Source organism: Psychrobacter sp. CX21 (assembly GCF_057396255.1).
In genome coordinates this window covers 1-57,671 of the sequence record NZ_JBXYJG010000017.1, presented here as the reverse complement: position 1 = coordinate 57,671, position 57,671 = coordinate 1, and the positions used below count along the sequence as shown (strand labels likewise).

Below are 57,671 nucleotides of genomic sequence, written 5' to 3'. Positions count from 1 at the left end.
TCTTAAAATATACTATAAGGAACTGTAATATCGTTCAAACGTTGTAGTCATATTCTAAATAGACAAGTAAAGATATATATAATGAATAAAATTTATTATCATGAGAAATTATATTTATCTTACTCTTTATAGACATAAGAATATTGAATTATTCATTAACTCTTTCAACTTAATGATACTGACACTATAAGAATCAAACTAAACTTATTGATTCCACAAATGATAAAATCATTATCAGATTATATAAACTAAGTAATTTACCAATTTTATAAAATCATCTTTACCTTAGATGATTAGGCCCAATAATTATGTTAAATATTAACACTAATAAGAGCTTTATCTCTAAAACTTTAATCACAAGCTTATTATGTTCTATTGGATTATTAACTAATATTCATGCGCAAGCTGAAGAGACTGCCAGCAAGGTTGATAATACATTTGAACGAATAGACACCAACGCTGGTCCAAACACTGGGTTGAATAAAAATAATAAAGATAGTAACCATTCAAGGGATTCCGATATCGTTACAGACCTAGCGAAACTTATCGTTAGATTCTGGGATCCTCCCTTATATAGTGAAGGGTCTAAAGTATCTGTAACTATTGACGTTAGTAATAAAGGAGACGTATTAAGTGTTATAGCACATACAAGTGATGAGGCTCTAAAACGTTCAGTTGAAGAAGCTATCTATAAATCAAGCCCTTTAACACCACTTGATGGTACTAATATTAGAAAAATCGAACTCAATTTTGTGGTTCAGTAAACAATAAAATCATTCTTAGAATAACAGTGATTTTCACATACTGTATACTTTACGGTTTTATATTTATTTTCAACCAACGTAAACCCAAAGCTCACTATAAAACACACTTAACCGAGCGGGCTTTTTAGCCTCGATTGTAGCGGTAGCTTAGTGGATTGGGTGGCTAACAGCGCCTTGCACAAGGGGAGTCGCTCGAATGATGGAACACCATTGTGTTTAGGCGCTGTGCCACCCAAACCGCTAACTACAAGCGTAAAGCGAGAAATAGCTGCCTATTGTAAAGCTACTTATTATAAAGCGACATATTATAGATAGTCACTATATGACAGAGCAATAACAGACAAGTTGGATAACACCGCTATTGCTGAATATATCAGATGCCCCCCATCGCAATTTATGCCAATTTACGCTATCCTATCTTATCTAAATTTTATCCTGATTTATTAAGCGTTTATTCGTGACGCTTACAGCATTTTTTAAAGAAACCATTTAATATAGAGCCGACTATGAGTAACACTGTAACACCTGAACAACTTGATTCAGCGTCCAACCCCAACCATTACCATCCGCAGCAAATCGAAGCCGAACAACAAGCCAAATGGGCTGCTGACAAGCGCTTTGAGGTGAGTAATGACGTTAGCGAAGATGCCAATACCCGTTATATGCTATCTATGTTCCCCTACCCTAGCGGCAAACTGCACATGGGACATGTTCGGAACTATACCATCTCAGATGTACTCAGTCGGTATTATCGCTTAAAAGGTGATGAAGTATTACAGCCTATGGGCTGGGATGCGTTTGGCATGCCTGCAGAAAACGCGGCCATCGCCAATCAAGTGGCACCTGCTAAATGGACCTTTAACAATATAGACAACATGCGAGGTCAGCTCAAAACGCTTGGGTTGTCTATCGATTGGTCGCGTGAATTTGCAACCTGTACGCCAGAATATTATCGCTGGGAGCAGTGGTTCTTTTTACAGTTATATAAAAAAGGCTTGGTATACAAAAAGCTTGCCACGGTAAACTGGGACCCAGTTGACAATACCGTACTTGCTAACGAACAAGTTATAGATGGCAAAGGATGGCGAAGTGGCGCACCTGTTGAGAAACGCGATATTCCAATGTATTACTTCAAAATCACAGACTACGCTGATGAGCTTTTAGATGATTTAGATAAGCTTGAAGGTCAGTGGCCAAGTGACGTAATCACCATGCAGCGCAATTGGATTGGGCGTAGCCAAGGTATGGAAGTTCACTTTCCTTACAATAATAGAGATGATGACAGTACGCTTAATGTATTCACTACCCGTCCTGACACCTTGATGGGTGTGACTTATGTTGCGGTCGCAGCTGAGCACCGTTTGGCAAAACTTGCGGCAGAAAAAGATCCAAAAATTGCTGAATTCTGTGAACAATGCAAAAAAGGCTCTGTTGCTGAAGCCGATTTAGCCAAAGCTGAAAAAGTAGGTATGGATACTGGTCTAACCGTGACGCACCCCTTAACAGGGAAAGAGATTCCTGTTTGGGTTGCCAACTATGTGCTGATGAGTTATGGCTCTGGAGCTGTGATGGCAGTACCTGCTCATGATGAGCGTGATTATGAGTTCGCAACCAAATACAATTTACCTATCAAAACTGTTATTCAAACCCCATCTGACCATGAGGGCGCGTATATCGAACGTGGTCAATTGGTCAACTCTGGTGAATTTGATGGCTTAGACTTTGATGGCTCATTTGAAGCCATGCTTGCAAAGCTTGAGCCACAAAATCTTGCAAGTCGTAAAATCCAATATCGTTTGCGAGACTGGGGGGTATCACGTCAGCGCTACTGGGGCTGCCCTATTCCAATGATTAACTGTGAGTACTGCGGTAATGTGCCTGTAGAAGAGTCAGATTTGCCCATTGAATTACCGACTGATGTTGTACCTGATGGCCGTGGTAACCCACTCAAAAACATGCCTGAATTTGTGAACACAACGTGTCCTAGATGCGGTGGTCCTGCCGAGCGCGAAACTGATACGTTTGATACCTTTATGGAATCGAGCTGGTACTACGCCCGTTTTGCCAGCCCGAATGACGACACGCAAATGGTTGATAAGTCTGCCGCTGATAAATGGCTGCCTGTCGACCAATATGTGGGCGGGGTTGAGCATGCGGTGATGCACCTGCTGTATGCCCGTTTTTATCATAAGCTGATGCGTGATGAGGGCTTGGTATCAGGTGATGAGCCATTCAAAAATCTATTAACTCAAGGTATGGTACTGGCAGGTACGCTATATCGAGACAATGATGATGGCAGTAAGACTTACTACTTTGCAGATGATGTCGACATCAGTGTAGATGAGCGTGGACAGCCTGTTAACGCTACCTTAAAATCAGATGGTAAGCCTGTTACCATTGGCAAAATCGAGAAGATGTCAAAATCAAAAAATAATGGTGTTGATCCTCAAACTACCATTGATGAATATGGTGCGGATACCGTGCGATTATATACCTTATTTGCAGCTCCAGCTGATCAAACCCTCGAATGGTCAGATGACTCATTAAAAGGCCCTTACAACTTTTTGAAAAAAGTATGGCGTTCGGCTCAAGATCACATGAATGCGTTATCTGATAATGAGCTGACGGTTGCTGAATTGCCAAAAGTGAGTGAAATAGATAAAGCACAGTTAAATAGTAATGCCAAAAACTTACGCCGTAAGACACATGAAGTCATTGCCAAAATTGATAATGATCTTGGTGACCGTTTGTCCTTGAATACGCCTGTTTCAAGCTTGATGGAGCTTGCTAATGAGCTCAGTTCATTTATCTCAAAGAATAAGCAAGTTAATGCCGAAGCAATGGCGGTACAACATGAAGCATTGATAGCGCTACTCATCATCTTATCGGTCTATGCACCTCATATTTCAGAACATATTCTTGAAAAGCTGGGCGTTGATACTCAAGCTCTGACTTACCCTAGTTTAGATGAATCTGCCTTGGTACAAGATACCATCACCATGGTGATTCAAGTTAACGGTAAGGTACGCGGGAAGATGGAGGTGGCTCCAGACAGTGATGCTGAATATCTTAAGGCACAAGCCAAAGCGGTTGAAAGCGTTGCTAAATACTTAACTGGCGATATAAAAAAAGAGATTGTCGTACCGAACAAACTCGTTAATATTGTTGTGGTGAGTTAAAAATGTCTAACTTATCCTCACACATTCAAAATAGAGCTGCTAAGCTTAAAAGCTTAGCGGCGTATGGCTTGATAGGGGCGCTACTCGTCTCTCCATTATTATATAGCGGCTGCGGCTTTCATCTACGAGGTTATGACTCTCAGATGAGCTATGCAGTTGGTAATACTGTCTTAAAAATTGGGAATGATGCCAATAGTTTGGGCTTAAAGCTTCCTTTACAAGCGCGATTACACTCTGTAGGTATTGATGTTATTGATGACATTAACCTTGAGATTAATAACAGCGATAACCTTTACACGGGGTCTATTGAAGTAAACAACTTGAGTTTTAAACGCTACGAGCTGGTTGGGGTTTTAACCGAAATCAGATTAGTACTATCGGCTGATGTGGTTTATAGAACTTTAATGAACACGGAAGGCGACCAAAGCAAAACTGGCAAACCAGTTATCATTAAAAATAACATACAGGTAGAGCGCAGTTATCAATTTGACGAAGCCTCCGTTAGTATAGATGACAAACAAGGTGAGCAAATTCAGTATTGGCTGTACGAGAGCATGGCACAGCGTATCGTTGATCAGTATGTGGCGTTGAGCTTACCGAGGGTTGCGCCAAAAGCTGTACCAAACACTGACTCGTCGAGCGTTTTAAGTCAAGACCCCGACTCTTCGTCTGGTAATATAAATGACAAAGGGTTTATAGAATCCACTCCACCTAGCCCATAATAGGCCATACTTGTCCACCTATACGTACACAATAATCTATGAAAGGTTCATTTTTAGACGTCTATACCAAATTAAAACAAGGCAAGCCTGCTGATGTTAATGTCTCAGGTCTTTGGCTAGCACATGGCGATGAGCCGCTTTTACATCAGTGGTTAGCTGATGCGATGCGCCCCATTTGGCGCAGTCAAAACTTATCTATTCAGCGTATTGAGCTGGTATCGGCTAAGACGTGGCAAGATGTATTGACTGAATTGAATAGTTTGTCGCTGTTTGATGATGCTACCGCCGTTATTGTCACAGGCAATCACAAACCTGACAAACACATTCAAAGTGAGCTTGAATCTTTTGCCATTGAAGCAAATTCAGGTACCAATCAAAACTGTGTATTATGGTTAACCGCTAAAGTCGACAATCGTTCTCAAAGTAGCAAATGGTTTGCGCCGTTTGCTAAGTATGGCAATATCATTGATTGTAATCTTTACAATGAAAATCAGCGTCAACTAATCTTGTCAGTACATGCGCATCTTTTAGGGTTAAACTTAACGCCAGACGCTTGGCAATTTTTAATGGTACAAACAGAACACCATCTGCTCAGTGCTTATCAAGCTTTGTGGCGTCTGTCCTATTTGTTTGCGCCTCAAATAGCGGCGCAAATAGAGCAGTCTGGAGCAATGACAGACGCTACCCCATCTGACCAATCTATCAACTCAAATTCAAATGGCGCAAATACTTCACAGCCCGATATTCAAGCTATCAAACCTGTCACCGTTGATGTTGATGCACTACAGAATGCGCTTGTCAGTGGTGGTCAGTACACTGTCTTTGATTTGTCAGATGCTATGTTATCCGGTAATGCCTCGCAGGTTGTACGCATTATAGAACAGCTTAAAAGTACAGAAGAACCTACCCCATTGGTATTATGGGCGGTCAGTAAAGACATGCGTCTTATTATGCAGCTGTTAAGTGGTGAAAATCCAAGAGAGCTAGGTATATGGAGTAGCAAACAGTCTGTATATCAAGCCGCCTGCCGTCGTCAAAACCCTCAAAGTATTTCCGATTGGCCAGACTTATTATATCAATGTGATAAAGCAGTAAAAGGCGTCATTCGCCAGCCTGCCTGGGAGCTACTATTGCAAGCTGCTTTAAGAGTTAGTGGATATAAGTTGTTTCACTAAAGCGTTAATAACATACAATACCAAATAATTATTCCGAGTAACTCTTTTCTTAATTCAATTAGTACCTTTTCCTATAGCACCTTTCCTACAGTTTAACTTTCAAACATTATTAATTAAATTTTTGTCCTATCCTATTGCTTTTAATAAATTAATTTTGGTAACTTTTCTTAAACTTTATGTCCTAATCTTTGTGCCACAATAAGGTATTATAGTTTAAGAAGTCTAAAATGGTGACAAGGCAACCGAGTGCAACTACTGTTCACGTAGGCTTAACGATGTTAACCCCGTAACCTTTTAGTTGTTTGCTTACTATATTAATTCAAAAATAGGTTTTGGACGGTAGTATGGTACTAAATTCAAATCGTATAAACCGCAATGCTCTCATAAAATGGGGCCTTATAGGGCTGGTTATCCTTGCTCTGGCGCTATTTTTATATAACAAGTTTAAGCCCAAAGAAGAAACTCCAAACTATATCACTGCCACTGCAAATATTGGCGATATTGAAAGTAACGTGATGGCGTCGGGTAAAATTAAAGCCTTAAACACGGTTGATGTTGGCGCACAGGTTTCAGGAGAAATAACTAAGTTATATGTTGATGTGGGTGATGAGGTTACAAAAGGGGATTTAATTGCCCAGATTGACCAAGTGGCTCAAAAAAATAATCTTTCAAATCAGCAAGCTACTTTAGAGCAAGGCCAAGCTGCGCTACAAAGTGCCAAAGCCAGCTATATAAGTCGTCAAGCCGATTTACAAAGTGCTCAAGCGGATCTTGCCAGTCGTCAAGCCAATCTTAAACAAGCCATATCCGACTATGATAGGTTGCGCCCGTTATTAGCGATCAATGCTATTAGCGAGCAACAAGTTGATACCGCAAGAACGACTGTTGAAACTGCGCAAGCAAGTGTAGATAGTGCCAAAGCCGCTATCAAAACCGCGCAAGCAGCTTTAATAACCGCCCAATCTGATATTGTAAGCAGTGAAGCTGACATTCGTAAAGCACAAACCAATTTAGACACTGCTACGACCGATTTGGGATATACCACTATTCGTGCACCTATGGATGGCACCGTGGTCGCTGTTGAAGCAGAACAAGGCGCAACGGTCAACGCCAACCAAACTGCCCCCACTATTGTCACTTTAGCTGACTTATCTACCGTACGTATCAATGCGCAAATCTCTGAAGCTGATGTTATTAATGTTAAAGCTGGTATGCCAGTTTACTTTAACACCATAGGTGATGCCGATAAAAAATATGATGCGGTATTAACTGCTATCGAACCGGCCCCGGAAGAAATCAGTAGCACCAGCTCTACCGATTCTGCAATTTATTATATTGGTTATATCGAAGTACCCAATCCTGATCGTAGTTTTCGTATTGATATGACCGCGCAAGTGTACATTGTGATAGATAAAGCCAGTGACGCCTTATTAGTGCCTTCTGCTGCTATTAAAACAGGATTACCGCCTCGAACTCCGAGAGAAACTGCTAACGCTGATGGAGATAAGCCCACAGCTAATCCAGCCGATGCGCCTACTGATAAAAGCGCTGATAAAAGTGCTGACAAAAGTGATGATAACCTTGACGCAGAACAAATTGGTGCCAAACCTAATGCTAATAGTCATTACGTCCGTGTATTACATGATGATGGCAGTGTTGAAAACAGAGTGGTTGAAGTGGGTATCGATAACCGAGTCAATGCGCAAATATTAAGCGGTGTTGAACAAGCAGAGACCGTAATTATCGGTGAAGGTAGTGGTCAAAAAGGATCTACGAGTAAAACACCGCGTGGGCCACCGCGTATATAAACAACCACATAAATAACGCTTGCTATAACCGATTTTATTGAAGATTTGATATGATTAATATTGACCAACCTCTAGCGAGTACAGCGGAACCGGCTAATTCCCCTGTTGAAGTGTCTAATCATAGCACCCCAGGCAGTGGCAATAGTGAGAGCACCGCTAAAGGCAATCCTATCATGCAGCTTACCAATATCACTCGGGACTTTCCTGCCGGTGAGCAGACCATTCGAGTATTACACGGCATTGACCTTACTATTAATCAAGGTGAGATGGTCGCTATTATTGGACAATCAGGCTCTGGTAAATCGACCTTGATGAACATTTTAGGTTGCTTAGATAAAGCGTCTAGTGGTGACTATCTTATTTTTGGTAAATCGGTTAACCAACTTGATGCTGATGAGTTAGCCAAACTGCGCCGTGAGCATTTTGGCTTTATCTTCCAGCGCTATCACTTATTGGGTGATATTGACGCACAAGACAATGTGGCTGTGCCCGCCGTTTATGCAGGCATGGATACCAAACTTAGATCAGAGCGTGCTGAACAATTATTAACCGATCTAGGTTTGAGCGATAAAACCCAAAATCGACCCAACCAATTGTCAGGTGGTCAGCAGCAGCGTGTGTCTGTTGCTCGGGCGCTTATGAATGGCGGTGATGTTATCCTTGCCGATGAGCCAACGGGTGCCTTAGATAGTAAATCGGGGCAAGATGTCTTACAGATTTTAAAAAATTTAAACGCGCAAGGTCATACCATCATTATGGTGACCCACGATCCCAGTATTGCCGAAAAAGCAGAACGCGTTATTGAATTAAAAGATGGCCGTGTCATCGCCGATTATCGCAATGAGCAATTAAGTCGTTTAGCGCAAAACACGAATGTCGACAGCCCTTCTAGCATCTTACATAAAAAGCAAAAAAGTCGTATTGGCTCATTTATAGATAGGTTGTCAGAAGCATTTAGAATGTCTGTACTAGCAATGCGTGCCCATAAAATGCGCACTATATTAACGATGCTAGGTATCATTATCGGTATCGCCTCTGTCGTCTCTGTCGTAGGTTTAGGTCAAGGCTCTCAGCAAAAAATCCTATCCAACATTAGCTCTTTAGGTACCAATACCATTACCGTGTTGGGTGGCTACCCCTATGGTGACCCCAGACGTCAATATTACGATGACAATCTCACTCCTGAAGATGCACAAGCGGTCGCCAATCAACCTTATGTCGCTAGTGTAAGTCCTCAATTAGATACCAGCTCAAGCGTACGCTATAGAAATATAGAATCTTCAGCAAGTATCAGCGGTGTTGGTGAGGATTATTTAGAAGTTACAGGCGAAACTTTGGCGATAGGTCAATCTTTTGAGAGTGATAGCATTTCATCACGAACTCAAGATTTGATTATAGATAATAATGCAAAAAGCACGTTTTTTGCAGACGTTGAAAATCCTATTGGCGAAGTATTACTTATCGGCAATGTACCTGGAAGAGTCATCGGTGTATTAGAAGAAAATGACTCAAGCTTTAGGCGCTCTACTGATACGCCAACTATTTATATGCCCTATACCACGATGATGTCTCGTATGATTGGCGGCAATACGATTGAGCAGTTTGTAGTGTTGATAAATAGTGATGTGTCGACCAGTGTGGCTGAAACCGCCATTTCAGAACTCATCGAAAGCCGGCATGGCACTGATGACTTTAGAACCCGAAATTCTGATTCAATTCGCCAAACGATTGAGTCAACCACAACTACCATGACGCTATTGATATCGTCTATCGCTATTATCTCACTAGTAGTGGGTGGTATCGGGGTTATGAATATTATGTTGGTATCCGTAACTGAACGTACCAATGAGATTGGCGTACGCATGGCGGTAGGTGCGCGTCAAAGCGATATTATGCAGCAGTTTTTAATTGAAGCGATATTGGTGTGTATACTTGGGGGTGGATTAGGCGTTTTATTGGCATTTGCCATTGGTGAAGGTATCAATAGTATTGGCTCTGATAGCTTTAGCGTTATTTACTCCCCTACCTCAATTATTGCTGCCTTTGTATGCTCGACATTGATTGGGGTTATTTTTGGGTTTATCCCTGCTCGTAATGCAGCAAAACTGAATCCTGTTGAAGCGCTCTCAAGAGATTAAGTCTAATGTCGATTCCATTTATTGACTAAAATATGTCACTTTTTGATGATCGCTAACAGCGCTGATTGCTAATAAAAAAAATAAATTTAGACTTGCATTCTTAGTTATGATGCGTATAATGTGCTCTCACGTTAAAGAGGTACAGCAACTTCTTTAGCGTATTTTTAAACTGTTTGATAGTTAAGTTTAAGGTTAGAAACTAACAAAAAATTGTTTAGTTTTACCTTGCAGTAATATGCAAACCTAGCTTGGATATCGAGTTTTTTGAAAATTCTATTTAAAGAATTTTCATTGCACTCGGGATGAAACAAGTTTTGTAGTAACCTCTTTAGAAAATCCCCTTTAAGGAATTTTCTCTTGCGAGACTAAAATCGTATACGATTTTTTAACGTCTCTCAGGGCCGATAGCTCAGTTGGTAGAGCAGTTGACTTTTAATCAATTGGTCCCGCGTTCGAGTCGCGGTCGGCCCACCATTTTTGTTAAATTTTTAGGAAAGTTTTTATTTAAAATTTTCTCTTGCAGTAACCTGCAAACCTAGTTTGGATATCGAGTTTTTTGGAAATTCTATTTAAAGAATCTTCCTTGCGCTCGGGATGAAACAAGTTTTGTAGTAACCTCTTTAGAAAATCCCCTTTAAGGAATTTTCTCTTGCGAGACTAAAATCGTATACGATTTTTTAACGTCTCTCAGGGCCGATAGCTCAGTTGGTAGAGCAGTTGACTTTTAATCAATTGGTCCCGCGTTCGAGTCGCGGTCGGCCCACCATATTCAGTAATTTAGTAAAACCCCGATCAAACGTAGTGTTTATCGGGGTTTTTCTTTGTGTGCTAACTATTAGTTTGTACTCATTAATCTTATATGCCGCTACTTAAAATCATACCGCGTACTCGTACTTAATATAATAAAAGTTCTAAATTCTTACTCACATCGTTCAAATATTCATCTGTTTATAATATTTTAAACTCCGATAAACTACCTCTAATCTGACCTCTAAAGGGTTATCTTTAAATTCAAACCCTATAAATCCCCATATTGTATGATTTACTATACTCACTCTTATCTAAAGCCAGCTTTAGTGTTAAAGTATAACTAACGGTATGAATGTATTTATTTAAGTATATTGCGTTTTTATATAGATGTAACTACCTATGAGTCTTTTAAACAGACAACAGTTGGTATTAAAAGTTGAAAAATAAAGTTCGTTAAAATAAAGTCCGTTAGTGTTTTAAATCATATGTATGGGTATGTATATAATGACTTTGAGCATAAACATGTCCGTATCACCCTTTCATTTATTTTAATCATATAAGGTACTAGTTATGCTAAAAAATAACACGTCAATAATGATATTAACGTGCTCTTTGTTGATGACGGGATTAACAGCATGTGATGCAGATGAGCCTTTACCACCTGAATCTCCAGAAGCTCAAGGAATTACAGGGCAAGGCATTGTCACATCACCAGATGCGTCAACAATTGCTGAAAATACCGATGAGTCTAGTAGAGATGCAGATTATCAGAACATTGTAAGACATGGTATGGAAACCCAAACTAAGCTAGCTTGTGGTGATATCAATGAAGCTGAATATAAAGAAAGAGAACAAAGAGGCTTAAATGATAGTGAATTTACTTCACTAGAAGAATACGATTATCTACAGGCCTTTTCAGAAGGTGTCAGTGTGATTAATACACGTTATGAACAAGACCCTCAGATGAAACAACAGGATTGTGCTCATATAGCTAATGCTACGGCTTCATCTAATGCGGTATCTGGCGAACCTAATGATAATAATCAGGTCATTGAAAGTAGTGAAACGAATAACGATCTGACTCATGATGCAGAAGCCAATCATGACATGACAAACTAAAACCAAGGTTAATCGTTAATATATCTTTAAGCAAACATAACACCGTTATTTCAAACTATTATCTATTAGAAGATTAGTGGCTGTACAAAATTGATTAATTAGGACTGCTGATAGCTACCAATTAATCAAAGCTGTGTTCCAAACTAGGCACACACCGAAGTTAATGTCCGAAGCGTATTGAACCTTAGCTAGGTTTGTAACAACGTCTAGGGCGATTTTAGCGACAGCATAACTCGAGCACAGCTCTCGCCTTGCGAACGTGAGCGAGGATATAGCAAAGCATTGCTTTGCCCGAGCGCAAGACGAGAGCTATGCTCGAAGTTAAGCAGTGCTTTGCTTAATCCGTTCTCAGGGCGGCTATTTTATCCAATATATTGTGACTTTTAATAATTAACGGCTCTTACTTAGAATGACTAAGGGTCAAAAATTTCACTGCATATTAGACAAATCAGCAATAAATCCATCAATATTATTATTGCTAGTTGTCGATTTTATCTCTGCGATAACCTCATCAAGTTTAATGCGATCACGTCCATGCAAATATAGTTGATGACCCGCTTGCGCTAGTTTAATTGCAGTTAGTTTGCCAATGCCATCAGTAGACCCAGTAATCAATATAACTTTCATCTTATTATCCTTACATAATCTTACGCTTTAAAATTAATCTCATAACGCTCATCTACATATTAGTATGACGTTTTTCTTATAATAGAGCATATCAACTGTTACTGATAAAGCCATTATTTGTCATAACTAATATTGCAAATAATCTATATTACAAACCACTTATATTTTTAAAAGCTTATATTGTTAAAAGCTTATATTAGTAATAGCTTAAATAAGTAATAGAAATAGATAAAAGCTGAAAATATTTAAAGATATTCTACTAATAGAATGAGTAGAACTTAAATAAGAACATATGAATAAGCGTATAAAAAGGATAACTTATGAATTTCATTAAAAATTATCAAACTCGTACCGTCGGTCAAGCTTATATTCCTGCCTTAGGGTTTGGCACATGGCAGACCACTGATCAGAACTGTATAGACATCGTCTGTCAGGCGCTACAAATGGGCTATGAACATATTGATACGGCTCAGGCATATCATAATGAAGAACAAGTAGGTGCCGGACTCAAGAAATCAGGTGTTTCTCGAGATAAATATTTTTTAACCACTAAAGTCTTCCCTGATGATATGCGCTTTGAACCACAGAATTTGGTAAAGTCGGTACATACCTCACTAGAAAAACTGGGCGTGGACTATGTCGATTTATTACTTCTGCATTGGCCGGACGCTCGTGTTCCGTTATCAGAGACCATGCCAGCTTTAGCAGAGATGCAGCATCAAGGACTAACCCGTCATATCGGTGTCTCAAACTTTAATATCAAATTATTAATTGAAGCCAAAAAATATAGCGATGTGCCTATTGCGGTAAATCAGGTAGAATTTCATCCATTTATTCATCAAGATACCCTGCAAACCTTTATGAATAATCACCATATTCCACTAACCGCCTATTCACCATTAGCGCGTGGTGATGTGTTTGATCACGATACGATTAAGGCAATTGCAGACAAACACAATATCAATCCTGCTCAAGTATCACTGGCTTGGATTTTATCGGATAAAAACCGTATTGCTATTCCTAAAACCAGTACCGCTTCACATTTGCAAGGAAATCTTGATGCACTAAACGTACAACTAGACAATGATGATATCCAAAAGATTAATAAACTATCGCGTCGTGATGGACGTAAAATTGAACATCCAAATTATACGCCTGAATGGGATGATTAAAGGTATGAAGAATTAAACTATGAAGACAAAATGTCTAAAAATCATTCATATCACAGTATGACTGCAATTTTGTACCTATCTGTTACTACTATAAGAAGATTGACATCAAGGTTATATAAATTCAGTTTTTAAAACAAAACCCTGATATGATTCCAATTAATAACAAACAGAGTATTCAATGGATAGCTCATGAATCAAATGGTAGAGCGTTTAAAAACCGCTTTTAGTCCTTTATATAAAGCCAAAACTAATGTATTAATTTTAACCGCTTTATCAAGCAGTCTAATAGGAATTCCGATAAGCTCTAATGCTGGAGGTGGTGAATATTGTGGTTCTAATTTTTCATTGGATAATCGTATCTATAATGAGTGTAAGATTAACTTCCCTACGCTTGATACTGGTAATGACACCCAAGCCAACCTATATTTATTACTTGCGGATAAAGGATTAATTTATTTTGATACCACAGACTTTGAAGACTCTTATAATAGATATGTATATGACTATCCTTTACGTCTTAATACTTTAAAGAGCTCAGCGGTAAATATAGCCAAAAATCCTAAGCAAAGTTTTTTGGCTCAATCAGAAACCAGCCATTATGCCGAATATTGTAATAGCTTCTATACGGGTATTGATGCACTTAAGAATGCGCTAGAGGTTGATCCAAGCTTAACAGTAAAAGAAAAACAGCAGTTATTACAATTTCGTCAAGCCATTAGAAGTGAGTGTGCAGATTCCTTTAATCATGAAGCATTAGTAGTTAATGACGTCAGTTTCCCCATAAAATGGTCTATCCATGCTCAGCCTTATGCAGATTACATAATGGCCAATCAGTTATTCTATTTGGGGAAACCATCAGATTTTTACAGTGCTCAGACAATTTATCGCAGTTTGTCTTTGTTAAAGACTAATAACAATCCTGGTCTGTCTTGGTTGATTGATACTTCCAGCTATATGTTAATTCGTACAGGTATTAATCGCATGTTTAGACAAGGATCCGAGGACTATAATTATAAGCCTGAAAGAGTTGATCCTAAAGTAATAGCGACAACGCAAAATTCAATTGATAACTACCTTGATAGTTTTAGAGATGGGCATCATGTGGCTTCAGCGCGTGGTTTACAACGCCGACTTTATTGGTTAACGGGACAACAGGATCAATTGATAGATGAAATTGAATGGCAAATAAACCATCCAAAGTCAAAACTATTTAATCTAAATAGTCGGTTATTACCTGAAGAGATAGAACGTAGAGTCTTTTTTTTAAATTACGATAAACCCTTAGATATTAATAAACTAGAAGACCCAATTTTAATTACAAGTTTTGCTTTATATAGACTAAGACCTGAAGATAGCTTTTTTTCAATAAAACCATTAAGACTTAATGATATTGAACAATTAAAACCCAAATTTAAAGACCGGATGGATCTTTACCGTTATTTAAGGGCTACCTATTATATGGTGCAACAAAATAACCCAAGACGTGCCTTAAATTATCTTCCTACTGATACACCTAAAGGTAATATGTCATATGCTGAGTTTAGTCAATATGCTTTAAAAGCGCGAGCATTGCAGGAATTGGGTAGCGCAGATAAAGCAAATCAACTCTGGAACCAGTTACACCACCTCCCCAAACTGCCATTTCAGGACAGATTGACAGACCTTGCCATCGTTTTACAAGCGGATCTTACCAATGAATACAGTGAATTATTTGGCAATAAGGCGTCTATAAAATCAAAAACATTAAAAATGCGAATAATAAAATATTCTGCAGATTCTGAACTACTACAACAAATTGCTAATAGCTATCCAGCCACTGATATTATAGGTGCAGAAGCTCGTTATGCTTTACTATCAAAATCATTACTGCATGGACGTTATGCCGATTATTTGAAGTATAAACACTACTTACCTAAAAACTATCAACAATATTTAGGCTATGACAGTGAGGACGAAACTTTATGGTATATGCCTAGATTCAGTGATTTTAATTGGCAAGGTAAAAATATTAGTAGCAATATAAACTGTCAAGATTTAACCACAACCGTTATCAATCTTAAACAAGACCCAGAAGACCGACTCCAAAATATTTGCCTAGCTGAATTTATACGTGACTCAGATATTGTTTATCATTTTAAAGATTATGATAAAGACTATCAAATTTCTTATGCAACTCACTCGAACTACCGTTATCCCTACTTAGGAGATATTCCAAACCGTTTCAAAGGTAGGAAACTGAACCGATTGGATATGTATAAATCCATATTCGCGACTAATAAAAAAGACGAACTGTCAGCTTATGCCCTACATCGTGCCCTAGGTTGTTTTGCCAGCTCCGGTAATAACCATTGTAGCGATGAAGAGGTAGATATTTCAGTCCGTAAAGCTTGGTTTAAGCGTTTAAAATCAGACTTCAAAAATACAAGCTGGGCTCAAAACCAAAAATATTATTGGTAAACCCAAAGGATTATTTTTTTGATAATAGTCGAGCATAAGTCTAAAGTTTTATTGTTACTTAGTGTTTTGCTAATAATTTTTATGGTTGTTGGGTATTTTAGCAATAAGGCTTCTAATGCCCAAGGTATAAGCAATTCATCTAATAACTCAGTTAATAACTCATCTAATACTGAAGATGCTGTTATAAAGAATGCTATTAATACCGATACGGTTAAAGCAAAGCATTATGATCAGTTTTGGATATGGACACCACCTAGAGATGCTGCAAAGATAAGTCAGGCTCGTACGCTATATCTATTACAAGGCGAAATCCGACCAAATGACCTTCCCTATTATCACTTCAAAGCTAATAATAGTTTGCAGAATAACGCTCAGGCAACCTTAACATCTCAAGGGTTAGGGGTACGCACCTTAAAAGGTAGAAAGATCTGGCTGGTTTATCGTGCGACCAGTAGAGAGTGGTCTGGTGAGGTTATGACACAGTTAATTCATCGCCTTGACAAATGGCAACGGGCAGGAAATCAGGTCGTGGGCATCCAAATTGACTACGACGCTCCGACCTACAAACTAGATAAGTATGCCAAACTTTTAGCTGATATTCGCAAACAGTTGCCAGCTCAATACCAGTTAAGCGTAACGGGATTACTTGATTGGTCGAATCAAGCAGAAGAAGCTCAATTTAAGCAACTAAATCATACGGTTGATGAATTGGTGGTTCAGACCTATCAAGGCACAACCACTCTATCGAATTATGACCGCTATTTAAAAAAGCTAAAGTATTTACCGTTTGATTTTAAAGTTGGTATTATCGAAGGTGGTGAATGGCATGGAGCAGAATATTTACAAGATAATCCACACTTTAAGGGCTATGTGGTTTTTTTGCGTTAATTATCTAGGTATCTATTTAAAACTAGGTTCTTAGAATTTTCTGTTGCAGCAACCTCCTCAATCATTGAGGGAAACTTCTTGATTATCTTCGCGCATCATTAATTGACAACCATATTGGAAATCTAATATTTAATTAACTAAGCTTATTATTTAAAGAATACTATGAACAGTTTTTATGTTGATACAGCTTATTCAAATTATCTTGACGTTCGTCAACAGCTTCTATAGCTTCTTCAGTATTTTGATGTGTCCCAATTTATGCGGGCCAGAACAATACAGCAGCAGCTACATTTTTGCCAGTTACGGTACGCTCTTTACGTTCTGTTTTTCAAAAATTTATAGCTTCCTTAATCACGGTTAGAATTTGTGAACATGGTAAACGATTGACCGTTGATTTATTAGTCTCAACTACATGTGGTGATAAACACCTTTGAAGCAAAATTACAGCAAACCCTAATGGGAAATGAATAAAATTTAATTTAGATAGGTTTACCTTGGTATTTGATGTTATTAAAGGTTAACTATTAATCTCTATATATAAAGATTTATTATTGATATTATTTTAGGGGTTAAAACTTTTATATTATGACAGAGCATTTAAGTATAAAAAAACCAGCCATAATAATATGACTGGTATTTTAATCTAAACCGTTTTATTTAGCTTTATACTAAGCCTAATTCTAATAAATACTTAACTATGCAGGATCACGAACCTGTGGCGTACGTGCCCATAGTCGTGTCTTAGCATTTTCAATAAAGCCATCAACATCATCAAGCGGCGTTACAAACTCATCTTTCTTAACGGGCAGTTTGCTTAAGATGAATTCTTCAGTCGCAGGGCAATAGGCAATTGCTTTAAAGTTGTTAAAGGCATCTGTAAACCAATCTAGTGCTGGCGCATGGGTTGCAAGTTTTTTGGCTACATCTGGCATGATGATACTGACAACCGCGTCAAATATAACCGATGGGGCACCATGAATGATCTCATCAGCTTGAATACGTGTGTTGTCATCGAGCACAACCTCTTTGGTTGGTGCAACGATTTTAACCATCGCGCCCGCCGCCTTAGCTGCATTTTCAAACTTTTGAATTTCCTCTTTACTTGAACCAGCACCAACTAGGATACCCACTTGTCGACTTTTTAGAGTCTTAGGTGTAATACCAATTGTTTGCACCGCTTTTGATTTTTCCATATCGATAACGGGTGCTTGTTTTTCAGCGGGTTCAGGAAGCTCCATGCCTAGATTGTTCGCCACACGACTTGCTAAGTCTTCATCAATGTTTATCAGGTGAGCAAGCACGCGGGTACGTACGTGCGGCGTATCAACTTTACTTAACTCAAAGGTAAAGGCATCAACAATGTGACTTTGTTCAACTTCTGTTTGACTGCGCCAGAACATACGCGGTTGACTATAGTGATCGGCGAAGCTTTCAGCACGGATGCGTCCTTTAACGCCATCATCACATTTTTCTGCAAATGATTTAAAGCCGATATCAGCATTAGCACGAGGCTTATTAGGCTCTAGGCTTTGTGGTTCATACAAGGTGCGACCTTTAGGGACTTGCATTTGCATGTGACCGTCTTGCTGATTATGAGCAAACGGACATTTAGGCGCATTAATAGGGATCTGAGCAAAGTTTGGCGAACCTAAACGTGATAACTGAGTATCAAGATAGCTATGCAGACGACCTTGCAGTAACGGGTCATTACTAAAATCAATACCTGGTGGTAAGTGAGATGGACAGAAGGCTACCTGTTCAGTTTCAGCAAAGAAATTATCAGGATAGCGATTTAAAACCATTTTACCAATGATTTTAACAGGAACCATTTCTTCAGGAATCAGTTTGGTTGCGTCTAAATGATCAAATTGAAACTTCTCAGCTTCTTCTTCAGTGAATAATTGAACACCGAATTCCCATTCTGGAAAATCACCTGCGCCAATCGACTCAAATAAATCACGACGATTATAGTCAGGATCTGCACCGGAGATTTTAACAGCCTCATCCCAAGTTAGTGACTGTACGCCTAGTTTTGGCTTCCAATGGAAACGTACAAAAGTGCTCTTGCCCTCTTTATCTAATAAACGAAAACTATGAATACCAAAACCTTCCATCATGGCAAGGCTACGTGGCAATGCACGGTCACTCATTAACCACATTACATTGTGCAAGGTTTCAGGACTTAGAGATACAAAGTCCCAAAAGGTATCATGTGCTGAAGCAGCTTGCGGGAACCCACGGTCAGGCTCAGGTTTTACAGCATGAATAAGGTCTGGGAATTTAATAGCATCTTGAATAAAGAAAATAGGCATATTGTTACCGACAATATCCCAGTTGCCTTCAGACGTATAGATTTTAACCGCAAAACCGCGTACATCACGTGGCGTGTCTTTTGAACCTTTATTACCGGCTACGGTTGAGAAACGAGTGAATAATGGCGTTTGTTTACCAGTTTCAGTCAAAATTTTAGCGGTGGTGTATTTTTCTAAAGATTCTGTTAACTCGAAGTAACCGTGAGCACCGGAACCACGCGCGTGGACAATACGCTCAGGGATACGCTCATGGTCGAAATGGGTGATTTTTTCACGTAGTACAAAGTCTTCTAATAAGGTAGGTCCACGTGGGTCACGTTTTAAAGAGTTTTGGTTGTCTGAGATGACCACGCCTTGCTGGGTGGTTAAGTTAGGCACACTGTCATCAGCTTGAAATTGTGGTTCACCGCCGTTACCAGCGAATGGGCACATGTTTTTGGCTGGGTCTGAATGGTCTAAATTGTCTTTCATTGCCGTGTCCTTTTAGGATAGGTATTTGCTAGAATTTTATTTATGATGTTACATTAACGAATCGATTAAACTAGGTAGTATTTGTAGTGATGGCTTACATATAACTTAAATACTACTCCTATTTATATTAAACAAAGATTGGCAACAGGCTGTTTGTATTTGGTTAACTCTTTATAAGACAAAGTAACTTTTTATCAAAAAAATTATTAATTTATAGATCTTTAATATTGGAATAACTTTTTGCTTATATAATTTAAATTAAAACAAATAGTTTTTATAGAAAGTCTTAGTACATAAATAGCGTTTAACTAACCGATAAATAAGTAGATTAAGCAACATGGAATATACTTTGTTTGAATATAAGTAGTTCCAGCTTAGTTCTCGCGTGATATAAATTATTCGTAATACTTATTTAATACCACCTCAATATCATTACGAATAATCTCAACACTAGGCATACGCTCTGCATGAAAACGTAGTATAGGAATACCAGCACTCGCCAATGCTTTGTCTTTTTTCTCATCTGCCCTATTTCTAGACTTACTGTTATGCGTCCAATCATCTAATTCTATGGCTAGAAGTGTTGTTTGAGCATCACGGTCTACCAAGACATAATCAATACTCTGTCTGCATATTCGGTTAAACCAAAAGGCTCTCTCACTTCCTGCCTCTTCGCTTGGTTCAATAACTCGTGATAATTGAACCTGACCGAACACCAGATATTGAGGGACAGCCTGTTGCAATTTATTAAAAAATATAACCTCGGTATCCGTCATAATGGGCATGGGAGTAAATGGCCAGATGGGCAAATCGTCACCTTTCACAGGTTTGTTTTTTTTATTCTCTAAACGACGTTGTCCAATCACACTCATTACGATGATGAATGCGACAAGTAACATGGTTCCAAATAACAATAAGTTCACCACTACACTTCCAATTTAATCATTATAATATTAATAAATGGCGCTAATTACGTACAACCAAATAGATTTATAAACCCCTGTTTAATAACAGATTATTATGCGTTTTGATGACTAAAAAAACTATAGAGATATAAAAAAACACGACAAGCAATGTCGTGTTTTCTATCATATTATTTACAACTTATTAAAATATTTTCCCACACTTCTTTGATGAATACTCGCTAGAAACCTTGTTATTATTAGCTTTTAGGGATATCATATACAACATGATACAACATTAAGCTACTTTATTAAGCATTTGAAATGGCTACCAGAATGGCTACCAGATTTACAAAATGGCTACCAGAATGGCTACCAAGAAAAGGTTAAAAGCATGGCTAAACTTGAAATCAAATTAGACTCTCAAATTTATAAAGCAATCAAGGACAGTTTAAAGACTGGAAAGGTTAATATTTTTTCTGTATCTGGCTTTAAAGGGCTTGAAGTTAGAATTAGACCTCATAAAAACGGTATAGATGCTACTACAGATTTTAGACACCGTTACACTCACCCAATTACAGCTAAACGCCCTTATATGACCTTAGGCAACTATCCTGCCCTTACACTTGCAGATGCTAAAGAAATGCACCGTAACAACATGGCATTACTAGCTAAAGACATTGATCCATTACAACATAGAGATAATGAAAAACAAAAGAAGCTTTTAGAACGCCAAACTACACTTAATTACTTTATTGATGAATGGATATATAAAGAAAATAAAAGAGGTTTAGCAGATGCCACACTAAAAAGTAATGATAGATTAACCCAGCCTATCAGGGATAAATTAGGTCAAATGCCTGTTACTGACATAACCACTAAAATAACCTATCAATTTATTAATGATATATATAAGGAAAGACCTTATAAGGCTATTCGAGTTTTATCAGTATTAAATTCAATACTTCAAACACCACTAGCCAGCATGCTAATTGAATACAACCCTGCTAACAATATAAAGGGCTTATTTCCTATGCCAAAGGCTATCAACATGCCTGCAATTACTGAGCCTGAACAGTTTGGCAAGCTATTGAATGATATTGATAAGCTCGATGATACAAATTATTTTTATGATAAAAGAATTTTGAAACTAATTTCATTAACCTTTGTTAGAATTGGTGATTTATGCGCTATGAAATGGCAGGATATTAATTGGCTAACTAAAACATGGGAGTTTGAACAGCAAAAAGGAGCTAGCCGTAACGACATGCAACCTAGCTTAGTTGTCCCTTTAGCACCGCAAGCCATAGCCATATTAAAAGAATTGCAAGAGCTTACGGGAAATAATCAGTATGTTTTTTACAATGGCAGACGTAAAAAAGCCAACTATCATAACCCTAGAGAAATAAACAAGGTATTGAATAGCGAACTTATGAATGATGGGGATAGTTATTTAGGCATTCACTGCCCTCATGGGTTTAGAGCATCTGCTAAAACTATGTTAACTGAAAGACTAGGTTATGACCAAGTACACACCGAATTACAACTAGGTCACAAAATACCTGATACATATGGAAAAGCTTACAACCGAATGACTGGATTAGAAAAGCGTAAACAAATGATGAATGAATGGGCTAATTACATAGATGATCTAAGAACTAATAAGTATGACAATATCATTTATCCCAATTTTAGACAAAAAGAGAAAGTACATAACGGTTAAACCTTAACCAAATTGCAGGGCTAGGATTAATTACCCGAACGGCTATATTTCATGCCTTAAACAGCCACCGTCCTGCATCTTATTTTATAAAGGCATGATTATAGTTAAGGCATAATCATGGAACGGTCAAGCTATCATGAAAAGAGTTTTGACGAAGGTGTAATGAAAGTATTTAAAGATTTAGATTTTATATACAATGTTCATTTTAATAGATTAATTAATAATAACTTTGAATCATTTATAGAACATAATAATCTAAAAATTGAAAGTTATTGTAAAGAACTAGCTATTCAGTATGGAGGCTCTGAAGATACTAATTCTATTACTATTAAAATTCATGATTTTTTGCTCGATACATTAGATGAGTATATAAATGAAAATGATATTTCTCAAGCTGAGTATTTAATGTTAGACAGTCTTTTAATGTGCTATTGTTTAAAGAAAATTGGTGAATATATATTAAAGCTCGAAGAAATCGCTTACATTAAATTTCTAAAGCTATATTTTGATTTAATCCTAGAAATAGGAGTTTTGACCGGTTTAAAAAGTTATGGTGAAATGATTTTAGAAGATGAATTATCTACTATAAATTCTAATAATGCCAAGAAGAGATGGAAAAACCAAGATCAGCTTAGAACTAATAAAAAACATGAATTCCTTAAAATTATGCGCGATAAAGGATTTAGGACTTACGCTGAAACCGCAGATCATATAAAGTTAGTTTATGAAAACATTAATAACCCTGAATATAAAGGTAGAAATAATAAGCCCTTATCACACGATACTATTAAAAGATGGTTGAGCGAGGCCGATAAAGGTGATTTTTCTTAATTATCACTGTGATATGCAAGCATAAAACATTTCATGCACGTATACCACATAACATGCAAGCATCATTATTCAATTATACAACTTAGTACAATAGCATGACCTTAACTACATTAACCAACAACAGTTAAGGAAACATGACTATGTCACAAAACTCAATACAACCTACCAAGTTAAGCCTAGCTGATTTAATCGACAACCCTAATGACTTATACCAAGTCACACAGGTAGCCGAAATCTATCATAGACACCCTGAAACTATTAGACGCTGGATAAAAACTGGCAAGCTACCTAACCCTATCAACTTTAGCGGCATGTATTACTTCAAAGGCAGCGACCTATTGAAGCATATTGACGTTAACAGCTTAGAGGGGGCTTAGTCATGGATATCATACAGCCCAAGCTAATATCAGTAGATAGTTATGCCCTATTTAACTTCGATGAACGTATTCAATGCCTATCTTTTAGCATAGAACAGATAGCCTTATCACTTAATGCAATTAACCAAGCTGATGAAGTCACAGCAGCGCAAATTCATACCGCTATAACTGCTTTAAATAGAGACAGTGAAGCGTTAACCGTAATTAGTGATGATATCAACAGCTTGCATTTTAGCGGCTTTAAAGAGGTATCTGATGCGTATTAATCCTATGCTATTAATCCTAATCATAGCGTTAGTGCTATCTGCTATCCCAAGTTGCAACCCTCCAACAACGGCAGTCAACACGCTGCAAAGGGGGTTTTATGAGTAAGGACAAGTTACCTACTAATGAACGTATAGCACAATATCTTGATCAGGAAATACCACTTCAGCAGCTCGATAATGACAAGCTAGATGATAATTTTATGAGCGCCCAGCTTGCCTATGCCAAATCAAAACAGGGTAAACAGGCAAAGCAAAAGAAAATGGCTTATAAAAAGAGTTGGTATAAGAAAGGGAGTAGAGATGAATAACACCGATAAGACAAAGCCCCAAGCTGATGACAAGGGGCTTAGTAGTTTAGTAGCTCATGCGAACAAACCTAACAATCAAATTATAGCAGAATATCCGATACTAGCCACCCTAAGAGCTTTAAAAAAAGATAATAGCGTATTAGAGATAAATAACGGCTTTACTGTTACCAGTGGTGTTAAAGCTGGGGAAATAATAGACACAGCTGGAAAGTTGATACTGGTAAAGCATGATAATAGTTACCACCCTGCTAACCTTGCTATTTATGACAATGAACGAATAGAAGAAACAGACCCAAGCCAGCCTAGTGCTTTCATTATAGGTAATTTAAGCTTAGATAGTGACTGGTATGCCATTAGTAGTTTAGATGAAGCGGTACAGCTTTATGATGCAATGGCAGTTAAGCAAGGTCTAAATATCACCATTATAGTAAGTCTTAACCCATACGGCTTTAAAAGTATGGTTAAACATTTTGCTGAAGTTAAGCAAGTTATTGTTATTACTACCCTAGATAGACAAGATCAGCTTGTTAAACAGTTACTAGGTGCAAATGTTAAAGCTATCATAACTACTTTTGATTTGTTGTTATCGTTTGAAAATGGTTCAAGCCTAGATGATGTGATTGATGACCCTGAAACCATCATAAAGAATTTGCAGCTAGAAGCATGGGGAGAATTAGGCGATATAGCAGACCCTGAGATCAAAGCCACGCCTTATCCAGTAGAAGCATGGGGCAAAAAAGGAGAAATATTAAGAGATGCTTTAACAGCCATTACCTATTATGCTCAGATACCTACCGCCTTAGCTGGTCAATGTATCTTAGGGGCTTTAGCTACCATTACCCAGCAATACATAAACGCCCCTTATCCAACTGGTAATAGCTACATGCCAGCATCTTTATTTTTACTAACTGAGATTGCTAGTGGTGGTGGTAAAAGTAAGACAACCTCTAAATACAGTCATAAAGAGCTTATTAGCTACCAAAAAGAGAAGCGTAACGAATACCGCACCCTTAAAGATGAATGGTTAGCTGAGAAAGCCAGCACACCTAAAAAAGATTTAGAACGATGGTTACTAGATAACCCCAAGCCTAAGCAGCCTATACTTTTTGCTAAGTCTGGAACGCTTATAGGTTTTTTAGATAATATGATTTTAGGCAATACTAAAAACGTGGCATGGGCAACGGCTGAAGCTGGCTTATTCTTAGGCAGTCATAGCTTAACCAATGAAACCGCCCAAAGTAACATAAGCCAAATATGTGATTTATGGAGTAGTGGAGAGTTTGATCGCATGTTATCCCCTCGCTATAACTCTAGCTTTACTGATGAAAACGGTATTGATGGGATTAGGTTTACCCTAGACTTACAAGGACAGCCGCCCATTGTAGCCCCTGCTTTAAACAATGAAGTTATGAGCGGTCAAGGCTTATTACCTCGCTTTTTGTTTGCTTTCCCTGAGAGCCTTAACGGTACTTTAGTTTTTAATACTGATGAACGCTTAGATGCTAACCCAGATAATGACACTAGATTAATAGCCTACTGGCAACGATGCAGGGCTTTACTTGATCCAGTAGCTGAAAGTGTTAAAACAGATAATGAAGGTAATATCATTCGCTATAATATGCCCTTTGAAAATAGGCAGGCTAGAAAAGCTTTGGCTGACTACCAAACTAAGAAAGAGAGCCAGCTTATTAAAGGCGGTAAGCTTGAAAAGTATGCTGAATATGCTAAACGACTACATGAAAATGCCAGCCGTATCGCGTCAATTTTAGCTTACTTTAATGGTAGGCGGTTTATATCAGCTGATGATATTAAAAGAGCCACCTTACTAACTGATTATTCAATGAATGAGCGTATTAGATACACTGACAAGCCCCAAGCTGGTGATAATGATGCTCAAAAGCTGGTTAGTTGGCTAGTTAATTACTGCCATAGACAATCAGCTAAACAGCTCGCTTACTCTACAGCACAAAGCAAGGTAACACCTAAGCATCTAAGGCTAAAACAAAACTTTGAGTTATTGGCTGAAGTATTAGAAAGTGAAGGCTATATTAAGATCATAACCAATGGTAGAGCCAGAACCATACAAGTAAGACCTGAATTGTTAGAAGCTACATAAGGGGAAAACGAGGAAAGTGGTAAAGTAACCGCTATAACGCTTATATGATGGGCTTTAGCTGATTTTCCTGATATTTAACCCTATAGGAAAATGGGTAAAGTGAACAGCTTAACGGCTACAAACTTTCCCTGTTTTCCTTTTTGTATTAAAAGGGGAAAACTCTATAAACCTTATTTAGTAAGGGGTATGTAATTTACTTTCCTACTTTCCCCACTTTCCCATAGTTTAATAGCTATTGTCTATTTTTAAGGCTAAGGGGGGTGTATTACATATTTTAGCTTAATTTATATCGGACACCACACCCATTCACACTTATAAGAAAAAAGCCTTTTATCAAAATATGTTAACTTTAAAACTACCAATGATAAGAGGGTGGTATAAAAGTTTAAAGCGTTTAGATAAATGAACGACCCTTCCATAAGATTTTTACAACCGCAAAATTAAAAGTTTAGGTTTTTACTATAACCGCCATTGGTGGGTGCTAAGATTGGATATTTTAGGTAGTATTAACTTAATTAAAATCAATATAGGCTACCTATGAACAGATTACTTTATTTATCTATTTTAATGATTACAGCTTGCCAGCCAGTTAACCAATGGCAACCAGTCAATAGTGAATCATGGGCGTTTGATACGCCCTATCCTTTTACTACTAAAGGAGAGATAGCTTGCTCAATGGATGCGGTTTACTTTTATCCTAATGATACCGCTAATGACACTAATACAATAGGTCAACCGCTTAATAAGATAGCTCACAATAGAGACAAAGTAAGTGGCTATACACCTACAATGAAGAATGTAATTAAACCAAATGCAGATCTTACGGATGCTATTAAATTGGGGCTAGATATCTGCAATAGGAATAATGACCACTTAATCTAACTTAAACAGATTTATGAGACCTAACATCATTGATAGTTTATGAACAAATTAAACAATTAATTAAATGTTATTAAATTGAAACTCACTAATGATTTAGATAACCCATGCCGAAGTTTGCAAGCACCCACAGCCTAAATGATTATCCAAGATTACCGATTAGTCGCTATCGTGAATCACTTAACATAGCTCAAAACACACCCACAGCAATTACCCTTGAATATACCTATAGAGCCAAACAATACCTCTATGACTTATCAGTGACTACCACGCCCTGCAATTATGGTGGCGTCCGTTACTGGTGGAATTGTCCAAAGTGTGACAAGCGTGTCAGTGTTCTCTATTGTGCAGGTGCATACGTTTGTAGACACTGCATAGGTGCAAACTATCATAGTCAGATGATACAACCGCTAGACCGTCAATATAAGCGTATAGCGGTGATTAGACAGCGATTAGGGTGGCATGGTGGACTTGCGCATGGCAAAAGTGGCAGACCTCGTTATATGCACAAACAGACGTTTAACCGTTTGATGAATGACTACGACAAAGCCAGTGCATTTATCTGTGATGAGTCAATGAAACATATAGAAAAACAGTGGAGTAATTAATGCGACTACCAGACTTAAACGACCTCATACAAGATTTACAGTTAGCTAAAGAGATAGCCATTAAGAATGAAAATGTTAACGGTTTGGTTAATTCAGTTATGAGTCAAGCCAAATTGCTAGGACTTGCAAATCCTACCCCTATTAATCCACTTGATGACGGTGTGAAAACCATATCGGACTTGATGAATGAAATATCAGGCGAGGTGGAGAATGCTTGATTTAACGTTTAATGATTTAGTGGCAGAATTAGACGATGCCAGACAAATAGCTAAGGACGCATTCAAACCTAGTGCCATGATTAGCGCAACAATGAGTAAAGCCAAATTGCTAGGACTCGATACAGGCTTACAACATGATGATGAAGTGCAACCAGTTAAGGTAGTTATTCAAGTGGAAGATGCACGAATAAACCAAGATGTTAGAGCCTGTTAACTGCATAATGATTAACTCCTTTAGCGTTTAAAACGTCAATGTAATATCATATATATGTTAATGGTGATTAACTCCATACAGATACAAATTAATTTGCATTTTAATAGCGTTATATAAGCTCGAATGTTAAAAGACACTACAGCTCACTTGCCAACAACTAACCGATTTTGAACAAACAATACTGATGCAACATTATGGCGACATATAACCACACAATAGCTATTAAAACTTGTAAAAACTTCGATTATAGACACTATCCGAGGCTTATACAGTGTTGTAATGAAGTTATGAAAAATTACAATGTTATGAGTATTGATATATTAACTGGTAAAGACACGAAAGCGAATAGGTGGGTTAGCCGTTATGGTGGTGCGTCTGGAAGGAGAACTGAAGTAGCAGAAACCCCACAGCAACTCATTGATGATAGCGATTGTCTAATTCTGTTTGGTAGGGATGCTTTACTTGATAAGCTTGAAGCAATGGCAATAAGCCAAAATGTTAAAGTTTATAAATTTACTTTGTATTGATTGTTCTTAAAAAAAAGAGCTTAAATTATATTATTTACCATAGGTAGCTTTAAAAATGGCTACCAAAACGGCTACCAAACATTACTTATTAATTAAAATACCCTTTAAATACAAATACATATAAATAAAAAAACACGACAAGCAATGTCGTGTTAATTTTTAAATAGCTGGTATTTAAATCATGCCGCTGTCTATTAGCGCCAATATAATACCCAAGCATTATTAACCCCGGTGCGAGAATCAGCATTTATTTTATCTTTTAACGCCAGCGCCGCATCTTTACCTTTTTCAGGTCCTACTATTACCCTGACACCACGGCTGGTTTGGCTCGTACTGGCAGAGTATCCTGCTGATTTTAATTGCTCTACGATCTGATTAGCTTTTTCTTGGTTGTCAGCTAATGCCACTTGTACGCCAAACGTACCTTTGGCTTCGCCTCTAGCAGCTTCACGTCTTGCTTCAGCTAATCGGTTTTGAGCGTCTCGTTTTTGCGCGACATTATTTTTGCGTTGTTCTGCCTCACGCTGTAGCCTAGCCACTTGTTTACGAGAAGGGATTTTAATCTCTTGTCCAAGACGCAAGGTAGCGTTACTACTCATACCATTTGCTTCAGCTAGCGCCTCCACTGGCATATTGTATTGACGCGCTAACTTAATCAGTCCATCGCCGCGCTCGACTTTATAATTGAGCGTGCTGCTCGGCGCTCTATTAGAACTAGAAGCGCTACTCGTTTCGCTCTCATTAGACTGACGTGACTGCGCCGCTTGTTGTTGATTACGTGACGTACTATTTTGACTTTCGTTATATTCTCGAACCAATCTGTCTATCTGACCTTGCGACGGCACTTTTAAATTTTGACCTATGCGTAGTGTTGCATTGGTAGACATATTATTTGCTTGCGACAGCGCTTCCAATGGTACGTTATATTGACGTGATAGTTTTAATAAGCCATCACCACGCTTTACAGTATGGTTTTGAGGTGACCTAGGTGCTTGTTGACGCGTTTGATTTTCAAAGTTATTTTGCGTACGGGTTTCTTGCTCGGTGGTACTTCGCTGAGCATTTTGCGAAGCCTGAGTAGTTTGAGTAGCCGTCCTATTAGCTTGGTTCAATTCAACCGAGCGATTATTCTGAGTGGCTTGTGCACTGGTTGTTTCAGAAGTAGGTGTTTGTGCAGGTCTAGGCGTCACGACAGGACGAGCAATCGTAGTTCCAGATTGGGTCTGCTCAGGTTTTTCTTCGATGATGGGTTCAGCTGCGTTACTTCGGTAAAGCTGATTTTCATCACGTGCCTTTTGCATTGCAAGTTGTTCTGCTTTTTCTTGTTCAGACAAAAACTCGCGCGCTCTACGATCAAGCTCTGCTTCTTTTTGCTCACGCTCAATACGTTTTTGCTCAAGTATACGCTCTTCTGTATCCACATCAGCGGTTAACGGGGTCGCATCGTTATCGGCAGTACTGACCTGCTCTACTTTAGGGGTGTTACTATCTACATTTGATTGCGGGGTATCCATTTGCTTCACCATCGCAAATAATAAAATACCTCCGCCAAGAAATACGCCGGTACCCAACAATAATTGACGAGATGAATCCATATTTATACCTTTACTTTAATATTTTAAAACTGACCGATCTAGCTGTTTTTATAACTGTCTTATTAGCTATTTATTGGATAGCTATTTATATAGTCTACATTAATTTTTTACATCTACTTTATACTTCCAATAATATGGTAGATAATTCCATTTGGCGTGCCACACCATATTATAGAAGTAACGGTTGTAATCTGTGTTTATAATTATAAGGATTATAATAAATTATCAATCGATTACTACATATGTCTCGTTAATAGAACTAAGCTTCATCTGATACTTACTTATTATATAAAAGTTTCATTAAGATTTAATAAATAAAAAGTGAAGATTATTGCTCATAATTAGTCACTGATAAGGTTTAGACTATATATATTGCGATTTTCGACGCACAGCTCTAACCGTTTATAATTAATAGTAACTTTTCTTTTTAAAAATCGCTATATAAATCAAGTTATATATTATACATTAATATTCATAAGTACTAGCTTGTGGTCAACAACTTATATCGTTGATGAAAGCTCTAAGTATTTTGTGATGGTCACAAGCGTCGTAGCAATAGTGTATGCAACCGTTTACATTGATATTTTTTTTAAATTGACAATACTGCCATAGTATTCATTACTATTGAAGTATTCATTCTAGGATTTAAAGTACTAATTTAAACATATTAATGGTTACAACCGTGCTGGAATATACACCTATCAATACAGATTATTGTTGTGGGTATCGTTTTAAGGTATTGGATGACTTCTTGTCGTTTTTTCATTGTCTTCAAATTAAAATTTGGGCAGCTTGTTTCATTTAGCAAATACAAAGGATTGTTATGAGACTATTATCGTTAGTTGATTTAATTTTTTTATTGATTGAAAAAAGAAAACAGCCCATGCATGTAGGGGGTTTATTTTTATTTGAATTACCAGCGGATGCAGATGAAGATTTTGTATTAGAGATGGTACAACAAATGCAAAAGTCAGAGGTGTCACCAACCTTCCCTTTCAATCAAGTGCTATATAATTTAACACATTGGAAAGAAGACGAAGAATTTGAGGTGGATCACCATTTAAACCATATTTCTTTACCCAAACCCGCTCGCGTTCGTGAGTTATTAGCGTATATTTCTAAAGAACATGGGCGGCTTTTAGATAGAGCGCGTCCCTTATGGGAATGCCATATCATTGAGGGTATTGAACCTGAGTTTGAAGGCCGCCCAAAACGCTTCGCGCTATATTTCAAAATCCATCATTCCTTGGTGGATGGCATTGCTGCTATGCGCTTGGTACAAAAGTCGCTGTCCCACTCTTCTACCGAAACGGTGAGCTTACCACTTTGGGCCATGATGATGCGCCATCGTCATCAGATTGGAACCTTAAAAACAGAACAAAGTGGTTTAGCCAATATTATTAAAGAACAAATCAAAACAGTTAAACCCGTGTTTAGTGAGCTTATAAATGCGTTGTCATCTTCAAAAGAATCTGATCTGGTGCGCACAACACAAGCACCTGCATGTATATTGAATCAGCGTATTTCAAGCTCACGTCGTTTCATTGCACAATCTTACGACATAGAACGTTTTAAAAATGTCGCGGAATGCTTCGGGGTAAGTATTAATGATATCGTTTTGACCATATGCTCAGGCGCATTACGTGAATATTTGATTTCCCTAAACGCCTTACCAGAAGATCCGCTTATTGCTTGGATTCCTTTTTCGATGCGAAAAGACCAAACAGCTGATGGCAATCAGTTTGCGTTCATACTTTGTAATTTAGGTACTCACTTAGAAAAGCCTATGGAGCGATTGAGGTTAATTCATAGAAGTATGAATGATGGGAAGACGCGTTTTGGTCGTATGACCCAATCAGAGGTGATTAACTATAGCCTAGTATCGTATAGCTGGGAGTTTGTTAATATCATTACGAACGCCTACCCCAAAAAACAAGCGTTTAATTTAATTATCTCAAACGTACCTGGGTCTCAAAAAAAGCTGTATTGGCACGGTGCAGAGCTGCGTGCATTGTATCCCGCTTCAATAATATTTAACGGACAAGCAATGAATATAACTTTGGCCAGTTATTTAGATCGTATTGAATTTGGTATTGTTGCTTGTAGCAAGACACTACCCAGTATTCAAAACTTGTTAAAACTTTTTGAATCTGAGCTATCTAATCTTGAAGCCATTTGTAAAGAGCGTAAGTTAGGCGTACGTCAATAGCTCTAGTCATGATATTATTGCGCGTTTAAATTTTAGTAATTAGCGGCTACCTTTGCTGATGCACTATAGTGAGAAAGTTTATGCGTGTCATGTCATTAGTTGAGCAACTTTTCTTCTTACTTGAGAAACAAAAGCAGCCCATGCATGTGGGTGGACTTTTTTTGTTTGAGTTACCTAGTAATGCGGGATCTGATTTTGTAACGACATTGGTTGAGCAAATGCTCGATAATAAATCAGTAATTGCATATCCTTTCGATCAGGTCGTGCACAATCTGACGTTTTGGAAATTAGAAGACAATATTGATGTAAACGCTCATATTAGACATATCAGCCATATCAATTTTGACACGATTCAACCTGATGCAGCTACTGATAATATAGTGAACTCAGACCCTATCAGCGATGCTGATTTGCTAGATTACGTCTCTAACATTCATGCCAAGCCCCTTGATAAAACTCGTCCTTTATGGGAGTGTTATATCATTGAGGGCATCGCTCCTGAATCAGCCGACATGCCTGAGCGATTTGGGCTTTATTTCAAAATACATCACTCCGTGGTAGATGGTGTCGCCGCAATCCGATTGGTACAACACGCTCTATCCACCTCACCGACTGAGATCATGACTCAACCGCCTTGGACATTTTTATAAAGCCAACACCACAAAGGTTATACCATCGAGCCACCCGATCGCTCGCCCGCCAAAATTATCAAAGAACAATTAGGTACTATTAAACCAGTATTTAGTGAACTCAAAAAAAGTATTGCCAATCGCAAACAGCCCGATCACGTCACCGTTACTCAAGCACCAGGATCAATTTTAAATCAGCCAATTTCTCAATATCGTAGACTCTCTATTGGTTCCACGTCCTTTAAACGTTTTGAACAAGTAGCGCAAAAGCTGAATGTCAGCATAAATAACGTAGCGCTGACGGTATGTTCAGCTGCACTACGTCGATATCTGCTTGAATTAGATAAATTACCCAGCGAGCCATTGATTGCTGCTGTTCCAATGTCTCTACGTAAGGATGACAGCGCTACGGGGAATCAAGTCTCGCTGGTACTATGTAACCTAGGTACGCATTTAGCTGATTCATTAGACAGACTTTCAATTATTAAAGACAGTATGGAAGTGGGTAAAAATAGATTTGATCGCATGACTCAGGCCCAAGTCATAAACTATAGTGGCATCGCCTATGCGTGGGAAGGCGTTAATCTTATTACAGGTGCCTTTCCTAAAAAACAAGCCTTTAATCTTCTAATCTCTAATGTAGATGGACCAGATCAAACCCTATATTGGAATGGTGCTAAGCTAAAATCATTATACCCTGCGTCTGTATTATTACATGGACAAGCACTTAATATCACATTAATAAGTTATTTAGACCGTATGGATTTTGGTATTGTGGCCTGCCCAAAAGTACTGCCCGACACACACAAACTCATTACTTACATTAAACATGAATTAAGCGTATTTGAGAGGCTTAACGCTAGCCCAAACGATAAAGTAATGAATGATACTTGATAGAAAAAAGTGAAGAGCGCCCTAATGTTACTATTATCAAACCGGCCTACTTAATTACTTATATACAAACCCTGAGAGCAAAAACTATAGTCGGCGAACTTATAAAGAGTCACGGTGTTAACCTCGTTAAGCCTACCCTAGTAGTACTTGCACTCGGTTGCCTTGTGACTACTTTAAAGTTCTTTGACTATATTAATGTTAGTAATAAACTGCGTCATAGATAAACTGCATCATAAATAAGCAGCGCCATAAATAGAAAGGGACAAGTCGTTAAACTCGTCCCTTATATAAAGCTAAAAAATACCAAAAGTTGAAACCTAGCTAGCTAGCTAGCTATCTATTTAAATAAACCAAATCGAAACATAAACTCATATACAGATCAGAATAACTCTATAAAGATTTTAAAACGATTCTTTTAGGGTTTAAATAAATGACCTAACTCGATATTTTATTTATGTTGAATCCTAATGCCTTAACGGTGTCTTCTTTATCAAATGGAGCAAGTACGGCTTTAGTACACACTTGGTTTTTTAGATAGGTACTTGCCACCCGTTTTAGATCCTCTAAAGTCACCGCCAAAATATTTGCACGCATTTTTTGCTGCCATGCTTCACCGCGCTCGTGTAACTCAGCAAAGCAAGATTTAACCGCTTCACCAGCTGGCGAGCCTGGTTTATCTAATGCAGACACAATGCCCAAAATAGCTTCTTCAAGTTGCTCTGGCTGTTGCGGCTCATTAAGCAGCCATTCAATACTGTTTTCAAAGTGTTCAAACGTTTCTATACAATGTGGGTCTCGATAGCTAAAGAACTTAAATGCACAGGCATTGGCATCATATCCCGCACCGCCACCATAAGCACCGCCGCGCTCTCTAATTGCACTGTGTAGATACCCATTACGTAGGTATGGCGCCAGCACCATCAAAGGCGCGCAGTCAGCATGATCTGCAGTGACAGCGGGATAAGCGGCTGCGTTATGATACACATTGGTTGCAACCAACCACGCTAAATCCTCTGATTGTCTATGATTCTGAACGCTGCTAGACTGCTCATCTTTTGTCTGTTCACCTGTTAAAAGATCACCAGTTGTCTGTTTACCTGCTAACTGGCCTTCAGTTGATGGCTCATCTACTATCTGCGCTTTAGAATTTGAAGGTGCCAGAGTTAATGATAATTGGGTATACTCTTCTGGTATATTATTAAATGAAGACAGCTCGCTATGCGCATGGTTATCATCCTGCGTGGCCGAATGCTTAGCATTTGAATAAATTGAGGTTACCCAATTTTGTTCAATAAGCGATTTTAGACGGTCTTTTTGCTCAGGCTCGCACACTAACAATACCTGTTTTGGTAGGCTTGCTAATCGTTTATGCAGCGCCATCAAAGCATTAGCAAGCTCATCCCACTTGTTCTTATTGTCGGCAGCATTGTCCAAAAACAATTTAAGCGCGTTTAAAGCAGGCAAACCACTGCGTACATATTCGAGCTCAGCTTGACGACTCATACTACGGCTAGCCGTTTGCATCGCATAGGCATGACCTGCACTTGCTAACCTCGATTGCCATCCTGATTGTTTTTGTTGTAAAAGCTCTTTAATACGATCATGCTCTGTAAACACACTATGTTCTAATACTTGTTTTACAAGATCTATCGCTTCAGGTTTACGATTTAGCGCTCGTGTTGCCACAACAAAATAACTCGTTAAGCTATCTGCATCATGTATGGAAGTACGCTGGCTCACTCTGGCGGTTACCCCCGACGAATGCGCCGCCTGAACTGCTTGAAACTCGCGAGCCGTTAAATCTTCGGTTCCTAGATCAGATAATAACCCTAAATATATGGGCAATAATGGGTGGTTAATGAGATCATCTTCACCTGCCAGTGGCATTATGAGCTGATAATAATACAACCCATTGGTACCTGCTTCATATTGGTAAAGCGATGAGGTCTGACCTGCAATCTTTATATCACGCTGCTTACCATAGATAAAACTAACCGATTCTGGTACATCTTCTAAGCCAACTTTAGGCAAGACACTTAAATCATCCGGCATGGATTGACGCGCTTCTAAATCCAGTGCTTGTTTTTTGAGGACTGCTTTGTCATCTTTAGTAAGTCCTGCCTCAATTTTGTCCAATCGCACCTGTTCATCCGCAGCTAATTTAGCCGCCTTCGTGGCATCAGGAACAAGTGTCACGCGAACGCGGTGCATATTATTTAGCAAATGCTGTTTTAATAATCCTGGCAACCATGTGGGGTCTTTAACCTGTTCGCGAAGCCACGCGAGGTGATCATCTACTTGCCACACATCTATAGGATTACCATCATGAATAGCCGTACTAAAGCCCTCAAGCATTAGGTTAAGCCCATAAGGAATACTATCGCCACCAATATGCCGTTGGTCGATTTCAATTTGATGTAAGATGGTTTCAATTGCTTCAGGATCGATTTCTCGACTGGCCACCTCTTTAAGTAAGCTTAAAATACCTTGCTCAATATCATCTGCATGTTCTTGTTCAGAACCCCGAACCCCGGTATAAAACACCATTTCGTAATGACTGTCGTCTAATCCTAATAATGGGCTTGGGCCTGTCGCTAAGGGATGACTGTCAAGATATGCACGTAAAGGTGAGCCTGCATGTTCGACAAGCACGCCTTCTAAAAGGCGTAGCGCCAAACGCTGCTTTGGATCAGTAATAGGGGGTAACAACCACGCTATCACATGATGTGTTTGCGCCTTATCAATTGTATCTACCGTATAAGTTTCAACCGCTTGAATGGGCGTGTTATATCGCTTCTCGGCACGAGATTCATGCTTTTTACCCTTTTCAAACTCAGCTAATGCATCTTCATGAATTTTGCTTTGGGTCTCTCTCATTGGAATGTTACCAAAGCTCATGATGACACTGTTTGAGGGATGGTAGTGGCTTTTATGAAACTCAACCAACTCTGTATGCGTTAAATCGGGTATGTCTGCTGGATCACCACCAGAATTATAATGATAAGTGGTGGTCGGGAATAAATGATGCGCCACACTATGATAAAGCTGATCAATCTCACCGCTCATCGCGCCTTTCATCTCGTTAAACACAATACCTTTAAATTGCGGCTTGTCATTTTCATCAAGCTCAACCCGAATGCCTTCTTGAGCAAAATCAAGCGGATGCAGAGTTGGGAAGAATGAGGCGTCAAGATACACTGACAACAAATTAAAATAGTCGTTTTTATTCTGAGTTGCAAACGGATAAGCAGTCCAATCTGCAGCTGTCATTGCGTTCATAAACGTATTTAAAGAACGTTTAATCATCGAAAAGAAAGGATCGCGCACAGGATACTTTTCTGAACCACACAAGGCGGTATGTTCTAATATATGTGCTTCGCCTTTAGAGTCCATTGGCTGCGTTCTAAACCCCACCAAAAAGGCATTTTCATCACTCGGATGTGCTAAATGATAATGCATCGCTCCGGTTCGTTTATGCCTTGAGATAAGTACGTCAAGCGATAGAGCTTCTATTTTACGATGTTCTATCAGCTCAAAGCTTGAGTGTAAGGATAAATCTGGATTGTATTTAAATTCACTTTCTTTATACATAAATAGACTCTTTTAATAATATTATGCCGTTTGTTTTAATTTTATTGGAATGTAGATTAGCATAGGCTTGAATAGGCTAATGGGATATAGTCGAACCCCTCTTAAAGTGTTACAGCGTTAAGCCCGCTTAGCCTAGCTAGTCGTACTTGAAATCACTTATCTTGTACCACTTTTAAGATTAATTGACTATAGATTGGGCTGCGTTACAGTCAATTTATTAAACCGTTTTAACATATCAAAAAATAAACTGGATTAGTAAATTAATTAATAGATCCTCTTAATAAAAAAATACGTCGTTATAGCAGCTTTAAATATCGGTCTAACCACTATACGCACCTCTACCTTTGATGGTGTCGATATCTTTTATTTAAAGGTGTATCTTAGGTGTCGTTGATATTTGTAGTTGAACACGATAAAACTGTAATCTATTAGTCCATGCAATCTCTTTTTCCATGTAGTCTCTTTGTCTAAAGCGGCTAAAGAAATTTAAGATTACTTAAACTATGGTTAAATGAAAATAAGCTGAAATCAGGCTGAAAAATCAGAATTTTGCTGCGGGCAGCTTCTAACTTTGACAATTGACGGCAGATAATCCGTAGCTACCTGTGCCGTAATCGTCTCACTTTGTGTTAATAGAGTACCTCTATCATCTTTTATTGACGCGGGTGACTTTACCAAACGTAAACAAAACACCTCACAATTTTGTGCGCGTATAGACTGCTCAAATTGGCGAAACTTACGCATGGCTTCTTCACCTTTGGAGGGCTGACCTAAGATTTGCCATATCAACATACTGATCAAAAACCCATGCGTATAAACCACATGATTGCCATCGGTAAAGGTTTCAAAATGCTTTAGAACACCGCTGACACGGTGATAAAAATTATCGAAAGTTTCGGCATCCTCGCCATGCGCTATGCTCGGATGCTGAGTGTCCCAATAGTGATTGGCCATTTTAAGTCGTTCATCAAAAGACAATAACCCTGCTTTTGCAACACTCATATAATTGAACTCTTGTAGCCCCTCGATTACTTGAGGTTCGACTTGCAGCTTAACTAATAAAGGCTGTGCCGTTTGCTGCGTACGCAGATAACTCGATACATTTACAGACTGGATATTATTACCTGAAGTATCAATACCTAATGTATCGATGATCCAATTAGCAACCTCGTAAGCCTGTTCATGCCCCAGTGTTGTCAACTCGATGTCTTTATTTGGTTGAAGCTGACCGCCTGCATTGCTGGTGCTTTGACCATGCCTAACCAGATATATAGATTTCATATAGTACGCTCAATTTTATATTTAACGATTATGTTTTAAGAGTGACTTTTTAAAAGTGTCTTTTTAAACTTAACTTGTTAAAGGTAGTTTATTAAAAGTGACTTTTTAAATTTAACTTGTTAAAAGTAGTTTATTAAAAGTTACTTTTTAAATTTAACTTGTTAAAAGTAGTTTATTAAAAGTGACTTATTAAAAGTGATTAGGGTGTGCTAGATTCAGTCAAAAATGATTTTATTATTTTAGAGGTTTCGTTAAATTTGTTATATCTCTCTGTGAAACAATGGCGCCTAATCATAGTAATTCTTCAATGAATGGTTTTATGATTAGATATAGTATTTATAAAGCAGAACAATATAGGATAAAATCAACCCCCTGCCAACCCTTATTATAATAAGCAATTCAGGAGTTACCCCCAACCACTGTGGATAAGTTTGTGGATAAGTGAGCACTTGACATAAATAATCATATAGCAGATAAGGATTATCAAAGATTGTTCATTTTTTATACAATTTATTTATCTAATAAAATCAAACACTTATTATTACTAGATTGATAACTTTATATATTTTATGAATTTTATGTTCATTCAAAGTTACTCGAATGTTTCACGATAGATTTTAAAACTGTACTCAAATGCCCTGCTCTAGACCAACTTGTTATATCGGTATCGAATAAATTTTAGTACGAACGCTATTGCAGTAAACTTTGCAATTAATGGTGCGTCATACAGCTGCGCATATAAGAATTGCTGTTTTGTTGGTTCAAAACAATTGTCGCCTTACCTTCATTATTAGATAGTTATAAAGTATGATACTCAATTCTATATCTCTCTATTTCTTAAATACTTTTGAGACCTATTTCTCATTTTAATCCTTATTCTTTAACCCTAACTTAAACTGGACATACTATGTACGACGTAATGGCACTTGGTAACGCTTTGGTAGATCATGAATACCTATTAGACGATCAACAGCTTGATAATACTAGCCTTTCTAAAGGCAGTATGACGTTGGCCAGTCTGGAGGAACAAACCCATTTATTGGATCAATTTAAAGCGCTAAGTCTCACCCCTTCTAAACAAACAGGAGGCGGATCGGCCGCAAATAGTATGTTCGCTTTTTCATCACTTGGTGGTCAGTCATTTTATGCATGCCGCGTAGGCGACGATAAAGAAGGACATTTTTATCTGCAAGATCTAAATGATGCCGGTGTTGCCACCTCTCCTAAATCAATATCAGATCAAGGCATCACAGGGTCATGTGTCGTGGCTATTACGCCGGATGGAGAGCGTACTATGCAGACTCATTTGGGTACTTCTAGCGATATAAATGATGAAAACATTGAATTTGAAGCGCTCAATAGCAGTGATTGGTTATATATTGAAGGTTATTTAGCAATGTCTGATAGCCTTCGTCCTGCTATTAAACAGTTGCGTCAGCAAGCAATAGACAATCAAACCAAAATTGTAGTTAGCTTCGCTGATCCAGCAGTAGTTAACTTTGCAAAACAGGGCTTGCTCGATATTTTAAGTGGCGGAGTTTCTACCATATTTTGTAACTTTGAAGAAGCACGAATCTTTACTGAGACAGAAAGTATTGAAGAGGCTGCCAAGGCACTTACCAAGTTTTGTGAATTAGCAGTCGTTACCAACAGTGCAGATGATACAGTTATGTGTCAAAAAGCAAACGATGGCTCATTGAGTCTAATACAAGTATCTACGCCCCATGTGGAAAAGGTTATAGACACTAATGGCGCTGGTGATAATTATTCGGGTTCATTCTTATATGGCTTATCAAAAGGGTATTCTCTATCACGCTGTGGTGAGCTTGCAAGTAAGGTGTCTAGTCGCATCGTTCAACAATTTGGACCACGCTTAAGTGCCGAAGAATATTGCGCTATTGCTAAAGAAGTCTAAATATAGGTAGCCACCTACTATCAGCGAACACCTAAATAGTGTTAGTCGTCTTAATTAGAAAGCCCATACACACTGTGTATGGGCTTTCATTGTATAAACTAATCAGTAGTTTTATCTAAAGCGTGTCCTAGTTAAAGGATAAACCTTCTTATACCTTTGATAATGCCTGTTCCAAGTCAGCTTTAATATCTTCAATGTGCTCAATACCGATTGATAGTCGCACCATATCTTCGCTAACACCAGCTTGCTCAAGCTCTTGACCATTTAACTGGCGGTGCGTGGTAGACGCAGGATGACATGCTAGTGATTTAGCATCTCCAATATTAACCAGTCTAACCACAAGGTTTAGAGCATCGATAAATCGTGCGCCTGCTTCACGCCCGCCTTTAACCCCAAACGTTAATATGGCTGAGGGCGAACCCTTCATGTATTTTTGCGCAAGATCATGTTCTGGATGATCGCTCAATCCTGCATATTTAACCCAGGCTACGTTGTCATGCGCCTTTAAGTATTCTGCAACCGCTAAAGCGTTTTCAACATGTCGCTCCATACGTAACCCAAGCGTTTGAATCCCCTGCAAGATACTAAATGCGTTTAGGGGACTAAGTGCTGCACCCGTATTACGCAGTGGCGCAACCCTAGCGCGAGCAATATAAGCAGCTTCTCCAACATCTTTGACAAAGTTGACTCCATGATAGCTGACGTCAGGCTGGTTCAATAATGGAAAGCGCTCAGGATGATCCCCCCATTTAAACTTACCACTGTCTACAATAGCGCCGCCTATGGAGGTACCAGTACCACTCATATACTTAGTTAAGGAATGTACGATAATATCTGCGCCATGTTCAAAAGGTCGACACAAGGCAGGTGTGGCGACGGTGTTATCAATGACCACAGGTACCCCATATTGATGAGCAATGTCTGATACTGCTTGTATGTCTATTATATTACCGAGTGGATTACCAATACTTTCGGCAAATACCATTTTGGTTTTATCATCTATCAAATCATGAATTGCTTCTGGATTTTGATAATCAAAGAAACGGACTTCAATGCCTTGACGCGGTAAGGTATGAGCAAAGAAATTATAAGTTCCGCCATATAAAGTCGATACCGCAACTATATTATCGCCAGCCTCACAAATGGTTTGTACGGCATAGGTGATCGCAGCCATACCAGATGCTACCGCTAAGGCGCCTAATCCACCTTCAAGTGCAGCGACACGCTCTTCAAGCACGGCATTTGTCGGGTTCATAATACGGGTATAAATATTACCTTGGACTTTAAGATCGAATAGATCTGCACCATGTTGGGTATCGTCAAAAGCGTAAGAGCTGGTGTGGTAAATGGGCACCGCTACCGCTTTGGTGGTGGGCTCAACGCTGTAGCCTGCATGAATAGATAGGGTTTCAAGTCGCTGGTTTTGAATTTGGTTACTCATTTTTTCCTCAATTGTCCTTAACTAGGAACATTAGTTGATATCTGTATACTTAAACGTAGACGCCATAAAGCGCATCCAAACGCAATAAAACGTCGTCACCGTTAAGCTATGGCAATTTGTTGGTTTTTAATTACATAAAATTAGGGATTTATTCTAAACCAAAAAAACTGGATTATCACATGATAACCCAGCTGGTTTATAAATATAATGACTAATTTTTACTATGCTCATGATAGATTAAAACAAGTCTTGATTATTTATAGTATGCATTTTCCGTACGGGTATGGTCCGTTTCATCAACGACTTGGGTCAGCTCAGGAATTTGCTGTTTTAACTGAACCTCCACGCCTTGACGCAAAGTCATATCAACTGCCGCACACCCTTGGCAGCCACCACCGAATTTAAGTACGGCAGTAAGACCTACACCGTCCTCTTCGATGAGCTCAAGCAATTGAACATCACCACCGTGTGCAGCAAGGCCAGGATTAATTTCGGATTGTAATACGTAATTAATGCGCTCTTCTACACTGGCGTCAGCACCAACTTTAGGGACTTTAGAATTTGGCGCACGGAAAGTGAGCTGACCTCCAAATCTATCTTTATTATAATCAATAACCGCATCTTCTAAATAAGACACCGAAGAGGCTTCAATAAAAGCGGTGAACGCATCAAAAGGCATTTGCAAATCTGCTTCATCTTCTTCACCTGGCTGATTATACGCCATGCAGCATTCAGCGCGCGGCGTACCTGGATGCTCAACAAATATACGCACACCAATACCCGGCGTATCTTGTTTGGATAAGAGCTCAGCTAGGTAGCCTTGCGCTGATTCAGTGATGGTAATGTTACTTTTAATATCAGTCTGTTCAACGTCTAAAGCTGAAACTTGTGCATTATCAGTCATATGATGACCTCTTATTTGTGGGAATATAATCAATTAAAGTAGAAGCTAATTAGTATATAAATAAAGCGATATCTAAAATTTAGAAAGATTTAATTTAAACTCTTAATACAAGCTTTATGGCGGTGTTTACAAATTATTCAAGGTATATATTAATAAATGAGCGCGCATAAATACCCACACTTAACCAATAGGCATTTAAAACCAATCAATAACTGACACTAAAAACCAACACTTAAAAACTGCAATTCAAAGCTTAAACTTAGAAACTAAAACTTAAAAACTGCAACTTAGAAACTTAAACTTAGAAACTGCATCTTAGAAACTTCAACTTAGATACCCGATACTAGATACTAGTCCCTTTAAAACAAAGCACTAAAAGTTTAACTGGCGCTGTTATAACACAGTTTTATGTCCGGTAAAGCTTTATATTTTAATATGCCTTATAATATCGCTGTTAGATTGACCAATTCCTAGGGCAGTGCCCCTAATATTCAAGTATTAAACAACCGAGATTATTTAACAGAACTTAATCACACTATTTTTGAAGACACAACTCAATAATACTATGTTGATGAGTGTTGAGCACCGCTAGAATAAATGGTGGTGATTTCAAAAGTAGTGTTTGCAATTATACGTATTTATATCAAATTAATGGGTTAACTATAATGAGTCTTCCAACTGCAATCTTTGCAGTTTTTATCTTAATAGCTATTAGTGCCGTGGTTTGAATCTCAGATCTTGCTGGCTTTAAGTAAGCTGTCTTGTTCCAAATTTAATATACATCAGACTTTATTTAACTCTACTCTCATATAGATTTATTTCATGCGGGTGCCGTACATGTCCAAACCAACTTTAAGACCTAGAGCGACACTCCCCTTTTCATCCATGTGGATGTCAGGTGGCCTAAAGCAGCGTACAGTAACTCTGGGTGTCCTGTTAGCCGTGGTATCGAATTTCCTATTTGGCATACTCTATTTTTACAGTAGCTTGTTAAAACCATTAACAGGGACTCAAGTGTTTATATGGCGCATGCTTTCTATGTGGGTAATTTTAATAGCCTTCATGCTCATTCGCGGACGTTTACATTATCATCTAGATATCTTAAAGCGGCTTAATACACCTAAGCAATTGATCCGGCTGCTATTACCTACGCCTATATTTTTTAGCCAATTGTGGCTATTTATGTGGGCGCCTGTCAATGGTCAAGGGGTTCAAGTTGCGATGGGTTATTTCCTATTCCCATTGATGATGGTGTTGTTTGGATTTGTTTTTTTTAAAGAGCGCTTAAGCAAGCTACAGTGGACAGCGGTAGGGTTTGCAGTGGCGGGTATTACCCTTGAAATAGTCAGGACACAAAATGTTTCTTGGGCTACTATATGGGTATGTGGTACTTATCCTATCTATTATATTATGCGCCGCCTGCAAGGTATTACAGCAATGACAGGGATGCTGGTTGATTTGACCTTATTTTTACCTATTGCTTTGTTTTATTTGTTTTTCATCTCTCCTGAGAATTTAGCGTTTGTATTAGGCTCTGGCATATATATGTTTTTAGTGATTAGCCTTGGGGTTTTGAGTATTTTGGCACTGATAACCAATGTTGATGCCAGTCAGATATTACCGGTAAACGTGTTTGGCATGATGAGCTATCTTGAGCCTGTTTTATTATTCTTTTTATCCATCACCTTTTTAAACAACAGCTTTGAGACAGGTATGCTTTATAGTTATGGACTAATTTGGATTGGCATCATGTTTCTTATTGCGCATGCGGTACGTCAGTTACGTGCTAATAGAAGAAATAGAAGGCCTTGGATGCGCGGGGCGCGTGTCAGCTAATAGTCTAACAACCGTTTTGTGTCATTATTAACGACGCTTATGTGCATTTATAAGCTCATTTTATGAACTCATTGCTCATTGTCATTGCAAAGCCTAATGTGTCAATATATAGACGCTAGTAAAATCAAACTAAATATTCAATGTGATCGTTGGATGCTCATATTTTTGGAGCGGATATAATGAGTGTGTTACCTGAACAAAGCCCTATAGCCTCTAAGCAAAAGCCTAACCATCAAAATGAATCAGCAGCCTCTCACCGTTATAAATACCTCGTATTTATAGGCCGCTTTCAGCCCTTTCATATGGGACATAAAGCTGTGGTTGATGAAGCCTTAAATAGAGCAGAAAACGTCATCATGTTGATAGGCTCGGCAAACCTTCCTAGAAGTTTGCGAAATCCTTTTACGGTGGCAGAACGCACTCAAATGATCAAAGGCGCTTACGATACCGAACAAGCGTCTCGCATTCATTGCGTTGGATTAGATGATGCATTATACAATGACACACGCTGGCTCAAATATGTTCAATCTTCTATCAAGTCCGTCACTCATGATTTGCGCGAAGATATCGCTTTAATTGGGCACTCTAAGGACAGCTCGTCATATTACTTATCTTTATTTCCTAATTGGGATTCTGTGTCTGTACCCAATTACAAAAACCTCTCTGCAACTCCGATACGTGAAGGCTATTTAATGGGTGCAACCCCAACTGGCGAGCGTACCCCGACCTCGACTCGTGAAGTTTTAGAGCAGTTTAAGCATACAGAAGCCTATAAAGCGTTACATGAAGAAGCTTGGTTTGTCGACAATTATAAAAAACAGTGGCGAGACACCCCGTATCCGCCAACTTTTATGACCGCAGATGCTGTGGTTGTCCAATCAGGTCATATCTTATTAGTAGAGCGCCGTAGTATGCCAGGTCGTGGTTTATGGGCGCTGCCAGGAGGATTTGTTGATCAAAAAGAAACCTTGTTTACCGCTTGTATTAGAGAGCTTCGTGAAGAGACGAAGTTGAAGGTGCCCGAACCAGTACTGCGTGGTTCAAGACATTCTCAGCATACTTTCGATGATCCTTATCGCTCTGCACGTGGCCGCACCATCACCCAAGCCTTTTATTTCCAATTAAAGAATGATGCAACTGGCCTACCCAAAGTTAAGGGCGGTGATGATGCTGCCAAAGCTTTTTGGTTACCTTTAGCGGAGCTCAATGCCAAACAAATGTTTGAAGACCACTATGCTATTATTACCAAAATGGTGGGATTATAAGTGTCATTAAAAGTTTGTCATTGCCTAACAAATTAGAATTAGTCAATCTTGTAATAATGTATTAAGGTTGATCTATCAACGTTGATTACCACTTTTACCCAAGCCGATAGACGGCAAGGGCACGGCGCACCGATTAGTCTGAACAAACTAACGGTGATAATGAGCAACCTAGACAGTCTTGTTTATTGCTCATTAAATTAAAACAGAGGAGTTCTGTTATGTTTACAAGTAACTTTAATAATTTAATTTTAAATTCTGATAGCTACAAAACTTCACACTGGCTGCAATATCCGCCAGGAAGTGAGTATATGTCAAGCTACGTTGAAGCTCGAAAAGGCGATATCGATGTCGTATTTTTCGGACTTCAAGCCTACATCAAAGAATATTTAAATAACCCAATCACAATCGAACATATTGATGAAGCAGAAGCCGTCATCAAAGCTCATGGGTTGCCATTTAACCGTTCTGGATGGGAGCGTGTGGTTGAAAAGCATGACGGTTACCTCCCCATTCGTATTCAAGCCGTACCCGAGGGTACTATTGTTCCCGTATCCAACGTGGTGTGTCAGATCGTAAATACAGATCCTGAGTTTTATTGGTTGCCAAGCTATTTGGAAACGTCATTACTACGAGCCATTTGGTATCCATCCACTGTCGCAAGCGTATCGCACTATTGTAAAAAAGTTATTAAAGACGCTTTAGAAAAGTCGGCAGATAACGCAGAGGCACTCCCCTTCAAACTACATGATTTTGGTGCACGTGGTGCATCAAGCATGGAATCTGTAGCGCTAGGCAGTCTTGCTCATTTGGTGAATTTCTCTGGTACAGATAGCATGACCGCACTCGTTGCTGCGAGTCGCTGGTATGGTATGAAAGATGACATGCCAGCATTTTCAATTCCAGCCGCAGAGCACAGTACCATGACCGCGTGGGGCCGTGAGCGTGAACGGGAAGCTTATGACAATATGTTAGAGCAGTTTGGCGGTGAGGGACAAACCGTTGCTGTGGTTTCAGACAGCTATGATCTTTGGAATGCTATTGATAATATCTGGGGTGAGGAGCTTAAAGATAAAGTCATCAATATGGGTGGCACCTTAGTCATTCGACCGGATAGTGGCGACCCAGCAAAGGTGGTACGCGAAGCATTAGAACGGTTGTCAGTCAAATTTGGTTATACGGTCAATTCAAAGGGCTACAAGATACTTCCGGACTATTTACGTCTGATACAGGGCGACGGTATTAGCTCAAACAGTTTGGGTGATATATTAGAGACTGTTATGCAAGCAGGATTTAGTGCTGATAACGTCACTTTTGGTATGGGCGGCGGTTTGCTACAGCAAGTGACTCGTGACACCATGAGCTGGGCAATGAAAGCCAGTGCCATAAGGATTGATGGTGAATGGAAAGAAATCTTTAAAGATCCCATAACCAGTCGATCAAAACGCTCAAAAAAGGGACGTCTTGCACTCGTAAAAGATAAAGACAGCAAAATAAAGACAGTAAAAGAACACACCCTTGCAAATGACGCTGATAATTTGCTTAGAGATGTCTTTGTTGATGGCAAGCTGTTAGTCGATGATACTTTGAATGATGTGCGTAAGCGCGCCGAGCAGACTTATTAAAAGGCCAGAAAACTGTTAGCGTCTTTTGATATACCTGCCTTATATATATCAAATATTTAATATATCTCATATATACGTCAATATTAAGAGCCTATCTTTAGATAGGCTCTTTTATTATTTGTATGCTTTAATTTATAGATGGTATCCTATAGTCAAAGAAGTCTAAAATGGTTACAAGGCAACCGATTGCAAGTACTACTGGAGTAGGCTTAACGAGGTTAACACTGTAACCGTTTAGTAGTTCGCTGACTATATCTCTTATCTATTAATTTATCTAAACTATATTCTTTTATAATTTTATTAAAATACTTTAGGATTAACATGATCGCAAAAGATATTGCATTGGCTCCTCTTTATCTATATCAGGGCTTTAAGCTTAAACGGACTGCGCTACGCCTTCCCGAAGCTTCAGGAGAACGGCAGGGTTATCTTAAACTAGGATCTTCTGACGATATTGAGGTAACAACGCGCTCGTTTGAGCTTCTACTGGCTGGTGACTCCTCTGCTGCAGGCGTTGGGGTTAGTTTGCAACAAGATGCCCTAATAGGACATTTACTAACTAAATTAATGAGTTATTCAAAACTGACTCGACACTATAATCGTCTTAACTGGTCACTACACGCAACATCTGGTCATACTACCTTTGATACACTGCGTAGACTTTACGTGTTAAAGAAGCCTAAAACAGCGGTAGATGTTATGATCATACTGGTTGGGGTTAATGATACAACAGCCAATATACCACCTAAGAAATGGCAGCGTCAGTTGCGTGAAATAATTCGTTTAAGCCGCCGTAAATTTGACGCAAAACACATTATATTTGTAGGCTTACCGCCCATGCAAGATATGCCAGCAATACCAAAACCTTTAAATCAGTTCTTGGGTAAAAAAATCGATCTTATGAATAATAAGCTGACTGAGGTCTGTGATGAATTCGAGCATGCCATAGCGCTACCGCTAGACTTTACCAATACTGGGCTAAAAGCGAGTAAACTCTTCGCAAAAGACGGATTTCACCCAAACTCTGTAGCATATGAATTTTTAGCTAAAAAACTGGCTAAAACAATTAATGCATTGGTTTAGTTGTCGAATTTGCTCATAAATAGCTATTTTAAAACCATCTATAAAAAAAACGTCCGACCAGTTTGACTGATTAGACTCTGTTTCATTAATGACGAATGCGTATGACGATTGCCTATTTACGATACCTAAGCAAGTTTAATGAATACATTTCAAAGCAGTCCTTTTTTACGCATATGTCGATACACCACATACACCACCAGCGTATTTAATAATAGTACCGCAAGCTTAAACCAATCGAATGGACGTACAATGAAGTAATACAGTTCAACAGGAATAAATAGACCATAGCCTAATACACTAAACCAGTAAGCCCATGTCTTATCATTCCATAATCCATAGGCTTCTATGAATCTAAGTGCTGCATATCCTAATGTTATCAAAATAAATAATACCCAATTTTCCGCGCCTCGTTCTGCAACGCGTGCTAATGCGTCAACTTGAATACTAAATGAATCACCAAATCTTGTTATCCAAGTTTGTTTTAAGGTGTCAATAATATCGATAACATCATTGTGCCAAAACCATAATGCAATGGCAGTGGCAATAGCGCCAACCCCTTTAAGGATCTCATAAAAGGTTACCGCCTTAATAGAACTGTCAAGGCTAGATGATTTCGTCAAAATTTGTCCCTGTTATAGGTTATATAGTCAAATAAGTCCAAAATGGTCACAAAGCAACTGAGTTCAATCATTACTCATGTAGGCTTAGCGAGGTTAACGCCGTAACCGTTCAGTAGTTCGCTGACTATTCCAGTTGGCTTAAGTCGCTTGAATTAATCGTGCTAAAGCTTAGCCCTTGAAAGTTAAAACCTTAAAAAGTTAAGACCTTGATAAATTAGCACTGTTAATAATAGCTTAAAAATAAGTAGCAACCACCTTACCTTGTAAGTTTTGATTTAAGAAGGGACTGTTTTTGCCTTTTGATAACATGGTATCTATTGTGAGCTGCCACTGCTTATCAGGATCCACTATGACGGCCCCACCTAATTTATTATACTGTTCTTCGATACCAGCGATTCGCGCTGGCGCCAGACAAATTTTATCCACCAATTGTTCAGGGGTTAATATTTGATCTCGAACCAACTTACAAGCCAAAGCCATAAAGGTATCAAAATTTGAAATACCTGGTGTGGCTTCAGCAAATGGTGCTTTCTTAGCGGTATCGTTTAAGGGTTCATGATGGCTACAAATGGCATCAATAGTCCCATCTTGCAAACCTCTTATAAGCGCTTTTTGATCGGTATTACTACGTAATGGTGGTATGACATAGGCTTGTGAATTAAAACCTTCTAAATTATCATCGGTAAGATGTAATTGATGCATAGCCACATCACAAGTAACCGGCAGACCTTGGCTTTTGGCTAAACGAATTAAGTTAATTGAAGATTTACAAGTCAATTGACTAAAATGTGCTGCTATGCCTATTTCTTCAACCATCAACAGCTGGGTAGACAAGGCGACCGTCTCAGCCAACCAAGGAATTCCTTGTAGACCATGAAATGAGGCAATATATCCTTCATGAGCCACCCCGCCTTCTGACAGACTAGGCTCATTAGGGTAAAAGAATACTTTAAGACCAAAGGTTGCCGCGTATTCCAGTGTTCGAAACATTACCAAGTCATTTTCAAAAGCGTGACCCGCATTGGTTACGGCAATACAGCCGCCTTTTTTAAGGCCCGCCACATTAGCGGGACGTTCTCCCTTTAAACCTGCAGTTAAGGCACCCAAAATATGCAGATAAATACCACCATCTAGTTTGGCACGTTCTCTTAAACCTTTAAGTAATGAGCCATTTTCTAACACTGGGTTGGTATCTGGCGGAATAACAACATGTAAAAACCCATTTTTTCTTGCTGCTGTCCCTTCGGTTTTTAACGTCCCGTGTTGTTGTAGACCAGGCTCACGCAGGCGCGCACATAAATCTACCAAAGGCGGTAGCAGCCAATGATTCTCTTTGTCTTCGATATCAGGCTGTGTGAAGTTTTTTGGCAATAAATTAAGCATGTAAATTCCAATCTATTTTAGTTTTTTAATTTCGGTTTAAACTTATCTTTTTTAAAATCAGCTTTATTAAAACCAGCTTTATTAAAACCAGCTTCATAAAGAATCCGATCGTTTGTTTATACCTTCTGAGAATATTGCATAGCCTGGTATTCTCTTTGTCCCTGCATCGCCATTGATAGTACTGCCATGCGGATGGCGATACCATTGTTTACTTGTTTAAGAATGAGCGATTGGGGTCCATCTGCGACACTTGAAGCTATCTCTACGCCGCGATTCATTGGGCCTGGATGCATCACTACTGCATCTGGTTTGGCTTTTGCCAAACGTTCGGGGGTAATGCCATACTTTTTGAAATACTCATTAGAGGCAGCCATTAATGGAGAGCCTATTCGTTCATTTTGAATGCGTAATCCCATCAGTACGTCACAATCAACTACGCCTTCATCGATATCCTCAAAAACCTCAACCCCATAGCGCTTTATCCCTTTTGGTAATAAAGTTCGAGGCGCTATCACTCGAATCTCTTTAACGCCCAACGTTTTTAAGGCGGCAATATCTGAGCGTGCGACACGTGAATGTTTAATATCTCCTATAATGGCTACGGTCAACTCTTCAAAGGGACGCGGTGCCTCACGGTGGATGGTTAGCATATCAAGCATTGCTTGGGTTGGATGAGCGTGCCAACCATCACCTCCATTGATTATGGCTATCTCAGGGGTTACTTCTGTCGCCATAAAATGGGCGGCTCCGGAAGCGGAATGACGGACGACAAATATATCCGCAGTCATTGCCTGCAAGTTCCATAACGTATCACGTAAGCTCTCACCTTTTTTAGTGCTGGATCGAGCAATATCTATATTTAATACATTGGCACCTAATCGCTTTTCCGCCACTTCAAAAGTCGTCCTAGTACGGGTGGAATTTTCAAAGAATAAATTCATCACCGTACACCCTTCTAATTCGGGACGGTTAATCAATTGACCATTGTCATCAAAAAACGTTTCCGCTTTGGCTATAATGGCTTTTAACTGTTCGCGGCTCAAGCCTTCAATACCTAAAAAATGGCGAATGTGTCCATCTTCATTCAGTTGGGGTCGACTTAACGAGGCATTTAGTTTGGCAGTGGTGGTATCAAAAACAGCAGTATTTGAAGAATGAATTTTCGGATCTGTCTGAGGCTTATGTTTGGAGTCAGTCATGGCAATTAGCAGTATCCTTTATAGCAGGTTAATTATAGAGGGTTAATGTTGTGATGATTAATGATGAATAGGCATTTAATTTTTTATTTTTTCTTCTTTAATGAGTAGCAAGCTTCTAATAGGTGACAAGCGATTAACCAGTTATTGTGTATTATAGATTCTTCTGTCTAAGCTTAAAACAGTAAAGTCTTTTTATATCATTTTAATAGCATAATTTATGCCATGAAGTTGAGTTATATAAATCATTATAAGTAAGTTACATGAGAAATATTGCAGGGTTTTTGCTACACTTTGCCCATCTTATATTATTAATTCTAAGATTTAGATAGACTTTTATTTAATTCTAATATCTGGGAAAATCTAAATAATTCATTCATCAAAATAAACGAAAACTTAAACAGTCAATCAATTAGAACAATACACAAAGCTTGCTTTAAAGTCTTAGGTGTTCTCAAATTAATGTTACTGTCACCTAATTATTGTTGTCCCAGCTATTATGTCCTAGTTACTAAAGGAAACCAAAAATGACCACATTATCTGACTATTTATATAGTTCTGTTGACGCTAATTCCGTCAATACCGATACCAATATCAGCACCCTAGCTGATAGATCCGCTGTCATAGACGTGATTAAAACTATCACAGAAGTAGGTAAACAAATAACAGAGCTGCTTCGTAAAGGCGCTTTGGCTGATATTCATGGGGAGGCAGGTGCTGAAAATGTCCAAGGTGAGCAGCAAAAAAAGTTGGATGTGATTGCTAATGATTTATTATTAGAGGCATTAACAGCCAATAAGCATTGCGCTGGTGTTGCTAGTGAAGAGCTTGAAGACGCGACGCCTGCCAATGAATCTGGTGAGCTTTTGGTATTGTTTGATCCGTTAGATGGGTCTTCAAATATTGATATCAATATGCCTACTGGAACCATATTCTCAATTTTACCTCATACTAATAAAGGTAAAGCAGCTCAAAACGCCGACTTCTTACAAAAAGGCACCGATCAGCTTGCTGCAGGTTACTTACTATACGGATCATCAGCCATGCTAGCGTTTACTTTTTCTGAAGCCCTAGACAACAATAACGATGGGGTTGTTATGTTTAGCTTAAACCCATCAACTGGCGAATTTGAACTGATTAAAAAGAATATTAGCATCGATGAAGATACCAAAGAATACGCCATCAATGCATCAAACACTCGGTATTGGTTACCGCCTATGCAGCTATATATCCAGGAGCTTTTAGCAGGTAAGAGTGGCCCTCGTGGTAAAAACTATAATACCCGCTGGGTAGCCGCTATGGTCGGTGATGTGCATCGTATCTTATGCCGTGGTGGCATTTTCATTTATCCTAAAGATACCAAAGACCCTAATAAAGCAGGTAAGCTGCGTCTAATGTATGAAGCCAATCCTATGAGTTTGCTCATTGAACGTGCAGGGGGGGCAGCTACCGATGCTGTCAATCGTATTATGGATTATAAACCGACCGATATCCATCAACGTGTAGCCGTAGTATTGGGGGCAAAAAATGAAGTTAAGCATGTACAAAAGCTGCATAAAAACAGCTAATCAATGTTTATAGTGATTTTGCATTTGGCAAAGTATAATGTAGTCGATGAAACGAAAAAGCAGACCTCATTTCAAGGTCTGCTTTTTAATACATAGCCATTTAGCTATTTCTTAAATCAGTGCACACTTAGCTATATGCACCGGCTGAATAAGTTAGCTCATAGCTGTGGCTATAAATTTCAATGATATTGCCAAACGGGTCTTCCATATAAATCATACGGTAAGGCTTCTCGTTTGGAAAATAATAGCGAGGCTCAGGCATACGCTTTTTGCCCCCTGCGGCCACAATCTTATCCGCCAATTCTTCTAAATTAGGGTCTTGTACACAGAAGTGGAAAATACCCGTTTTCCAATATTCAAAATTGTTCTCAGGGTTTTGTTGTTTTTCAAACTCAAAAATCTCTACGCCAATGCGGTCGCCAGTTGATAGATGAGCAATTTTAAGTGACCCCCACCCAGCACCAAATACATCGGTGCACATCACCCCAACCGGTGATTCATCTTCGATAATTTTTGTCGGCTGCATAATAATATACCAACCCAGCACTTCAGTATAAAATTTTACCGCCGCTTCTAAGTTAGGCACTGACAGCCCAATGTGCGAAAAGCTCCTTGGATAAGCGCTTGGTAGATGCGTTTGTTGACGCGTTTGTTGACGCGTTTGTTGGTGCGTTTGTTGGTGCATTTGTTGGTGCATTTGTTGGTGCATTTGTTGAGTAACATCTGTTTTCGGTGCAACAGTCATAACCTTCTCCCATTTATTTAAATAAAACGTCTTTTTGAACGTAAAGTGTATGGTAGACTAAGCACCCAATTACTGGAAATTATCATTCCTTATAAAAAATGATAATGAAATATTATCATGCTGAATTTAAATCCCGCTCATCTTCAAACCTTTAAAGCACTAGCTGAAACCAAACACTTCTCCGAAACAGCACAGCAGCTGCATATGACGCAGCCTGGCGTGAGTCAGCACTTAAAAAAGCTGGAGCATGTTTTAGGCCATACCTTAATACAACGTGAGGTATCGCCGTTTCGATTAACGGAGCAAGGCCGATTGCTTTATGACTACATTTGTCATCTGGCTCAGGCAGAAGATGCGTTGTTAGATGAGATGGGCTTTGATGACTTATACACTGGCGTGTGCCGAATTGCTTGCTCTGGCGCCATTGCACTAAAGATTTATCCAGAACTGTTAACTTTACAGCAACGCCATACAGGACTAAAATTTGAGCTTGAAGCAGCGCCTCACTACCGCATTATAGAAGGGATTATCAATGATGATTTCGATATTGGACTAACCACACATCATTCCAGCTCTAAATTGGTGGAAAGTTCAGTGATTGGTGAAGAACAAATCAGTTTGGTGATAGCAACTGATCTATGGCAAACCTATGAGACGCCCAAACCCGCGCTTATCGACATCATCAATGATGCTGGATTGATACAACATCCTGATTTAATGCACTATTTACACTTGTTTTTTGAAAGCTGTGGGGAGATAAGTTTAAATCAAGCGAGCAACAATCCTCGCAAGCTATCTGAGATTCCAATAACAGGGTATACCAATCAAATTAGCCAAATTTTATTGCCAGTCAGTATGGGGTTAGGACTTTCCGTCATACCTCATAATGTCATTAGTGTTAGCGCATATTTACAGAGGCTAACAGCACTTACTACACCAAATAAGGTGACAGAGCCTGTATACTTACTAAATTCCTATGGCAGAACTCTGCCGAAACGTTTTGAGCAAATCATTGCTCAATGCCAATCAGCTTTAACGTAAAAAAGTGCTTCAAGCTGTAAATTCAAACCCTGCCAAAATGAGCAAATCATGACCAATATCACCAACAAGTACTCTAATAATCCAGTTATTACTTCAGAAAAAAACCCGACTGCTAAACTAGCTAAAGCTTTACTGACCCAATCTCGTCAGCGCAAAAAAGCAGGCCAAACTGTACTCGAAGGCGTTCATCTTATTGAGGCTGCACTGCAAGCTGATCACCTACCAGAGCAAATTATAATTTCATATATCGGACTGTCACATCCAGAAGTTCAAACCCTATTGAACTTATTAACCGACTATCATCTTGATAATAAACTAACGGTTGTTAGTGACGGTGTCTATCAAAGCATCACTACATTAGGCAGTGGTGTGGAGATAATGGCTATAGTTAATATACCGCAGCATAATCTACATACCCTTAAAACACCTATTACTACTGATTGCCTTATATTAAACGACGTTCAGGACAACGGTAATGTGGGTACACTGTTACGCACAGCAGCAGCTGTAGGTATTAACAATATAATATTTACCAAAAGTAGCGCTCAAGCATGGTCACCTAAAACGATGCGTGCTGGCATGGGTGCTCAGTTTGGCTTAACCATTTATGAAGGTGTTGAAGCTGATGAAGTGCTAAGCTATTTAAGACTACCAATTTATGCCACCAGTTCACATACCGATAATATTATCTATAAACAAAACTTAAATCGTCCCGTTGCTTGGGTAATGGGCCATGAAGGTAAAGGCGTATGCCAAGATATCATGAATCAAGCTACCCCAGTTGCCCTACCTCAGCCCAACGGTCAAGAAAGTTTAAATGTAGCGATTGCCGGCGCCCTTTGTATGTATGAGACCCTTCGTCAGAGACACTATAGCTAGTAAAATGAATAATTTTATTGAGTTTAAACAAATAGAGGTATCGCTATAGCGACACCTCTTTTTTTTATTGAGATTAATTCAAAAATTTTAAAAGACCCTAAAAAAAAGACCATCTCAAAGAGACAGTCTTTTTAGCTTAGTGCTTGGCTACTACTACTATTGCTATTCCTACTAAATAACAGCAGCTGACCTAGCAACGTTCAACCAATACAATTAGTCTTTAACGTTAGCAACAACACCAGCACCTACAGTACGGCCACCTTCGCGAATTGCGAAACGTAAGCCTTTATCCATTGCGATTGGAAAGATTAGCTTCACGCTCATCTCAACGTTATCGCCAGGCATTACCATTTCAGTACCGTCTTGTAGAATGATTTCACCTGTTACGTCTGTAGTACGGAAGTAGAACTGTGGACGGTAACCATTTAGGAATGGTGTATGACGGCCACCTTCTTCTTTTGATAGTACATATACTTCGGCATCAAAGTCTGTATGCGGTGTGATAGATCCAGGCGCTGCTAGTACTTGGCCACGCTGTACGTCTTCACGCTTTGTACCACGTAGTAGTACACCACAGTTTTCACCAGCACGACCTTCGTCTAGTAGCTTACGGAACATCTCTACACCTGTACAGGTGGTTTTTTGAGTGTCTCTAATACCTACGATTTCGATTTCATCGCCTACTTTGATGATACCTGATTCTACACGGCCTGTTACTACGGTACCGCGTCCTGAGATTGAGAACACGTCTTCGATTGGCATTAGGAATGCTTTATCGATGTCACGCTCTGGCTCTGGGATATATGTATCTAGTACTTCTAGTAGTTCGATTACTGCAGGTTCGCCATATGGACCGTCATTGCCGTTTAGGGCTTCTAGCGCTGATCCTTTGATGATTGGGGTGTCATCACCTGGGAAGTCATAGTCTGATAGTAATTCACGTACTTCCATTTCTACGAGCTCTAGTAGTTCTTCGTCATCTACCATGTCACATTTGTTCATGAATACGATGATGTATGGTACGCCTACCTGACGTGATAGTAGGATGTGCTCACGTGTTTGTGGCATTGGGCCATCTGTCGCTGATACGACTAGAATTGCGCCATCCATCTGTGCGGCACCAGTAATCATGTTTTTCACATAGTCTGCGTGACCTGGGCAGTCTACGTGTGCGTAGTGACGTGCTTCGGTGTCGTATTCGATGTGTGAGGTGTTGATTGTGATACCACGTGCTTTTTCTTCTGGTGCTGAGTCAATCGCTGCGTAGTCTTTTGCGTCGCCGCCTGATGTTTTGGCTGCTACGGTTGCGATTGCTGCGGTTAGTGTGGTTTTACCGTGGTCAACGTGTCCAATGGTTCCTACGTTAACGTGCGGCTTATTTCTTTCAAACTTGGCCTTTGCCATGGGTGTGTCCTCTTTTTTT

At 38.9% G+C, this 57,671-nt stretch carries 44 protein-coding genes, 2 tRNA genes and 2 pseudogenes; 35 read left to right on the top strand and 13 right to left on the bottom strand.

Annotated features, from left to right (window positions below; translation table 11 throughout):
• The first annotated feature begins 308 nt into the window (after window positions 1-308).
• The 9 genes from AC2SLP_RS10035 to AC2SLP_RS09995 all read left to right on the top strand — a co-directional run bounded on the left by AC2SLP_RS10035 (window position 309) and on the right by AC2SLP_RS09995 (window position 11,655).
• On the top strand, window positions 309-764 hold the full coding sequence (locus AC2SLP_RS10035; RefSeq protein WP_486536533.1) for a TonB C-terminal domain-containing protein: 456 nt from the start codon (window positions 309-311) through the stop codon (window positions 762-764).
• A 506-nt stretch (window positions 765-1,270) separates the two neighbouring features.
• Window positions 1,271-3,943 (top strand): leucine--tRNA ligase, encoded by a 2,673-nt coding sequence (gene leuS / locus AC2SLP_RS10030; RefSeq protein ID WP_486536532.1) that lies wholly within the window; start codon window positions 1,271-1,273, stop codon window positions 3,941-3,943.
• A 2-nt stretch (window positions 3,944-3,945) separates the two neighbouring features.
• Window positions 3,946-4,665, top strand: coding sequence for an LPS-assembly lipoprotein LptE (locus AC2SLP_RS10025; protein ID WP_486536531.1), 720 nt, complete (start codon window positions 3,946-3,948; stop codon window positions 4,663-4,665).
• A 38-nt stretch (window positions 4,666-4,703) separates the two neighbouring features.
• The gene (locus tag AC2SLP_RS10020; protein WP_486536530.1) at window positions 4,704-5,840 is read left to right on the top strand and encodes a DNA polymerase III subunit delta; all 1,137 of its coding nucleotides are present in this window, start codon (window positions 4,704-4,706) and stop codon (window positions 5,838-5,840) included.
• A gap of 344 nt (window positions 5,841-6,184) precedes the next feature.
• Window positions 6,185-7,648 (top strand): permuted SH3 domain-containing protein, encoded by a 1,464-nt coding sequence (locus AC2SLP_RS10015; RefSeq protein ID WP_486536529.1) that lies wholly within the window; start codon window positions 6,185-6,187, stop codon window positions 7,646-7,648.
• A gap of 173 nt (window positions 7,649-7,821) precedes the next feature.
• Window positions 7,822-9,786 (top strand): MacB family efflux pump subunit, encoded by a 1,965-nt coding sequence (locus tag AC2SLP_RS10010; RefSeq protein WP_486536537.1) that lies wholly within the window; start codon window positions 7,822-7,824, stop codon window positions 9,784-9,786.
• 398 nt (window positions 9,787-10,184) lie between these two features.
• Window positions 10,185-10,260, top strand: a tRNA-Lys gene (locus AC2SLP_RS10005).
• A 216-nt stretch (window positions 10,261-10,476) separates the two neighbouring features.
• Window positions 10,477-10,552: transfer RNA gene (locus tag AC2SLP_RS10000), tRNA-Lys, on the top strand.
• 554 nt (window positions 10,553-11,106) lie between these two features.
• Complete coding sequence (locus AC2SLP_RS09995) at window positions 11,107-11,655, top strand: hypothetical protein (RefSeq protein ID WP_486536528.1); 549 nt, start codon at window positions 11,107-11,109, stop codon at window positions 11,653-11,655.
• A gap of 429 nt (window positions 11,656-12,084) precedes the next feature.
• On the opposite strand, the gene AC2SLP_RS09990 is transcribed toward AC2SLP_RS09995, so the two are convergent.
• Window positions 12,085-12,282: an SDR family NAD(P)-dependent oxidoreductase gene (locus tag AC2SLP_RS09990; RefSeq protein WP_486536527.1), complete on the bottom strand. Its 198-nt coding sequence runs from the start codon at window positions 12,280-12,282 to the stop codon at window positions 12,085-12,087.
• A 320-nt stretch (window positions 12,283-12,602) separates the two neighbouring features.
• On the opposite strand from AC2SLP_RS09990, the gene AC2SLP_RS09985 reads away from it, so the two are divergent.
• The 4 genes and pseudogenes from AC2SLP_RS09985 to AC2SLP_RS09970 all read left to right on the top strand — a co-directional run.
• Complete coding sequence (locus AC2SLP_RS09985) at window positions 12,603-13,454, top strand: aldo/keto reductase (RefSeq protein WP_486536526.1); 852 nt, start codon at window positions 12,603-12,605, stop codon at window positions 13,452-13,454.
• 189 nt (window positions 13,455-13,643) lie between these two features.
• A complete protein-coding gene (locus tag AC2SLP_RS09980; protein WP_486536525.1) occupies window positions 13,644-15,911 on the top strand; it encodes a PA5441 family protein in 2,268 nt (755 codons plus the stop codon).
• 81 nt (window positions 15,912-15,992) lie between these two features.
• Window positions 15,993-16,799 carry a DUF3142 domain-containing protein gene (locus tag AC2SLP_RS09975; protein WP_486536524.1) on the top strand — a complete coding sequence of 269 codons (807 nt, stop codon included), beginning with the start codon at window positions 15,993-15,995 and terminating at the stop codon, window positions 16,797-16,799.
• Between the two features lie 71 nt (window positions 16,800-16,870).
• Window positions 16,871-16,936: pseudogene (locus AC2SLP_RS09970) on the top strand (polyketide synthase docking domain-containing protein); the annotation flags it as partial.
• A 558-nt stretch (window positions 16,937-17,494) separates the two neighbouring features.
• On the opposite strand, the gene AC2SLP_RS09965 reads toward AC2SLP_RS09970, so the two are convergent.
• Together AC2SLP_RS09965 and AC2SLP_RS09960 are read right to left on the bottom strand one after the other, a co-directional pair.
• Window positions 17,495-19,582, bottom strand: coding sequence for a catalase (locus AC2SLP_RS09965; RefSeq protein WP_486536523.1), 2,088 nt, complete (start codon window positions 19,580-19,582; stop codon window positions 17,495-17,497).
• 395 nt (window positions 19,583-19,977) lie between these two features.
• Window positions 19,978-20,508 (bottom strand): DUF2726 domain-containing protein, encoded by a 531-nt coding sequence (locus tag AC2SLP_RS09960; protein ID WP_486536522.1) that lies wholly within the window; start codon window positions 20,506-20,508, stop codon window positions 19,978-19,980.
• A 370-nt stretch (window positions 20,509-20,878) separates the two neighbouring features.
• Between AC2SLP_RS09960 and AC2SLP_RS09955 the strand changes: the two genes are divergently transcribed.
• The 11 genes from AC2SLP_RS09955 (at window position 20,879) to AC2SLP_RS09905 (ending at window position 28,551) form a co-directional block, all read left to right on the top strand.
• Window positions 20,879-22,207 (top strand): tyrosine-type recombinase/integrase, encoded by a 1,329-nt coding sequence (locus AC2SLP_RS09955; RefSeq protein ID WP_486536521.1) that lies wholly within the window; start codon window positions 20,879-20,881, stop codon window positions 22,205-22,207.
• A 117-nt stretch (window positions 22,208-22,324) separates the two neighbouring features.
• On the top strand, window positions 22,325-23,038 hold the full coding sequence (locus tag AC2SLP_RS09950) for a hypothetical protein (RefSeq protein ID WP_486536520.1): 714 nt from the start codon (window positions 22,325-22,327) through the stop codon (window positions 23,036-23,038).
• Window positions 23,039-23,178: 140 nt separating this feature from the next.
• Window positions 23,179-23,415 carry a helix-turn-helix domain-containing protein gene (locus AC2SLP_RS09945; protein WP_486536519.1) on the top strand — a complete coding sequence of 79 codons (237 nt, stop codon included), beginning with the start codon at window positions 23,179-23,181 and terminating at the stop codon, window positions 23,413-23,415.
• 2 nt (window positions 23,416-23,417) lie between these two features.
• Complete coding sequence (locus AC2SLP_RS09940; RefSeq protein ID WP_486536518.1) at window positions 23,418-23,681, top strand: hypothetical protein; 264 nt, start codon at window positions 23,418-23,420, stop codon at window positions 23,679-23,681.
• A gap of 98 nt (window positions 23,682-23,779) precedes the next feature.
• A complete protein-coding gene (locus tag AC2SLP_RS09935; protein ID WP_486536517.1) occupies window positions 23,780-23,989 on the top strand; it encodes a hypothetical protein in 210 nt (69 codons plus the stop codon).
• Entirely contained in the window at window positions 23,982-26,105 is a 2,124-nt protein-coding gene (locus tag AC2SLP_RS09930) for a DUF3987 domain-containing protein (RefSeq protein ID WP_486536516.1), read from the top strand. Before AC2SLP_RS09935 ends, AC2SLP_RS09930 begins: the two co-directional genes overlap by 8 nt.
• A 537-nt stretch (window positions 26,106-26,642) precedes the next feature.
• Entirely contained in the window at window positions 26,643-26,987 is a 345-nt protein-coding gene (locus AC2SLP_RS09925; RefSeq protein ID WP_486536515.1) for a hypothetical protein, read from the top strand.
• A 104-nt stretch (window positions 26,988-27,091) separates the two neighbouring features.
• Window positions 27,092-27,592 carry a hypothetical protein gene (locus AC2SLP_RS09920; protein WP_486536514.1) on the top strand — a complete coding sequence of 167 codons (501 nt, stop codon included), beginning with the start codon at window positions 27,092-27,094 and terminating at the stop codon, window positions 27,590-27,592.
• Window positions 27,592-27,810, top strand: coding sequence for a hypothetical protein (locus AC2SLP_RS09915; protein WP_486536513.1), 219 nt, complete (start codon window positions 27,592-27,594; stop codon window positions 27,808-27,810). Before AC2SLP_RS09920 ends, AC2SLP_RS09915 begins: the two co-directional genes overlap by 1 nt.
• Window positions 27,803-28,024: a hypothetical protein gene (locus tag AC2SLP_RS09910; protein WP_486536512.1), complete on the top strand. Its 222-nt coding sequence runs from the start codon at window positions 27,803-27,805 to the stop codon at window positions 28,022-28,024. The genes AC2SLP_RS09915 and AC2SLP_RS09910 overlap by 8 nt, the downstream gene beginning before the upstream one ends.
• 287 nt (window positions 28,025-28,311) lie before the next feature.
• Window positions 28,312-28,551, top strand: coding sequence for a hypothetical protein (locus AC2SLP_RS09905; RefSeq protein WP_486536511.1), 240 nt, complete (start codon window positions 28,312-28,314; stop codon window positions 28,549-28,551).
• A 194-nt stretch (window positions 28,552-28,745) separates the two neighbouring features.
• Here AC2SLP_RS09905 and AC2SLP_RS09900 read toward each other — a convergent pair whose 3' ends face one another.
• The gene (locus AC2SLP_RS09900) at window positions 28,746-30,146 is read right to left on the bottom strand and encodes a LysM peptidoglycan-binding domain-containing protein (protein WP_486536510.1); all 1,401 of its coding nucleotides are present in this window, start codon (window positions 30,144-30,146) and stop codon (window positions 28,746-28,748) included.
• Window positions 30,147-30,969: 823 nt separating this feature from the next.
• Here AC2SLP_RS09900 and AC2SLP_RS09895 point away from each other — a divergent pair.
• From AC2SLP_RS09895 to AC2SLP_RS09885, 3 genes and pseudogenes are all read left to right on the top strand, one after another.
• Window positions 30,970-32,355, top strand: coding sequence for a WS/DGAT/MGAT family O-acyltransferase (locus AC2SLP_RS09895; protein ID WP_486536509.1), 1,386 nt, complete (start codon window positions 30,970-30,972; stop codon window positions 32,353-32,355).
• A gap of 80 nt (window positions 32,356-32,435) precedes the next feature.
• A pseudogene (locus AC2SLP_RS09890) lies at window positions 32,436-33,266 on the top strand (wax ester/triacylglycerol synthase domain-containing protein); the annotation flags it as partial.
• Between the two features lie 99 nt (window positions 33,267-33,365).
• Entirely contained in the window at window positions 33,366-33,878 is a 513-nt protein-coding gene (locus AC2SLP_RS09885) for a WS/DGAT domain-containing protein (RefSeq protein WP_486536536.1), read from the top strand.
• A 435-nt stretch (window positions 33,879-34,313) separates the two neighbouring features.
• Here the strand turns inward: AC2SLP_RS09885 and AC2SLP_RS09880 are convergent, their stop codons facing one another.
• The gene (locus tag AC2SLP_RS09880; RefSeq protein ID WP_486536508.1) at window positions 34,314-37,469 is read right to left on the bottom strand and encodes an insulinase family protein; all 3,156 of its coding nucleotides are present in this window, start codon (window positions 37,467-37,469) and stop codon (window positions 34,314-34,316) included.
• A gap of 528 nt (window positions 37,470-37,997) precedes the next feature.
• Window positions 37,998-38,750 carry a histidine phosphatase family protein gene (locus tag AC2SLP_RS09875; protein WP_486536507.1) on the bottom strand — a complete coding sequence of 251 codons (753 nt, stop codon included), beginning with the start codon at window positions 38,748-38,750 and terminating at the stop codon, window positions 37,998-38,000.
• A gap of 907 nt (window positions 38,751-39,657) precedes the next feature.
• Here AC2SLP_RS09875 and AC2SLP_RS09870 point away from each other — a divergent pair.
• A complete protein-coding gene (locus tag AC2SLP_RS09870) occupies window positions 39,658-40,665 on the top strand; it encodes an adenosine kinase (RefSeq protein WP_486536506.1) in 1,008 nt (335 codons plus the stop codon).
• A 148-nt stretch (window positions 40,666-40,813) separates the two neighbouring features.
• Here the strand turns inward: AC2SLP_RS09870 and AC2SLP_RS09865 are convergent, their stop codons facing one another.
• Together AC2SLP_RS09865 and nfuA are read right to left on the bottom strand one after the other, a co-directional pair.
• The gene (locus tag AC2SLP_RS09865; RefSeq protein ID WP_486536505.1) at window positions 40,814-42,106 is read right to left on the bottom strand and encodes an O-acetylhomoserine aminocarboxypropyltransferase/cysteine synthase family protein; all 1,293 of its coding nucleotides are present in this window, start codon (window positions 42,104-42,106) and stop codon (window positions 40,814-40,816) included.
• Between the two features lie 253 nt (window positions 42,107-42,359).
• Entirely contained in the window at window positions 42,360-43,010 is a 651-nt protein-coding gene (gene nfuA, locus AC2SLP_RS09860) for a Fe-S biogenesis protein NfuA (protein WP_486536504.1), read from the bottom strand.
• 837 nt (window positions 43,011-43,847) lie between these two features.
• Between nfuA and rarD the strand changes: the two genes are divergently transcribed.
• The 4 genes from rarD (at window position 43,848) to AC2SLP_RS09840 (ending at window position 48,816) form a co-directional block, all read left to right on the top strand.
• The gene (gene rarD, locus AC2SLP_RS09855; RefSeq protein WP_486536503.1) at window positions 43,848-44,846 is read left to right on the top strand and encodes an EamA family transporter RarD; all 999 of its coding nucleotides are present in this window, start codon (window positions 43,848-43,850) and stop codon (window positions 44,844-44,846) included.
• A 179-nt stretch (window positions 44,847-45,025) separates the two neighbouring features.
• Window positions 45,026-46,111 carry a bifunctional nicotinamide-nucleotide adenylyltransferase/Nudix hydroxylase gene (locus tag AC2SLP_RS09850; RefSeq protein WP_486536502.1) on the top strand — a complete coding sequence of 362 codons (1,086 nt, stop codon included), beginning with the start codon at window positions 45,026-45,028 and terminating at the stop codon, window positions 46,109-46,111.
• Between the two features lie 218 nt (window positions 46,112-46,329).
• Entirely contained in the window at window positions 46,330-47,733 is a 1,404-nt protein-coding gene (locus tag AC2SLP_RS09845) for a nicotinate phosphoribosyltransferase (protein WP_486536501.1), read from the top strand.
• A gap of 321 nt (window positions 47,734-48,054) precedes the next feature.
• Window positions 48,055-48,816: an SGNH/GDSL hydrolase family protein gene (locus AC2SLP_RS09840; protein ID WP_486536500.1), complete on the top strand. Its 762-nt coding sequence runs from the start codon at window positions 48,055-48,057 to the stop codon at window positions 48,814-48,816.
• Window positions 48,817-48,965: 149 nt separating this feature from the next.
• Here the strand turns inward: AC2SLP_RS09840 and AC2SLP_RS09835 are convergent, their stop codons facing one another.
• The 3 genes from AC2SLP_RS09835 to AC2SLP_RS09825 form a co-directional block, all read right to left on the bottom strand.
• Entirely contained in the window at window positions 48,966-49,436 is a 471-nt protein-coding gene (locus AC2SLP_RS09835) for a DUF2127 domain-containing protein (protein WP_486536499.1), read from the bottom strand.
• Window positions 49,437-49,670: 234 nt separating this feature from the next.
• On the bottom strand, window positions 49,671-50,819 hold the full coding sequence (locus AC2SLP_RS09830; RefSeq protein WP_486536498.1) for a dihydroorotase: 1,149 nt from the start codon (window positions 50,817-50,819) through the stop codon (window positions 49,671-49,673).
• Between the two features lie 116 nt (window positions 50,820-50,935).
• Window positions 50,936-52,018, bottom strand: a complete 1,083-nt coding sequence (locus AC2SLP_RS09825) for an aspartate carbamoyltransferase catalytic subunit (RefSeq protein ID WP_486536497.1) — start codon at window positions 52,016-52,018, stop codon at window positions 50,936-50,938.
• 524 nt (window positions 52,019-52,542) lie between these two features.
• Between AC2SLP_RS09825 and AC2SLP_RS09820 the strand changes: the two genes are divergently transcribed.
• Complete coding sequence (locus AC2SLP_RS09820; protein ID WP_486536496.1) at window positions 52,543-53,583, top strand: class 1 fructose-bisphosphatase; 1,041 nt, start codon at window positions 52,543-52,545, stop codon at window positions 53,581-53,583.
• 127 nt (window positions 53,584-53,710) lie between these two features.
• On the opposite strand, the gene AC2SLP_RS09815 is transcribed toward AC2SLP_RS09820, so the two are convergent.
• The gene (locus AC2SLP_RS09815) at window positions 53,711-54,328 is read right to left on the bottom strand and encodes a lactoylglutathione lyase family protein (RefSeq protein WP_486536495.1); all 618 of its coding nucleotides are present in this window, start codon (window positions 54,326-54,328) and stop codon (window positions 53,711-53,713) included.
• Window positions 54,329-54,445: 117 nt separating this feature from the next.
• On the opposite strand from AC2SLP_RS09815, the gene AC2SLP_RS09810 reads away from it, so the two are divergent.
• Both AC2SLP_RS09810 and AC2SLP_RS09805 read left to right on the top strand, forming a co-directional pair.
• Window positions 54,446-55,369 (top strand): LysR family transcriptional regulator, encoded by a 924-nt coding sequence (locus AC2SLP_RS09810; protein ID WP_486536494.1) that lies wholly within the window; start codon window positions 54,446-54,448, stop codon window positions 55,367-55,369.
• Window positions 55,370-55,417: 48 nt separating this feature from the next.
• On the top strand, window positions 55,418-56,248 hold the full coding sequence (locus tag AC2SLP_RS09805; RefSeq protein ID WP_486536493.1) for a TrmH family RNA methyltransferase: 831 nt from the start codon (window positions 55,418-55,420) through the stop codon (window positions 56,246-56,248).
• Between the two features lie 213 nt (window positions 56,249-56,461).
• Here the strand turns inward: AC2SLP_RS09805 and tuf are convergent, their stop codons facing one another.
• Window positions 56,462-57,652, bottom strand: a complete 1,191-nt coding sequence (gene tuf, locus AC2SLP_RS09800) for an elongation factor Tu (protein WP_486535648.1) — start codon at window positions 57,650-57,652, stop codon at window positions 56,462-56,464.
• Window positions 57,653-57,671 lie beyond the last annotated feature (19 nt).

Excerpts from the sequence above, each read along its gene's own strand:
- AC2SLP_RS10035 (WP_486536533.1), top strand. The coding sequence starts at position 309 with ATGTTAAATATTAACACTAATAAGAGCTTTATCTCTAAAACTTTAATC.
- leuS (WP_486536532.1), top strand. The coding sequence starts at position 1,271 with ATGAGTAACACTGTAACACCTGAACAACTTGATTCAGCGTCCAACCCC.
- AC2SLP_RS10025 (WP_486536531.1), top strand. The coding sequence starts at position 3,946 with ATGTCTAACTTATCCTCACACATTCAAAATAGAGCTGCTAAGCTTAAA.
- AC2SLP_RS10020 (WP_486536530.1), top strand. The coding sequence starts at position 4,704 with ATGAAAGGTTCATTTTTAGACGTCTATACCAAATTAAAACAAGGCAAG.
- AC2SLP_RS10015 (WP_486536529.1), top strand. The coding sequence starts at position 6,185 with ATGGTACTAAATTCAAATCGTATAAACCGCAATGCTCTCATAAAATGG.
- AC2SLP_RS10010 (WP_486536537.1), top strand. The coding sequence starts at position 7,822 with ATGCAGCTTACCAATATCACTCGGGACTTTCCTGCCGGTGAGCAGACC.
- AC2SLP_RS09995 (WP_486536528.1), top strand. The coding sequence starts at position 11,107 with ATGCTAAAAAATAACACGTCAATAATGATATTAACGTGCTCTTTGTTG.
- AC2SLP_RS09990 (WP_486536527.1), bottom strand. The coding sequence starts at position 12,282 with ATGAAAGTTATATTGATTACTGGGTCTACTGATGGCATTGGCAAACTA.
- AC2SLP_RS09985 (WP_486536526.1), top strand. The coding sequence starts at position 12,603 with ATGAATTTCATTAAAAATTATCAAACTCGTACCGTCGGTCAAGCTTAT.
- AC2SLP_RS09980 (WP_486536525.1), top strand. The coding sequence starts at position 13,644 with ATGAATCAAATGGTAGAGCGTTTAAAAACCGCTTTTAGTCCTTTATAT.
- AC2SLP_RS09975 (WP_486536524.1), top strand. The coding sequence starts at position 15,993 with ATGGTTGTTGGGTATTTTAGCAATAAGGCTTCTAATGCCCAAGGTATA.
- AC2SLP_RS09965 (WP_486536523.1), bottom strand. The coding sequence starts at position 19,582 with ATGAAAGACAATTTAGACCATTCAGACCCAGCCAAAAACATGTGCCCA.
- AC2SLP_RS09955 (WP_486536521.1), top strand. The coding sequence starts at position 20,879 with ATGGCTAAACTTGAAATCAAATTAGACTCTCAAATTTATAAAGCAATC.
- AC2SLP_RS09950 (WP_486536520.1), top strand. The coding sequence starts at position 22,325 with ATGGAACGGTCAAGCTATCATGAAAAGAGTTTTGACGAAGGTGTAATG.
- AC2SLP_RS09945 (WP_486536519.1), top strand. The coding sequence starts at position 23,179 with ATGTCACAAAACTCAATACAACCTACCAAGTTAAGCCTAGCTGATTTA.
- AC2SLP_RS09940 (WP_486536518.1), top strand. The coding sequence starts at position 23,418 with ATGGATATCATACAGCCCAAGCTAATATCAGTAGATAGTTATGCCCTA.
- AC2SLP_RS09935 (WP_486536517.1), top strand. The coding sequence starts at position 23,780 with ATGAGTAAGGACAAGTTACCTACTAATGAACGTATAGCACAATATCTT.
- AC2SLP_RS09930 (WP_486536516.1), top strand. The coding sequence starts at position 23,982 with ATGAATAACACCGATAAGACAAAGCCCCAAGCTGATGACAAGGGGCTT.
- AC2SLP_RS09925 (WP_486536515.1), top strand. The coding sequence starts at position 26,643 with ATGAACAGATTACTTTATTTATCTATTTTAATGATTACAGCTTGCCAG.
- AC2SLP_RS09920 (WP_486536514.1), top strand. The coding sequence starts at position 27,092 with ATGCCGAAGTTTGCAAGCACCCACAGCCTAAATGATTATCCAAGATTA.
- AC2SLP_RS09915 (WP_486536513.1), top strand. The coding sequence starts at position 27,592 with ATGCGACTACCAGACTTAAACGACCTCATACAAGATTTACAGTTAGCT.
- AC2SLP_RS09910 (WP_486536512.1), top strand. The coding sequence starts at position 27,803 with ATGCTTGATTTAACGTTTAATGATTTAGTGGCAGAATTAGACGATGCC.
- AC2SLP_RS09905 (WP_486536511.1), top strand. The coding sequence starts at position 28,312 with ATGAAAAATTACAATGTTATGAGTATTGATATATTAACTGGTAAAGAC.
- AC2SLP_RS09900 (WP_486536510.1), bottom strand. The coding sequence starts at position 30,146 with ATGGATTCATCTCGTCAATTATTGTTGGGTACCGGCGTATTTCTTGGC.
- AC2SLP_RS09895 (WP_486536509.1), top strand. The coding sequence starts at position 30,970 with ATGAGACTATTATCGTTAGTTGATTTAATTTTTTTATTGATTGAAAAA.
- AC2SLP_RS09885 (WP_486536536.1), top strand. The coding sequence starts at position 33,366 with ATGTCTCTACGTAAGGATGACAGCGCTACGGGGAATCAAGTCTCGCTG.
- AC2SLP_RS09880 (WP_486536508.1), bottom strand. The coding sequence starts at position 37,469 with ATGTATAAAGAAAGTGAATTTAAATACAATCCAGATTTATCCTTACAC.
- AC2SLP_RS09875 (WP_486536507.1), bottom strand. The coding sequence starts at position 38,750 with ATGAAATCTATATATCTGGTTAGGCATGGTCAAAGCACCAGCAATGCA.
- AC2SLP_RS09870 (WP_486536506.1), top strand. The coding sequence starts at position 39,658 with ATGTACGACGTAATGGCACTTGGTAACGCTTTGGTAGATCATGAATAC.
- AC2SLP_RS09865 (WP_486536505.1), bottom strand. The coding sequence starts at position 42,106 with ATGAGTAACCAAATTCAAAACCAGCGACTTGAAACCCTATCTATTCAT.
- nfuA (WP_486536504.1), bottom strand. The coding sequence starts at position 43,010 with ATGACTGATAATGCACAAGTTTCAGCTTTAGACGTTGAACAGACTGAT.
- rarD (WP_486536503.1), top strand. The coding sequence starts at position 43,848 with ATGTCCAAACCAACTTTAAGACCTAGAGCGACACTCCCCTTTTCATCC.
- AC2SLP_RS09850 (WP_486536502.1), top strand. The coding sequence starts at position 45,026 with ATGAGTGTGTTACCTGAACAAAGCCCTATAGCCTCTAAGCAAAAGCCT.
- AC2SLP_RS09845 (WP_486536501.1), top strand. The coding sequence starts at position 46,330 with ATGTTTACAAGTAACTTTAATAATTTAATTTTAAATTCTGATAGCTAC.
- AC2SLP_RS09840 (WP_486536500.1), top strand. The coding sequence starts at position 48,055 with ATGATCGCAAAAGATATTGCATTGGCTCCTCTTTATCTATATCAGGGC.
- AC2SLP_RS09830 (WP_486536498.1), bottom strand. The coding sequence starts at position 50,819 with ATGCTTAATTTATTGCCAAAAAACTTCACACAGCCTGATATCGAAGAC.
- AC2SLP_RS09825 (WP_486536497.1), bottom strand. The coding sequence starts at position 52,018 with ATGACTGACTCCAAACATAAGCCTCAGACAGATCCGAAAATTCATTCT.
- AC2SLP_RS09820 (WP_486536496.1), top strand. The coding sequence starts at position 52,543 with ATGACCACATTATCTGACTATTTATATAGTTCTGTTGACGCTAATTCC.
- AC2SLP_RS09815 (WP_486536495.1), bottom strand. The coding sequence starts at position 54,328 with ATGACTGTTGCACCGAAAACAGATGTTACTCAACAAATGCACCAACAA.
- AC2SLP_RS09810 (WP_486536494.1), top strand. The coding sequence starts at position 54,446 with ATGCTGAATTTAAATCCCGCTCATCTTCAAACCTTTAAAGCACTAGCT.
- AC2SLP_RS09805 (WP_486536493.1), top strand. The coding sequence starts at position 55,418 with ATGACCAATATCACCAACAAGTACTCTAATAATCCAGTTATTACTTCA.
- tuf (WP_486535648.1), bottom strand. The coding sequence starts at position 57,652 with ATGGCAAAGGCCAAGTTTGAAAGAAATAAGCCGCACGTTAACGTAGGA.